Here is a 57486-nt window from a genome sequence, read left to right on the forward strand (position 1 = left end):
CAAGAAGTTTTCATCGTTTTGATTTCTAAAAGAAAGCTTATATCAAAACCCGTCAACCGAGTGTCGATCGGGCATCGTAGTTAGTTTCGACTTACAGTTTGTGAACGTTAGCCGCTTGTGGACCACGGTTGCCTTGAACGATTTCGAACTCAACCGATTGGCCTTCTTCCAAAGTTTTGAAGCCGTCGCCTTGGATTGCGGAGAAGTGTACGAATACGTCGTCGCCGCCTTCTACTTGAATGAAACCGTAGCCTTTTTCTGCGTTAAACCATTTTACTGTACCTTTCAATGAAAACAACCTCCTAGATGTATCGCCATCAAGGGCGAATGCTTAAATTATATCACCCTTATCAGGATAAATCAACAAGACCTAAATTATACACAGCCTTATTTTTGTATGCGCAGCAGCTCTTTGGAGCCGGGAATAAAAGGCAATTCTGAGAGCCCCAAAGACGCCTCGAATCCGGCCGTCCGCAGCTCTTCCAGAAGCCGGTCTAGCATCGGATACCGATCCCATTGCAGCGTAATGACGGGATATACCCGCACCTCTCCGCCTGTTCGGCATACCCTTAGCAGCTCACGCAGCGCGCGGGCGTGAAAGTCATAGTCGAATTGCTCATGGTACAGAAACAAAAAGTGGCTGCACAGCACAAGCCCGTACGACTCGTCCTCATAAGGAAGATGCGGCAGCTTGGCCGCCGTATACTTGGTTCCTTCGGAAGCGCGCGCATAATCGTCGGCGAACCGCTTCATGGACGCCTCCCGCATCGCACGATGCTGGTCCGGGGCGCCGTAAAACGTCCAATCAAAGCTCTCCCGCAGCTTGGTCAGCTTCCCGGTCGACACTTCGATTTCCGTCATCCCGTGGCGGTAAATTCCTTCTGCCGACAGCTCGTACATCGGATCGGCCGCTTGGGCCGCCAATCCACGGGCAGCGGCTTCCGCTACAAACGACGAAGCGCCTGCGGCCACGTCCAAAATCGGACCCGCCTCCAGCAGCTCCGGCTTCAGCCTAAACATGCGTTCGTACTCGGCAAACGACCGGCAGGTCATTGCCACTCCAATCTGCTCATACCCTCTGCTCATCTTTCTAAACTCTCCTCTGCTCATTGTACTGTATAGCTTGGCCCCCACCCGCCCTTCGGCCGATGCTGGAGCTTATTGGCATTTTATCACGGTCACTGGAGATTGACAATCGCAACATGGTTGCCAGCTTGGTTGAAGCCAAGATCAATTCATGCTAAGGTAAAGAGGTAGCGAGGGGTCTCTCACTCGCCGCAACCATTGGAATAGAAAGAGGTAACAGCCTTGAAAAATCAGGGGATTAAAAAACATACGATCTACAAAAAAGACAAATGGAACATGCTGACAGTCGAGGTCAATGGAAAGCAGTTGATTTTAAGAGAAATTTCCGACCAGTGGGGCGAAGATTGCCACACGTTTCTCAGCCGCCCGGAGATGATGCATTGGGTGAACGAACGCTTCTCGAAGGAACGATTCCAAGGCACCGACGAAGAGCTTGAAAATATTATGGAAGCTTTCCGTCAAGTTTAATACGAAAATGGACATAATTTTGCTTGACGCCCTGCTTGTCCATTCGTTATAATAAGGGCAATTACATAAGGATGTCCTCCAAAGGGGAGTAGCTGTCACAGTAAAGTCGTCAGTTCGGGTTCTGGGAAGAGCCCCGGCTTTATTGGCAACGAAACGTTGTTAGCAAGACCTTTGCCATTGAAGTAAAGGTCTTTTTGGTGGAAAAATGACCTGTACCGATATGGTAGAGGTCATTTTTGTGTAAAAAAACGAACACCAACAACAACGTAAAAAGGAGTGGTAGGACATGGAATGGTTGTCCGTAGAATTTCTTCTCGCCCTGATGAACATTGTCTTGATCGACCTCGTGCTTGCCGGGGACAATGCCATCGTCATCGCACTCGCAGCGCGTAATTTGCCGAAAGAACAGCAAAAAGGCGCAGTCCTCTGGGGAACGGTCGGTGCCGTTATCATTCGTGTCATCGCTACTCTCGCCGTCGTCTGGTTGCTGAAGCTGCCTGCCCTACTGCTCATCGGCGGGGTCGTGCTGATCTGGATCGCCTACAAGCTTCTAGTGGACAAGAAAGACCACGCGATTGAAGCGAAGCCGCAGCTCTGGCCTGCCATTCGTACGATTATGATCGCTGACGCGGCCATGGGCTTCGACAACGTCATGGCGGTCGCCGGCGCTTCTCACGGCAGCTTCCTTCTGGTCGTGCTCGGCCTCATTATCAGCGTACCGATTATGGTATGGGGCAGCACTATGTTTATCAAGCTGCTGGAAAAGTTTCCTTGGATCATCTACATCGGTTCCGGCGTACTCGCTTATACCGCGGGTTCGATGCTGACGGGAGACCCGCTTGTGAAGGAATGGTTTATCGCTAACCCGATCGTGAAATGGGGCTTGGTTGCCATCATCGTTCTGGGCGTCCTCCTGGCAGGCTACTGGAAGAAGATCTACGGCTCCTTGGTATCCATTAACGAGAGCGGCCACCTGACGATTCCGGCTGATCTGGAGCAAGGAGCGGACATCCAGCCGAACGATAGTTTCGAAGCGAAGCGCGATGAAAAAGGTCGCATGATTTTGGTGAAGTCGCGAGGCTGAGCGGGTTGTTCTTGAATGTTGAAATAAATTGCTCGCCAAGCGGTAGAGTAACTGCCTCCGGCCGCTGTTGACAACGGGTTAAGTGAATTAAATGTTATGGTAATAACCCGTAGTCAAAGGCGGCACGCAAGCTCTCCGGCAGTTACTCTACCTTCTGTATGCATTATTTCAAAAGAAAGTTCAAAAACAAAAATCAGCCTCGCGGCTTGTATGGTGGGGCAATGATGAAAAGCCGGCACATTCCACTAGTGCCGGCTTTGTTGCGTTAGGCTCAAATTTTCGTATGCGGAACGGGTGTTGCGGCGGTGCGGACATCGAGCAGCGCGGGCTTGCTGCCGGTTAGCGCCTGACGGAGAGATTGCTCGAATTCTGCGGCGCTCGACGCCCGATAACCGGAGCCGCCGCAGGCTTCGGCGATGGCCGCGAAATCGGGCGGCCGGAGGGCGCTGCCGATCAGGTTCATGCCGGCGACGTTCATCCGGTCCTGCTCCATCGCATAAGCGCCGTTGTTGAGGACGACCAGCACGATCGGCAACCGCAGCTCGGCAGCCGTCTGGAACTCCATCAGCGTCTGGACGACTCCCCCATCCCCTGCTACGGCGATCACTTGACGTTCGGGATAGCAGAGCTTGGCGGCTATTGCCGCCGGCAAAGCAAAGCCGAGCGTCCGCCACCGGCCGGAAATCAGAATATCCTGCCCCGCCTTGGCTTGAAAGATACGATTGAACCATAGCGTATGATCGCCGGTATCGACGGCAACGATCGCTTGATCCGATACGTGATCCGCAATCGTCTTCATGACACGCTGCGGCGATATCGGCGTGCCATCGGCCCGGGCCTCGGCTTCGATTTGCCGCTTCCAGCCCGTGCATACTTCGCGAACTCGGGTACGCCAAGCACCGCGGTCTTTGGCCGAGAGATGCTCGGCAGCGGCGAGTTTGGGTACAATCTGCCCGAGGTCGCCGACGACGCCCTTATGCAGCGGGTGACCGAGGCCGATCGCTTCCCGGTTCCAATCGACCTGAACGATCCGCGCCTGCGTCGGCACGTAATCATCCGGCCACCATGTCGCGCCGAGCATGACGATCAGATCGCTTTCGGCCAGCAGAATGCTGGACGCCTCGCTGCCAGCTTGACCGAGGCCCCCCGCATAGCATTCGTGGTCGTTCGGAAACAACGGCCGGGCGGGCAGCGTGGTGATGACGGCGGCAGACAGCTTCTCCGCGAGCCGAAGGACATCCTCCGCTGTCTGCTTCACGCCGCGGCCAATATACAGGACCGGCCGCTCGGCCGAAGCGAGCAAGGCTGCCAATTCCGCGATTTCGTTGTCGGGCGCGGCCAGCGGTTGATGCAGATGGGCGGAATACGGCTTTATCTCCCCTTTTACCTTCACCGAGTACAAGTCCTTCGGGATGGATAGATGGGTCACCTGCCCTTGGAGCAAACCGCGGACGAGCGCCTGCTCCATCAATTCGGGCAGCGCGTCCGCGTGCGTGACCAGCTCGGATTTCCCCGCAATGGCGGCATTAAGCTTTTGCTGATCTACATACTGCTTGGTCCGGGTGCCGATCTTCGCCGTTTCGACCTGTCCCGACAGCGCCAGGACCGGTGCCCGATCCATAGCGGCATCGGCCAGACCGTTCAACATATTCGTTACGCCCGGGCCGCTTGTTGCGAGGCATACTGCCGTCCTTCCCGTCAGCTTGGCTTCGGCGGAAGCCATCAGCGCGGCGGCGCTCTCATGCCGACAGGCCACGTACCGGATCGCGTTCTGTTTTCCGAGCTCATCCAATAAACTTAAATTAGCGTCGCCGATCACGCCGTAGATCCGCTCAACTTTCCAAGCCTTCAGCTGCTCCAGGACAAACTGCGAGACGAATAAGCCTGAAGTGGGCTGATTCTTGTCAGCAAGTACCGGTGGCGCGGCTGCATCCGCAATTGTGACGGGGCTCATGGAAATCACTCCTTTCGCTTTCCGGTATAGCGTTCCCTCTGGAGCGCTTCCCATTGCATTTTTTTCATGAGGAGTTAAAGGAAAACCGCCCGAATTGGCGAACATAGACAGTAAGAGGTGATAAGCTTTGAGCAATGGCGCATCGATATTGACGTTCATGATTATTTCGTTTTCGCTCGCGCTGATCTTAATCATGAAGAAAGATTCCCTTCCGGCGAACGTGAAACGGCCGCTGGCCATTTTGGCGCTGGTGATGGTATCGTTTTCGTTCGTGCTGATGATTTTTAGTTTTTTTTCCGGCGCGAAGTAAGCCAATAGACTTCTTTCCTTGAATTCCCTATACTTATATTTAACCCGCGCTCCGGCCATACTAACTAGAGCTTTCCAACGGACCCATAAACAGCTTGGAGCGTGAGCGGGTAATGCGATTGTTACCGTTGCTGCTGTCGGGCGCGCTGCTCTCCGGTGTTGTGATCGGATCGGCGGCGGCTGCGAATCAAGCGGCTAAACCATTTCATTTGACAAGGAGGGCTCCCATGAATCAAGTACCGAAGCGGAGCGACGTTCCTGCGGATCACCGTTGGAACCTGGAAGACCTTTTTCCGAACCAGCAAGCCTGGGACCAAGAGCATCAAGAAGTGAAAAACGCGCTGCAGGAAATCGGCCGTTTTCACGGCAAGCTGAACGACCCGGCGGCCATCAAGCAGTGCTTCGAGCTGGAGGATAAAATCTCCCTACATACCGAACGTCTGTATGTCTACGCCAACATGAAGCATCACGAGGACATGGCGGACCCTACATATCAGGCCTTATCCGATAAATCGAAAAGATTAAGCGTCGAAGCCGGTGAAGCGACCTCGTTCATTTCCCCGGAAATTTTGAGCTTGTCGGACGATCAACTGCAGAAGCTGGTGAACGATCCCCAGCTCGCCTTTTACAAAAGGACGCTCGAAGAGCTGATCCGCGAGAAGCAGCACGTACTCAGCAAAGCGGAGGAGGCGCTGCTGGCCCAAGTCGGCAACCTGTCGCAAGCGCCGAGCACGATTTACGGCATGATCAACAACGCGGATATCAAGTTCCCGAAGGTGAAAAACGAAAAAGGCGAAGAAGTCGAGCTCACGCACGGCCGCTACATCCAATTCCTTGAAAGCCGCAACCGCGACGTCCGCAAGCAAGCTTTCGAAGCGATGTATGCCACCTATGCCAAGCAAAAGAACACGATCGCCTCGACGCTTGCCGCCAATGTGACGAAAAATATTTTTTATTCCAAGATTCGCAAGTACCCTTCCACGCTGGAAATGTCGCTGTTCGGGGACAACATCAAGAAGGAAGTGTACACGAACCTGATCGACACGATTCACGAGTCGCTGCCGCTCATGCACCGCTACATGGAGCTGCGCCGCAAGCTGATGAAGGTCGATAAGCTGCATATGTACGACCTGTTCGCTCCGCTGGTCGAAGAATACGACCTGGAGATTAACTACGAGGAAGCGAAGAAAACGGTCAAGGAAAGCTTGAAGCCGCTCGGCGAGGAGTATTTGAAGACCCTGCAAGATGGCTTCGAAGGCGGCTGGATCGACATCTACGAGAATGAAGGCAAGCGCAACGGTGCCTACAGCTGGGGAGCATTCGGCACCCATCCGTACGTGCTTCTGAATCACAAGGACAACCTGAACAGCATGTTCACGCTGACGCATGAGATGGGCCACGCGCTCCACTCCTACTTGTCGGACGCGAATCAGCCTTACCGCTACGCGCAGTATACGATTTTCCTCGCGGAAGTCGCATCCACGCTGAACGAAGCGCTGCTGATGGATTACCTGCTGAAGAAGTCGACGGACAAGAAAGAAAAAATGTACCTGCTCACCTACTACATGGACCAGTTCCGGACGACGGTATTCCGGCAAACCATGTTCGCCGAGTTCGAGAAAATCATTCACGAAAAAGCGGAGCAGGGCGAAACGCTTACCCCGCAGCTGCTGAGCCAAATCTACTATGATCTGAACGTGCAGTATTACGGCAAGGATATGGCGGTAGATCAGGACATCGAGATGGAATGGGCGCGCATCCCTCATTTCTACAACAGCTTTTACGTGTACAAATACGCCACCGGCTTCTCGGCAGCCACCAGCTTCGCGAAGCAGATTTTGGACGAGGGCCAGCCAGCCGTCGACCGCTATCTCGGCTTCTTGAAAAGCGGGAGCAGCGACTACTCCATCAATATTTTGAGAAAGGCTGGCGTGGATATGTCGACGCCGGAACCGATCAAACAGGCGATGAGCGTATTCAAAGAGCTTCTGGAGCAAATGGAAGCGCTGGCGAAGTAAGCCGCCGACGCAGGCCGAGTCCGGTATTGCCCGGCTCGGCCTTTTTGCCCTTCATGCAGCAGTCAAAAGGAGACGATTTCGATGAGAGCCCAATGGATGTTGATTAGCACGTTGCTTTTTGCCCTTATTACCGCGGTATTCGCCGTTATTAATGTGGAGCCCGTCCGCGTCAATTTTTTGTTCACCCAGGCTGACATCCCGCTCATTCTGGTCATTCTGGGATCTACCCTGCTCGGCGGCTTGATCGCCTTCCTGATCGGCTTGTTCCGTCAGATCAAGCTGCAGCGTACGATCAAGCAGCTTGAGAAACGGCTGAACGAGGCGCCCTCCGAGCAAGCTCTTGCCGTTACCGAAGACGCGGACAGTCGGTCGTTCCTTGCAGCGGATACGGACTTGGAACATACGGAAGACGGAAAGAACTCAAACAAATAATAGATTAAGCCGATCGTTTTTTTGAAATAGTCAAGAAATAGTAAAATTTATACGAAATCTGCCATAACCTTTCCATCCTCATTGATCAAAAACTCCACTTTCATTAATATAGTAAGTGCGAGTTTATGGAACGATTTTCCTAGTTACTAGGACGTAATCCATGCAGGAAGGATGCCGGCAGCATGGTTGATCAATGGACGGGCGCAGAGCCAACACAATTATATTTCAGCGCGTTTAGGCAATCCGCGAACGGCATGGCTTTCTTCTCGGAAGAAGGCCTATTTCTTCGCGTCAATCCTGCATTCGGTAGGCAAATCGGCTATCCCGAAGAGGCGTTGAACGACATGCCTTGGGAACCTGTTGTTCATCCCGACGATCGAAAGCAGATTCATAGAATGTTAGAGGATGCGGCCAACGGGACGTTCGGATCTCATCCTTTCGAAGCAAGACTTATCCGCTGCGACGGCACGCTAGTTCCATGCTCCGTTACGGCGCCCGTCGTTCCCCGGCCAGAGAGATGGCCGGCTTCTCTTTTCGTCCAAATCTTGAAGAGCGATGGAGAGAGCCGATTTGCGGCGCCGGCGCCGGGGCGGGAAACGACACGTGAGACGGACGGAGCAGGCAGCGATTCCCTCTATCGGACTCTCGTAGAGCAAAGCACGGATGTTGTGTCGATGCATGATTTGTCCGGCCGTATTTTGTACATCTCCCCTTCCTGCCGAGTTCTGCTTGGGTACGAGCCGGAGGAATTGATCGGAACTATCGCCTATGATTTGTTTCATCCCGAGGATTTGACGAAAATCCCCGGAATTACGTCCCCTGTGGAGACGGCGCCGGAGCTCCCTTTGTTCTCGTACCGGATTCGCACGAAAAGCGGCAGCTACGTCTGGTTCGAAACAAGCGGACGGTTGATTGAGAATGAACGCAATCCGGAAAACGGACAAACGGTAATCAGCATCTCCCGGGACATCTCTTCACGCAAGCAAACGGAACAGCAGCTGATGAAAACCAATGAGCTGCTGCAAAAAATTTCTTCGATTGACGCGCTGACCGGGCTCGCCAACCGGCGGTTTTTTGATGAACGGTTTGCCAAGGAATGGCGGCATGCCATGCGCTTCACCACGCCGCTTTCCGTTATTCTGCTCGATATCGACTATTTCAAGCGGTATAACGACACCTACGGACATCAAGACGGCGATGCCTGTCTCCAATATGTAGCCGAAGCGATGCGACGCGCGGCCAAGCGCCCGGGCGACATGATTGCAAGATACGGCGGCGAGGAATTCGTGATCGTGCTGCCCGTTACGGACAGCCAAGGCGCGCTTTACGTGGCCGAGCGAATGCGCTCGGAGGTGGAAGGGCTGCGCATCCCTCATCGCGGCTCCGCCGTCTCTTCCTTTGTCACTGCGAGTCTGGGAGTTGCCACGATGATTCCCGTCCGCAACGTCTCGCCGCGGGAGCTGATTATCCGCGCGGACAAGGCGCTCTATCGGGCCAAGCAGGAAGGGCGGAATCAGGCTATAGCTTATTGCGACGAATAAATCGGCACACCGCTCTTTTTCTTTTTGGAAAAGAGCGGTTTTTGATGAAACAATTTCTTCGAGGGGCGCGTCAGTAGGGGTGAACAAGAAGATATTTCAATAAGGGTACAAAGAGGGTACGAAACATCAAAGGAGGAAAAGCAAGTGCAGAAAAGAACACTCTTTGCAGGCATGTTGGCATTAACGCTCCTTACTTCCGTCTCCCCGGCGCCGTTATCCGTAGCGGCGGACATGGGGCAGGCCATCGCACTGACGCTAAACGGACAGCCCGTGAGCTTGTCCGTGCAGCCCCGTTTGATCGGAAGCACGCTGATGGTACCGCTCCGCGAGCTGTCGGATGCGCTCGGTGTGAAGGTGCAGTGGGACGAAGCCGAACGCTCGGCCACGGCAACCAAAGCGGATCGCTCGATCAAGCTCCGGGTGGATAGCAAGGAAGCTTTCCGCGGAAGCGAAGCCGTCACGTTGGACGAAGCGCCTACGCTCGATAATGGGAATATTTTGGTACCGCTGCGCTTTTTCAGCGAGTCGTTCGATTTTAACGTTTATTGGGACGGTCCGAACAAGCGCGTAACGATTGCCGATGCGGACAAAAGCTTGCCGACCGTCGGTTCGCGGGAACGGATGGAAGCGCTGCTTAAGGAATCCGCCTCCGTTCACGGCAACGGACGTGGCATGGTCTTATTGGGCGATAATGCGGTCGCGGTCACCGAGAAATCATCCGCTGCCGCACCGCAAGCCGCAGGCAGTGCCGCCAAGCAGGCTTCCGATGCAGCGCCTCCCGTCTACTCCGGCACGAACGTGCAAGTGCAGGGTGTCGATGAAGCCGACGTCATCAAGACGGACGGCACTTACATCTATCAGGTCAATCGCGACCGTGTTCTCGTGACGAAAGCTTCTCCGGCCGAAAGCATGAGTGTCGTCAGCACGGTCTACTGGGCGGACCCGAATTTTTATCCGCAGGAGCTGTACGTCGATAACAACTATCTCGTCGTTGTCGGCAACACATCCTATCCGACGTACGAGAAGCCGGGACCGGTTCCTTATGACGCCAGCCCTGCGGCTTCCGTCGAGCCAAACATCGGAACGGCCAAAAAGATGGTCGTATGGCCGGGACGCCCGACCCGCTCGACCACGAAGACGATCGTCTACGAGCTTGGCGACCGGACCCAGCTGAAGCAAGTCCGTGAGGCCGAGCTGGAGGGGCATTACGTCTCTTCGCGCAAAATCGGCGACTCGCTGTACGTCGTAACGAACAAGTCGATGAATTATTTTTGGATCATGCGCCAAGAGGCGGATTCCGCCGCGAAACAAGCGAACGAATCGCTGCCGGCCTACCGGGATTCTGCTGCCGGAGACCAATTTATTACGATCGGCTACGAGGATATCCGCTACTTCCCGAAAGCCGTCGAGCCGAACTATTTGCTGATCGGCGGCCTCAAGCTCAGCAAGCCCGATCAAAAAATGCAGGTGACGAGCTATCTCGGCTCCGGTCAAAACGTCTACGCTTCTCCCGACAACCTGTATGTCACCGTGAGCGAGTACGAGCCGCCGAAAGAGAATGAGCAGACGGCGCAGGCGGACGGCAAAACCACCTTCATCCCCGCGCCGCTTAACATGACAAGCGCTATTTATAAATTCGGCATGGATAACGGAACGGTCCGGTATGTCGGACGCGGCAAGGTGCCGGGACATGCGCTGAACCAATTTTCGATGGATGAGCACAACGGCTATTTCCGCATCGCCACCACAAGCGGCGATATATGGCGGAACGATGAGAATACGTCGAAAAATAACGTGTATGTGCTGAACGAATCGTTAAACGTCGTCGGTAAGCTGGAAGGACTGGCCTCGGGCGAGCGCATCTATTCCGTACGCTATGCCGGAAACCGCGCCTATATGGTGACGTTCAAAAATACCGATCCGCTGTTCGTCTTGGATCTGAGCAACCCTCAAGCGCCGGCCATGCTCGGCAAGCTGAAAATTCCGGGCTACAGCGACTATCTGCATCCGTACGACGAGAACCATCTGATCGGCTTCGGTAAGGAAGCTGTGGAGGTGGCCAACAAGAAAGGCGACGGCTCGGACACGGTCGCTTTCTACCAAGGCATGAAGCTCGCCCTGTTCGATGTATCCGATGTGGCAAATCCGAAGGAGCTGTTCAAGGAAACGATCGGCGACCGGGGGACCGAATCGCCGCTGCTATACAATCATAAAGCGCTGCTGTTTTCCAAAGAGAAGCAGCTGCTGGCCTTCCCGGTCACGGTTGCGGAAGTGAAAGATAAGACCGGCGCCAACACGCAGGAAAACGCATCGAAATACGGGGATTTCACCTTCCAAGGCGCTTATGTTTACGGGCTGGATCTGCAAAAAGGCTTTCAGCTTCGCGGCAAGATTACGCACTTAACGGGAGACGATATGAACAAGGCGGGCCAGCACTGGTACGGCAGCGAACGCAATATCGAGCGCCTGCTGTATATCGGCGATACGCTGTATTCGTCCTCGCCCGATATGCTGAAAGCGAACAATTTGAATACGCTGCGCGAAGTCGGTTCACTGCAGCTTCCGGCTTGGAAGCCGCGCAATCCGTAACGGTTGGCTTTTTGTCCTCCATGGGGTACAATGTCCGAAGTGACATTTATCCGCTTGGAGGACTGCTTAAGCCATGGTAACTACCGTTATCGTCATCAGCATTATCGTCGCTTTGCTTATCTCGGGCATCACGATGTATGTAACGAAGCTTGCTTATTCCCGCAAGGAAGAGGATTGAACCGCTATTACAGTCACAGCGAGAGTAGGAGAGCTACGGCGCCGCCAAACGCCGAGCTTAAAGCGTTAACCGTGTCGTTGGTCATGAACGCCAGCCCCCGGATTCGAACCGCCGCTGCATCGCAGTGGCGGTTTTTTTCGATTTCTTTCCCGCAGACGCGGCAGCGGTACATGACCTGAACCACCGCCCCGAGCCACGAGTCGGCCAACGACCCAGCGAGGCCTCCAACCAGCCCAAGGATGCACAGGCCGATCGCCGACCGGACGGAGAAGGCCCACGCAGAGGCGTCCCCTGCCTGCTCCGGCTGCAGCGCCGCCAATGCCCAAGCGACGGCTCCGATAAACAAGCCGCCGGCCGCGGATGCGGCAAGTCCGAGCGGCGATACGCCGCCGGAAGTGCCGGGCGGCACCGGACGGCCGCTGACGATGGAGCGCGGAGCCGTCCGGCTGAGGCCGCCGATCTCCGTCGCCCACGTGTCCGCAGTCACCGTTGCCATCACGCCGATGAAAGCGGCCCACCAGGCCGGATGCGGCACGAATGCGGCTCCCAGACAAAGAGCGAGCCCCAGGCCGCCGTTGGCAAGCACCTGGCCGGCATCCCTCCGACCGGATTTGGCGTAGCCGCGCTCGGCTGCCGCCTTCTGCTTGCTCTTCCACTTCGACAGCAGCGAGGACGAGATAAAGAACGCAATCAGCGTCCCGAACCAAGCCAAGCTTCCTGCCGCATACATCAGCGTTCCAAGCAGGACCGCAGCGGCGAACCCCGATCCGGACAGCGAGCGTTTCCTGTACGCCGCTCCGGCAATCAGAACGCTTCCTGCCAATCCGATGATCCAATGCTGCAATTCATCCGAGCCCCCTTCCAATCCCTATGAATACAATCGTAAAAAGCCGGATGCGGCAGATCGATGTCCGATCCGGGACCCGCTACTTCCCGATCCTTGCCGTAAATGCGCCGAAAGCCTGCTCTCCCCAGAACAGTTCGAAGCGGTCTCCGTCATTCACCGCCCCAACGCCCGCAGGCGTGCCCGTGTAAATAATATCCCCTTCGCCCAAGCCGTAATGTGCGGCGATATAATCCACGATCACCTGTAGATCAAAAATCATGTCGTTCAGGTTCCCCCGCTGTACTTCCTGACCGTTCCGGTTCAAGGAATACTCCACTTGCTTGACTTGCCCGAAGCCAGGAAACGGACGAAACCCGGTCAGCGCGGCCGAGCCTTTAAACCCTTTAGCCGGAAGCCAGGGATGGCCTTTCTTTTTCAACGCGGATTGCACGTCCCGCAAAGTAAAATCGATGCCCAGCGCCAACTGGTCCACCAACTCGTCCACGGTGAACCCTTTCTTATACGCTTGTCCGATGCGGAGCACCAGTTCGGCTTCGTAATGCACCTCGCCCCGTCCGCCGGGCAGCTCGATTTCTCCGCCGTCAATCGCCGCCAGCGCATGGGTCGGCTTCGTAAAAATCATCGGCTCCTCCGGAATATCGTTGCCGAGCTCCGCCGCATGCAGTCCGTAATTACGTCCTACGCAATAAATGTTGCGAATCGATTCGTTCATCTTCGGATCGTTCCTTTTCCGTTAAAATTAAGACTCCGCCTTCATTATAAGCCTAGCTTGGGGGATTCTCAACGCTTGCGCATCGCAAAAACGCCCGCCTCCCCGACGACAACCGTCGAAAGCGAAGCGGACGTTGATTTGAACTATTGGTCAGCCGGACGTTTTCCGGTCTTCCTCCGTCTTGCGGGTTTCGCCGGAGGATTTTGAAGATTCGTTTGTTTTCTTGGAATCGGTCGATTTCTTCGGATCTTCGGCAGATTTCTTGGTGCTTTCCGACGTTTTTTTACCGCCCTCGGACGATTTGGCGTCGTCGGTCGTTTTCTTGCCCTCGGTATTCTTGCCGGTTCCCTGCGTCTTGCCCGATTCTCCTGTCTTTCCGGTCTGCGTTTTATCCGCATCCGTCTTCTTGCCCGTTTCCGTTGTCTTCCCGGACTCGGACTTCTTGCCCTGCTCGGCCTTCTTCGGATCGGCGGCTTTGCCCGAATCGGCAGGCTTTTTCGTCCCGTCCGCAGGCGGTTTGACGGCTGTTTTGGACGTTCCTTCGACGATGCCCGTCTCCTTCTTCACAGGCGGCTTCTCTTCTGACTCGGACGGAATCGTGCGGGTCTCCCCAAGCGTGATCCGCCCTTCCTTGTCGATCTGCGCATTGACGGACAAATTCGACAGCTTCTCGAGAAGCTTATCCCGGGCCTCGTCGACCATCGGGACCGGCTGGGCCCACTTGGTCAAGATCGGCACCATGCTCAAGTCGCAGCTTCGTTCCTTGGTGCAGGAGGCTTCCAAAATCATGCTTTCCCAAGTATTCGGATTATCATTGGTAGTAAATATAAAATTGCCCATACTGTAGGCGATCCATTTGCCCTTGTACTGCTCGAAGCCTTGAACGACATGCGGGTGGCTGGCGACGACAAGATCTGCGCCCTGATCGATATACTGCCTTGCCAGATCCGTCTGCGACTTGACCGGATACGCCTTCCGCTCTTCTCCCCAATGGGCGATGACGACAACCAGATCCGCCTCGGCTCTCGCCTTGCCGATGGCTTCAAACGCCAGCTTCGTGCTGTAGGTTTCCGCCATCCCCGGCTTCGATTTGCCGGCGTACCAGCTCGTATCGGGAATGACCCGGCTGAAGCCGAGGAAAGCGATTTTGATGCCTTTTTGCTCCATAATCACGTAGCTGTACGCTTCGTCCGAATTTCGGCCCGCGCCTACGTGCTTGATGTCCTGGGCATCCAAATAATCCAGCGTATCAAGCAGTCCTTCCACGCCATAGTCCATGCTATGGTTGTTGGCCAGATTGACCAGATCGAAGCCCGCGCGCTTCAATTCGGGCAGCGCCTGCGGCGACGACCGGTACACGTATTCTTTTTCCTGAGCATCGCCTCTTGTCGTGATCGGCGTTTCCAGATTCGCCACGGTAATATCCGCCTTCTCCAAGTACGGCTTGACATGTTTATACGGATAATCGTAGCCGTTCTTTTGGAGCAGGTCATCTACTTTGCTGCCGAACATGACATCGCCCACGAACGTGAGCTTGACTTTCGGGGACTGCTCCTGAGGCGCCGTTGCCGTACCGCTATCCGCTGCCGGCGGCTTCTCTGAAGTGACGCCCGGATTCGTCGTCGCAGGCGGCTTGGACATCGTTTCGATCTTCGGAGGCAATGCCAGCCCGCCCCCTTTGTCCCCTTCCTGCGGAGGGTCCAGCTTTTGAATCAAATATGCGAAGGCGCCAACCGTGATGAGGCTTAACAAGCCAATTTTTATCCAGAGCGTTCTATTCTGCTTCTGCTCCTTCTCCTGTTCATGCTTTTGCTTACGCGATTGCTCCGTATCAACCGGTTCCGTTTGAATCTTAACCTACCCCTATCCTATCCCGCTGCGAATCAGCGCATATGTTCTCTTTTCCCATTATAGCAAATCGTCCGTCTGTGGTCATGGGGCACAATTACCTAAAAAAACTGATTGCCAAGCCCCCCTTATTCTGGTAATATGGATTTTCTCTCGACTTTTTAGGCAACCCACCTCAATCCGCCTCATCCCTCGCCGAACCCGGCGAACCGGGCTTTGCTGCCGTTACCAGCCAAGCTCCAATCCAAGCTTACGGAGGTGTCTATGCTTTTCCCTGTCTTAATGAAGAAAGCGTTCGCACGCAATCTGCAGTACCGCTTGTCCCATGCGGTCAATACGGTCGCCAGCATCGTGTTCGGGCTGATCTACGTCTCGATCTGGCAGGGCATCGGACAGCAGGACGGCATGCACGGCTACAGCCTGCAAACGGTCATCCATTACGTCGCATTGAATCAAGCAACGCTGTGGGTCACGTTGTTCGTGACCAACGGGCTTGGGATCGAGCGCTCCGTACGTACCGGACAGATTGCAACCGACTTGATGCGTCCGGTTCACCTGTTTTACCAGTTGATGTGCCGCGAATGGGGACAAATCGGTTACCAATTGCTCTACAAAACGATCCCCATCTACCTGATTTACATATGGATGCTCTCGCTTCCGGTTCCGCACAGTATCGGCACCTGGCTTGCTTTCGCCACGGCGCTTGCGCTGGCCGCCTTTATGAACATTTGCGTGAATTACCTCATCGGCGTAACGGCCCTCTGGACTACCGAATCGAATTGGCTATTTTGGGTTCACAATTCCATCTCAAGCGTGCTTTCCGGCTTTCTCATTCCGATCGAATGGCTGCCGCAGTGGCTTCAGCGTATCGCTTACTTGACGCCTTATCCGTACATGCAGTACATTCCAAGCAAAATTTATTTAGGTCTCGCTTCCCCGTCCGAAATGTACGGCGGCCTTTTGTGGTGCGTTCTGTTCACTGCGCTTTGCCTTGCCGCAACCGCTGTAGTAAGGAATAAAGTGGAGGTGCAGGGCGGATGAGCACGGTGCGCATGTTTTTGCTGCTGGTCAAAGCAAGCGTCCGCAGCCGGATGCAGTACAAATTCAATTTCTGGCTATCCACCGTGCTCGCGGCTCTTGTCAGTGTGATGGACTTTTTGCTGCTTTCCGTGATTTTATGGAAATTCGACTCGATTCAAGGCTGGAGCTTGTACGAAATCGGCTATTTATACGCCACCATCCTGCTCTCCAAAGCGCTCTACCGCAGCTTCGCCAACGACGTGCATCATTTGGAAAAATATTTGGTCTCCGGCGATTTGGACCAGCTGCTTGTCCGGCCAATTCCCGTCTTGCTGGCGCTGATGTCGCAAAATTTCCGCCTGATGCTCGGCGAATGGGTGCAGGGCGGCATCATCCTGACACTCTGCTTAGGACAATTGATAAGCTCGGGACAGGTGACCGCAGCCGCCATTCCGCTCACCCTAGTCGTTCTAGTGACGGGCGCGGCGCTACTGTTCGCCATCGGACTCGGCACCGCAACGTTCGGCTTCTGGACGACGCGGGTCAGCGAACTGCAAAATTTGACCGAAGATGCCGCAAACAAAGCCGTGCAGTATCCGATGGAGCTGTATCCCGGATGGCTGCGGATCTTACTGCTTACCTTGATTCCCGTCGGGATGACAAACTACATGCCGGCGCTGTATATCGTGAAGGGCCAGTTCGGCTGGTGGCTGCTGCCAGCCGTCATGGCTTTTGCCATCGTCTTTCTGTGGCTCATGCTGCGGTTTTGGCGGTTCGGCCTGAGCCGCTACCAGAGCAGCGGAAGTTGATTTCGCTAAAGTTTCCATAACTTCCAGATCTGAAAGGAGCGAATGAACCGATGATTGAGGTTAAGCATTTACATAAAACCTTTCGCATTCCCGCCCCGCATTTAAGCCGGTGGGAACGAATCAAAGCGGCCGTGACCGGAGGCGGGGCGGAAAAAACGGCGGTCCGCGATATCAGCTTCACGGTCGGTCCGGGCGAGTTCGTCGGCTATATCGGTCCGAACGGCGCCGGAAAATCGACGACGATCAAAATGCTGACCGGCATTCTGCACCCGACCTCGGGTGAGGTGAGGATCGATGGCATGAGCCCGCACAAGGACCGCCGCCGGGTCGTTTCCCGGCTCGGTGTCGTCTTCGGCCAGCGCAGCCAGCTGTGGTGGGACTTGCCGGTGCGCGATTCGTTCGATATTTTATGCGCCATGTACCGCATCGACCGGCAGCGGCAGCAGCGGACGCTGGCGGAGCTGGACGGCCTGCTCGGCCTCGGCGAATTCGCCGATACGCCGGTCCGCAAGCTGTCGCTCGGCCAGCGGATGCGGGCCGACCTTGCCGCGGCACTGCTGCACGAGCCGGACATCCTGTTCCTCGACGAGCCGACCATCGGACTGGACGTCATCGCCAAGCGAAACATTCGCGGGCTGCTCTCCAAAGTAAACCGGGAGCTTGGCAAAACGGTGCTGCTGACGACTCACGATATGGACGACATCGAGCAGCTTTGCGACCGCGTCATGGTGATCAATCACGGGTCGCTGGCGTACGACGGAACGATCGGCGAGCTGCGGGAGCGTATCGGACTGCCGACGATTCTGCGCGTATCGTTTGAAGCCGCGGTTTCTCTGGACAATGCCACGGAGCCGGAGCTGGGCTTCACCGTCGCGGAAGCGAACGGCTGTGAGCTGACCGTCCATTTCAACCGGCAGGAACTGCCCGCCTTGGAGGTGCTACGCCGGCTGGAGCGATACGGAACGGCCCAGGACGTTCATATGGAGGAGCCGGATTTCGAAGAGATCATTCATAAGGTGTACTAAGACGCCGACAATGCTGCGAAAAATAAGAGCCTTCGGAGAATGCCGTTCTTCGAAGGTTCTTTGCATGTGCTATAATGGAAGAATCCGCCACTTGGCAGCAGAAACAGGAGGAACCTACACATCATGGACAACATTGCCGTCATTTCCGACATCCACGGCAACTTGCCTGCGCTGGAGGCGGTCGTTCAGGATATTCGCCGCCGCCACATCCGGCGTATCGTCTGCCTCGGCGATCTGGTCGGCAAAGGGCCGCAGCCGTGCGAAGCGGTGGACCGCATTCGCGAGCTGTGCGAAACGACGGTGCAGGGCAACTGGGATCACGGCATCAACAACCCGCAGGACAAGGAGACCGGCTTGTGGCAGCAGCGCCTGCTCGGGACCGAGCGGCTTCGCTACTTGCGCGAGCTGCCGTTTTCCGCAGAGCTGTGGCTAAGCGGACGCCGCGTCCGTCTTTTCCATGCTTCCGCGCAAAGCATTTATCATCGTGTGCTCCGCAAGGCTAATAAGAAGGAAAAGCTCGCCATGTTCGAGAATACCGATCAGACAGGCGGGTTTGCAGGCACGGAGCTGACGCCGGATGTCATCGGCTACGGAGACATCCATGTTCCTTACGTACAGACGCTGAAGTCGAAGGCGGGACAAGGTCTGCTGCTGTTCAACACCGGCAGCGTCGGCGCGCCTTACGACGGGCTCCCTTATGCGAGCTATGCCATTCTGGAAGGAGAGACGTCGCATCCGGCCTGTCTGGAGCCTGCTCCGTTCTCCGTACAGCTCGTCCGCGTGCCATATGACGTCGAGCAAGCCGTCGCCATCGCCGAACGCGTCGGCCTGCCCAATCTGGAGCGGTTCATCGGCGAAATTCGCAGCGGGATCGAGCGGAAATAACGGATCGGCCCCTGATTGCCGCATTTTTCGGCTTGCCCCGAACACGTTTGCATCGCAGAAATAATGAGAGTATACTCGAAACATGTCGAACGTTACATTACATAGACCAGCACACAGATGACGGCAAACGTGTTATTCGGTTTGCATGCGATGGTCAGCTTGAAAAGAGGCGAGCTCGCGTGGCGAAATGGCAGGTTAACTTAATGGTATTATGGGTGGGACAATTTTTGGTCATGGCCGGCATGACGATGATTGTTCCTTTTTTGCCTTTGTATTTGCAGGAGCTGGGCCTCCATGACCCTCATAGCGTCGCTACCTGGGCCGGGGTCATCTTTGCGGGGAATTTCGTCACCTCCTTCATATTTCAACCGATCTGGGGCGGACTCGCCGATCGGTACGGGCGCAAGGTGATGCTGCTGCGCTCCGGCTTCGGCATGGCGATCGTCATGACGCTGATGGGCTTCTCGACCAGCGCTTGGCATCTGCTGCTGCTTCGGCTCTTGAACGGTACGGTGTCCGGCTTCGTGCCCGCGGGAGTCGCGCTGATGTCGGCCACCACGCCGCGGGAGAAGATCGGCTTCGCGATGGGCACGCTGCAATCCGGTTCCGTCGCCGGGTCGATTCTCGGGCCGTTTCTCGGCGGGCTGCTGGCGGAATGGATCGGATTCCGCAACATTTTCTTCGTGACGGGCGCGACGCTCTTCGCCGCCTCGCTGCTTGCAGCGGTGCTGGTGAAGGAAACGTTCGACGCGAAAAAAGCGCTCCAGAAGCCGAAGCAGTCCATGGTGGCAGCGTTCAACGAGCTGCGCCGCATCTCGCAGCTTCCTTCGCTGTACTCCGTCACCTTCTTGATCCAGTTCTCGCTGCTGAGCGTCATGCCGCTTCTCCCGCTGTTCGTCCAGCAGCTTCACGGACAGGACGAGATGCTGGCGTTCTACGCCGGTCTGGTCGGATCGGTGACCGGATTCTCCAATATGATCGCTTCGCCGATATTCGGCAAATTGTCCGACCGGATCGGACCGGAGAAAATTCTCGTGATATGCCTGTTCGGCGCCGCCGTGGCTTCGGTTCCTCAAGCCTTCGTACACAACGTAGGGCAGCTCTGCGCGGCCCGGTTTTTCCTCGGCATTTTTCTCGGAGGATTGCTGCCTACGGTAAATGCGCTCATCCGGAAATATACGCCGAACGGGATGGAAAGCCGCTCCTACAGCTTCAATACGAGCGCGCTTGCGCTCGGGAACATGCTGGGTCCCGTCGTTGGCGGAGCGATCTCCGGCGTGATGACGATCCAGCAGCTTTTTCTCGTTTCGGCCGTCCTGCTCTTGATTAACGGCTTGTGGGCTCGAAAATCGATTCTGCTCCGACAAAAATCGACCCACTCCCCTTCATAACCTCACTTTGTCACAATCAGCCTGTAAGCCTTTGGTGCTTTGTCATCTTAGGCTTGCAGGATTTTTTTGCCAAAAACCTATGATTTTCTGCCCATTTTCTCCGAAAATTTGACAAATTAGTGAACTTTAATGAAAACTTAATAAATAAATTATGCCATTTTTCCTAACAAGAAGGAAAACTTACCCGATAATAAGAATGTAAGAAATAGTAAAGAAAATTAAATATTTTTTTCCTCCTGCTTACCTTATGGATGGTGTTTCCAAAGGAGGTGAACCAGAAGTCCACTTATGATCTGTCATCTGCCGTTCCACCGGGAAGTATCCAATTCAACAGAGAAAAGAGGAAGATCATTATGACGCAATCGCAAGTTGTTGAAACGATTTCGACGATCATCGCAGAAGAACTTGAGAAAGCAAAAAAGTCGAATCCTTTTTTCACCCGATTTCCCGAGAGCGCGCAACCAGAAAATTTCAAATGGTGCATGCACTTATACCACTTGTCCAAGCATTTCGGAGAGCTTCTTAAGCTGCGCTGGGAGCGGTTCCCGGATGTCGAGCACGATGTCTTCTCCACCCATTACAAGGAAGAGAAAGACCACGCCGAGATGCTCCGCCAATGGATGACGGATTTGGGGCTTGACGACCCCGAACAATCGTTTCCGAATTATGAGACCGAGGATTTCATTTCACTTCAATACCGCGCTGTCAGCTCCATGAGCGAAAACTTGTCGCTGCTTCTTGTGAACAGTACGGCGGAAGGCTACGCCCATGCCATGTACCTGCACGCCTACGCGATTTTGAAAAGAGCCGGATTTACGAATCTGGAGTACTGGGAAATTCACTGCGAGGCGGACGAGGAGCACAGCAACGTCTATCATCACATTCAAGATATGAACGATCAAGAACTAAAGGAGGCCGAGCATTTGGTTCGATATACGTGCCGTTCGCTCGATATCATGCTCGCGTCCTGGTTTAAATAGGAGGGAATATAATAGATATGGCATTCGAAGACGTTTTTAAGTATCACGTTGACCGCACGAACAATGTTTTGTCCTGGCAAGTACTCGATTCGTTGACGGTGGAGGACGCCACCGAAGCAAGCAAGCTGGTAAAAAGCAGCCTTGCTTCGATGAGCGGAGCCAAGCTCCTCGTCGATAACCGTTTCATGATCAAGAACGGCCGGCCGATCGTTTTCTCTCCCGAAGTGAACGCGATCTGGGAGCAGCTTCAAGGCGGCATTTTGCCTCAAGTATCCCAGTGTGCCGTGCTGTGCAGCGGAGCGATTATGAAAATGCAAATGGACCGCATCGCGCGGGCGTCCGGATTTATCAACGTGCTGCAGAGCTTCTGGAACGACGATCCGAGCGTCATGAAAAAGGAAGCCTACGTATTTCTGGGCATTTCGTCCAACGAGCTGATCGATAGGCCCATTAGCGTATAAATGCGGTATATATAGAAAAGGCCAGGAAACGCTTGATGCGCTTCCCGGCCTTCTTTTATTGCTTGCGCGAATGCGCGAAGCGAGCCTCTCTAGCACCGTGCAATCAGCTCCGCGAGAAGCGCCGTACGGAACGGAATTTCGTCTATCCGGACGTACTCGTCGGGCGAATGCGCGTAATCGCCCCGCGCCCCCAGTCCGTCCAGCGTCGGCGTTCCGACGGCGGCGGTAAAATTGCCGTCGCTGACGCCGCCCGTATGCGTCTCCTCCAGCTCGTCTCCGAATTCGGCGCAGGCAATCTGCCGGGCCAGCGCAAACAGCGCCGCCGTCCGTTCCGTCCGCTCCATGGGCGGACGCATCATCCGACCGGTCAACTGCAGCCGGGCTTGCGGCAGTACCGGAACGAGCCCGCCAAGCGCCGATTCGATTCTCCGGGCCTCCTCCGCCGTGGCGACGCGGATGTCGATTTCCCCTTCCGCGTGCTCCGCCACGACGTTGGAGCCAATGCCACCCTTGACGACGCCGACGTTCACCGTCGTCCCGACAGCGGGATCGGTCAAGGCATGCAGCCGCTGGATCTGGCAAGCGAGCTCCTGGATCGCCGAGACGCCCTTTTCCGGGTTCACGCCGGCATGCGCGGAAACGCCCTGCACCGCAAGCTTAAACCGGCCGCTTCCTTTGCGCGCCGTCTTGAGTGCGCCGCTCGGCTCCATCGGCGGCTCCAGCACGAAGGAGACGGCGGACTTCCTGGCCTGCTCTTCGATAAAGGCCCGGGACGTTGGACTGCCGAGCTCTTCGTCGCTATTGAGCAGGAGCACGATTTTTTTATCCGCCGGGAACCGTCCCGACTCCTGCAGAGCTTTGATCGCGAACATCGCCTGCATCAGCCCTGCCTTCATGTCGTAGACGCCCGGCCCGTAAGCACGTCCGTTCCCGATGTGAAACGGCCGGCGCGACGCTTCTCCTTGCGGCCAGACCGTGTCGAAGTGGCCGAGGAGCAAAATCTGCTTATCCCCTTGCCCTACCTCGCACAGTAGCCGGTCGCCGTACACTTCGTTCGGAACCCGGACGACCGTGCCTCCCGTAATTTCCTTGAATTGGCCCGTGTACCAGTCCGCCATCCGGTCGCTCAGCGCTTTGTCGGCGGACGGCGAATCCATATTGACGCTTGCTTCAAGCCGCGCCAGCATCTCGGGCAAATATTGTTCAATTCGATCTTTTATTGACTTCACAATGCAGCATCTCCGTTAATGGGAATGCGAATTCGATCCGAACAAACGATCCAATCCGTATCCCCTTTCCAATATAATGATGAACGCCAAGCTAAGTAAAATCACGACGGACGATACGGACGCGACGAGCGGGTCTAACGTTTCCTGCATATAGCTGAACAGCGTCATCGGAAGCGTCGTTGTCGTCGGGGAGACGAGAAACAACGACACCGTCACGTTATCGAACGAAGTCAAGAAAGCGAAAATCATGCCGGATATAATCGCCGGCTTCAGCAGCGGCATCGTGATGTCCCAGAAGACGTTCAACGGCTTGGCGCCCAAAATATAAGCCGCCCTCTCCAACGTATAGTCGAAGGAACTGAGCCCCGTCAGCACGAGCCGGACTACGTACGGAATCGAGATCAACGTGTGTGCGAGCAGCAGCCCGGTGAACGTGCCAGCCAGTCCGATCCGCGTGAAAAAGAGCAGCGCCGCAATCCCGATGATCAGCGCGGGAACGGTCAGCGGCGACAGCATCAGCCCGTTGATCAACCCTTTGCCGGGAAACTTGTACTTGTGCAGCGCCAGTCCCGCGATGGTGCCAAGCAGCGTGGAAATGACCGCAGTCAGCGCCGCCAGCTCCAGGCTGAACCAGAACGAATCGACGAATTCCGGGCGGTCGAAAATTTTGGCATACCATTGCAAGGAAAATCCGACCGGCGGAAACGACAAATATTTGGCCGATGTCAGCGAGGTCGGAATAATGACCAGCAGCGGTGAAACGACGAACAAGACGACGAAAAACGTAATGAGGCCGAGCGGCGAAAATCGTTTTGTCATGAGGAGAACACCTCTTTATAGCGCCGCGTTTCGATCAGCCGCGTGAATAGCGACACGAGCGCGATAGTCGAACCGAGCAGCAGGAACGAAAGCGCCGCTCCCAGCGGCCAGTTGAGCTGGGCCATAATTTTCTCGTAGGCGATGACCGGCAGCACCTTTACGGACGTGCCTCCCATCAACGCAGGCGTAACGAACGCGCTCATCGACAGGCTGAACACGAGCGTCGTTCCGGCGACGATGCCGGGCAGCGTCAGCGGGAGCGTCACCGTGAAGAACGTGCGCACCTTGCCCGCGCCGAGAATGCCGGCCGCTTTATAGAGCGAGCCGTCGATCTGGTACAGACTCGTCGCGATGGCGAGAATCATGTATACGATCAAGGAGTCGGTCAAGCCGATGATGACGCCGAGCTCGTTATAGAGCAGCTTGAGCGGCGTGTCAATAAGCCCGAGCTTCAGCAGCGTGCTGTTGATCCAGCCCTTCTCGCCCAGGATGACGACCCAGCCGAAGTTCCGGATGACCACGCTGATCAAGTGCGGAGAAATGATCAGAAACGTAATGATCCCGCGCAACTTGCCCGACGTCTGAGCCATGAACATCGCCACCGGATAGCCGAGCACCAGACAGGCCAGCACCGAGAGCAAGCCCAGTTTGACGGTTCGCCATAAAATTTGAAGATAGTAAGTATCTTTAAAAAAGATCGTATAGTTCTCTAGCGTGAACTGCCCCTGCTTCCCCTCCAGACTGAGCAGAAAAATATAAAGCATCGGCAGCAAAAACACACCGGCGACGACGGCCAGACTTGGAAGCAGCAGCAAGGCGGCAGTCCGGACGGCGGATGACTTGCCTTTACCCATGGGTCTCATGCCCCTTCCTTGGGAAAACGAACACGTCCTCCGGCTTCCATTCCAGCCATACCGAATCGCCGACCGACCATTCGCGGTCCTGACGGTCGGAAGGAATGCGCACATTTAGCGTATACCGGCCGACCTGGACTTCGCATTCGGCGTAAGCTCCGAGGAACGAGATCAATTGGACGACGCCTTGCACACGATTGACGCTGCCGGAGGCATTCTCGCCGCCCTCAGCCACAAAACCGATCCGTTCGGGACGGACATAGACGGAGACGGCGTCTCCCGATTGAAGCGCAATGCCTTTGAACGCAGCCTGAAGCGGATGCCCATCCTCCGTCACGAGCGACAGCGTCTGGCTTCCCATCGCCTCCACTCTGCCGGTCATCCGGTTCGATTTGCCAATGAACGTATGTACGAACTCGGATGCCGGGCGGTTATAAATTTCCCACGGAGTGCCGATCTGTTCCACCTTGCCGTGATCCAGCACCACAATCCGGTTGGACAGGTAAAGCGCTTCTTCCTGATCGTGCGTCACGAAAATGGTGGTCAGACCAATCTCCTGCTGCAACCGCTTTAACTCGTCGCGAAGCTCTTCGCGCAGCTTGGCGTCTAGGTTGCTTAGCGGCTCGTCCAACAGCAGCAGCGACGGCTCGGTCACGAGCGCGCGGGCGATGGCGATGCGCTGCCGTTGGCCTCCTGAAAGCTGCTTCGGATATCGGTCGGCCACGTGAGGCAGCTTGACCAGCTCCAGCACCTTCCTCACCCGCTCCTGCATTTCCGCCTTCGGCGTCTTGCGCAGCTTCAGCCCGTACGCCACATTTTCAAAGATCGTCATATGCGGAAACAACGAATACGTCTGAAACACCATGCCGAGATCCCGTTTGTTGGACGGCACGCCGTTCATCTTCTTGCCCTTAATGATTAGCTCCCCCTGATCCGGCTCAAGAAAGCCCGCGATCATATTGAGCGTTGTCGTTTTGCCGCAGCCGGAAGGACCGAGGAACGAAACGCATTCCCCCTGCTCCACCTGCAGATTGAACTGCTCCACGACCACGTTGGACCCGAACTTCTTCTGGATGCCTTTAAGCTCCACATCGATCGTTTTTATCATATTGTTCACCTATTTTCCGACTTTCGGTGCAATTTCTTTGTTGAAGCGGTCGAGCCACTCCGACGTTTTGCTGCTGATAACCTCGTAATCGAATTTGACGGCTTTCTTCATATCAAAACTCAGCTTCTTGGAAATATCCATCGGCAGATTTACCTTGGTTGCCGGATTGTAGTACAGCTTGGTTGCGTACATCGCCTGTACTTCGTCGGACAGCAGGAACTCGATGAACAGCTTGGAGGCGTTCGGGTTTTTCGCGCCTTTGACCATCGACGCTACGGTAGGTACCAGGTTTGCGCCTTCCTTCGGAATGACGAATTCGAGATCAAGACCGGCATCCTTCTGCACCAAACTGCGCGCCATCGTCCAAGCCGTATACGCGGCCGTCTTGTTTTGCAGGTTTTGCTGCAGCTGCGCCGCGCTCTTGGCGAAGGTCGGCATATAGCCCGCAACCGTTTCCAACTTTTTAAAACCGGGCTCCATATTTTTCTCCGAGCCGCCGTTTGCATAAGCGAGTATGATCAGCGCGGAACGGCCGAAGTTGCTGGAAATTTCGCTGAGCGTCAAATTCCCCTTCATCTCCGGACGGGCCAGATCGTTCCACGACTCCGGCACCGGGAGACCCTTGGACTTCACCATTTCCGCGTTGTAAGAAATGCCCATCGGAGTAAAGTTGACCGCTACGCCGCTGTTATCCTTCACTTTCAGCTCGGGAGAAACCTTGCTCATGGACGGAATGTCCTTATCGTTCAACGGCTCCCACAGCCCTTCCGCACGGCCGGCTTCCTGCTCGCCTGCTTCGATCACGGTCACGTCGATTTGCGGAGCGCCCTTTTGCGCTTTCACTTTGGCCACGATTTCGGTGGCGACGCCGGATACATAAGTGAGCTTCACATCGGGATATTTTTCATTGAATTTTTTGAATACGTCGTCTTTCATCATTTGTTCTACCGTCGCTCCGTTACCGGAGATCACAAGCTGCTTCTCCGGCTTCGTGCCGCCGGCTTGGTCTTGCCCTGCTTCACCCGATGCCGCCGGCTTCCCTGATCCGCATGCTGCGAGCAGCGAGCCGCAAAGCGTCAATACCGCTAAAACCCCCATTTTTTTGTTCATTGTAATTCCTCCTCGGATGTGGTATCGTTCACTATACGTGAACATCGTTTACTATACGAGAAACACAAGGAGATTTTAGCACGTAACTTGGATAAAGCGCAATAGTTTATTTTTTTTAAAACGTTTTCAATGTCATGTTTTCTTACATGCGAAAGCGGATTCTGGGAAATTTGCCCGGTTTATGTTACACTTACTCTACATTTCAAACCGTCCCTGAACTTTACGACGGCAAGGAGCACAAAGGCTATGGACAACCATTTATCCTCTGTCAAAAACGGCTGCAAGCTGCTGAAACTATTTCTCGATTCTCCGAAAGAGCTCGGCGTGAGCGATTTGAGCCGCAAGCTGGAGCTTTCCAAGGGCGCGGTGCACAAGCTGCTCATGACGCTCGAAAGCGAAGGCTTCATCAAGCAAAATCCCGCCACCAAGCAGTACTCGCTCGGCTATACGCTGCTGGAGCTCGGCAACAAGGTGCTGAAAAATCACAATCTCGTCGATTTCGCCAGACCGTTTCTTACCCAGCTTTCGGATAAAACGAAGGAACTCGTCACGCTGTGCGTCATTGACGGTCAGGATGCCATTTATGTTGATAAAATCGACTCGCAGTATCCGATCCGCTTCAACGCGGAGGAGCACCGGCGGTTTCCGATGTACGCCACCTCGGCTGCGCGCGCCATTTTGGCTTATCGAGACGACACTTTTATCGACGAAGTGCTGGGGGATCAATTGAAAACGTATACCGCGTATACGATTACCGACGTGGATACGATGAAACGCAGGCTGAAGGACATCCGGACGAACGGATACGAGCTGAGCTCGAACCTGCGCAATGTCGGCGCGACCGGGATCGCAGCGCCGATCTTCGATGCCGACGGGAAAGCGATCGCGTCCGTCAGCGTGATCGGTCCGACCGATCGTATGCTGCCCTTCCATGAGCGGTGGATTCAAGAGGTGGTGGAGATTACTCGCGCCATATCGCACGAGCTCGGCTATCGAGGCACCGGAATTGCGGAGGCTTAGAACGGAACGGGGCTCCTAGGAGATTTTCCGCAAAAAGAGACGGTTTCTCTTCGTCGTACCGACCAAGGGAAAACCGTCTCTTCGCCATACTATTAACTATTGACCTGCCTGCCTCTATCCCCGCACTCTCGCAATGGCGAGGCCGTCATACGCCGGCAGAAGCACGCCTTCCAGACGCGGGTCGCGCGCTATGCTTTCGTTAAATTGACGCATCTTCGTCACGGCATTACCGTTCTGCTCCGGATCGGTCGTCTTGCCGCGCATCAGCAGGTTATCCCCGAGAATCAGCGCGCCCGGCCGGGCCAATTTAATCGCCCATTCCAAATAATTCGGATAATTGCCCTTATCCGCATCGATAAAGAACAGGTCGAACCGCCGGCCTTCCGCCGACAGCGCCTCCAGACTATCCAGCGCCTCGCCGATCCGGTATTCAACCTTGTCGCCGAGTCCCGCTTCGCGCAAATGCTTGTGCGCCAAGTCCGCATACTCCTGCTTGAGCTCCAGCGATACCAGCTTGCCGCCGGCGGACAGACCGCGTGCCAGACAAATGCCGCTGTAGCCGCCCAGCGCCCCGATCTCCAGCACCTGCTCCGCGCGAACGAGACGCGTGAGCATCGTCAACAGCCGGCCGTACCCCGGCGCGATCGAAATTTCCGGCATCCCGTTCTCCCGGATGCCCTCCTGCACCCGCTCAAGCTCCGCATCGGGCTCGAACAACCCTTCCAAATACGCTTCCGCCGATAATGGCATCTCCGTCATCTCCGTTCTTCCTCCTCCGTTTGGTCCTCGTAGGGCGTACGGCTTTACCGTTCGTTACCTTCGTTCCCGCCGCCGTTGTATAATCGGGGCCAATCGCCTATACTAGTTTATTGTATGGCTTTTCCAAGGAGTGAGCAAGCGTTGACATTGAACACCATTGAATTGATTGCTACCGCCCCCATGGGCCTGGAAGCTGTTGTCGCCCGCGAAGTCCGCGACCTCGGATACGATCAGGTGACGGTCGAGAACGGCCGCGTCACGTTTGTCGGCGACGCGCTGGCGATCGCCCGGGCGAACCTGTGGCTGCGGACCGCCGACCGCGTGCTGGTCAAAATGGGACAATTCCCGGCAAGCACCTTCGACGAGCTGTTCGAAGGCGTCAAGGCGCTGCCTTGGCCGGAATGGATTCCCGAGGACGGCGAGTTTCCGGTCGAAGGACGCTCGCATAAATCGCAGCTGTCCAGCGTTCCCGCCTGTCAGGGCATCGTGAAGAAAGCCGTCGTCGAAAGCATGAAGCTGCGCTATGGGACCGAATGGTTCCGCGAGACGGGCGGCCGCTTCGTTATCGAGGTCGCGCTGCTGAACGATATCGCGACGATTACGCTGGACACGACGGGCCCCGGGCTGCATAAGCGCGGCTACCGCAAGCTGGTTACCGAAGCGCCGCTGAAGGAAACGATGGCGGCCGCCATGATTCTGCTCAGCCGCTGGCAGCCGGAGCGTCCGCTGTACGATCCGTTCTGCGGCTCCGGGACGATCCCGGTCGAAGCGGCCATGATCGGCTGGAATCTGGCACCGGGCCTCAGACGCAGCTTCAATGCGGAGGCATGGCCGCTCGTCCCCGGCTCTCTGTGGCAGGAAGCGCGCGAAGAAGCGTACGATCTCGTGCGCGACGATGTGCCGCTGCAGATCGCCGGCTCGGACATCGACCGCAGCGCGATCGAGGTTGCCCAAGCGTCGGCCAAAGCGGCCGGACTGGGCAAGGAGCTCAGTCTGCAGACGCTGCCGGTGGCCAAAGCGCGGCCGTTAGGAGATTACGGCTGCATCATTACGAACCCGCCTTACGGCGAGCGGCTGGGTGACCGGAGTGAAGCGGAACGTGCCGTCCGCGATTTCGGACACTTGTATTCGCAGCTCCCTACCTGGTCCGCTTTTGTCCTGACCCCGGCCAAGCAGTTCGAGCACTACGTGAACCGACCGGCAGACAAGAAGCGGAAGCTGTTTAACGGACGGATCGAATGCCAATTGTACCAGTACTTCGCACCGGGCGGCTTATACGCGTGGCGCAAGGACCGGGAAGCGAACCCAAGCCCTGAGCAATAAGCTCAGGGCTTGTTTTTATCCATCCGCACCGGCTTAAAATACCATACGTAGAACAACCGGGACAGCGCGAACGTAAGAAACAAGCTGATCCAGCTCCAATACCAGGTCCAGTGCAAGTAATCGATCAGCTTCGTATAGCGCTGGATGATATATTCCGGTATCATGATTCCGGACGTGAACGCCGCATAATACGCCAGCTTCGTCCACCCGCTCCGGCGCTCGGGATAATGCAGCATAAAGAAAACGCAAATGACCGGATAAACGAAATATTCGAATGTGAAGCTGGTAGCATTCACCTTCCAGAATAATCGGACCGGGTAGGAAATCCACCCCCACTCGACTACAAGAAGTCCGAGGAGCCAGGTGATGCACTGCTTAAACAAAAAAACCGTAAGCGCGTTGCGGTACTTGTCCCTCGGAATGAACAAAAGAGAAGCCAGTGTCATCCCCCAGACAAAGACAAGAATCCACTGTTCGATGAATCTGCTCATAACCGTTTCTCCGATAAGCCTGTGACAGACTTTCCCGGTTCCTCCCGAACGAACCATAAGAATACCTGCCGGTTTATATAAAGATTAGCCGGAAGTGTAAGATACAGCCAAAACGGCGAACCATGAAATTTCACAAGCGAAGTAAAATGGGCCATCAAGTTGTAAAAGACGACGAAAATCGTGGCGTACAGCGCATAATGTCCGAGTTGACGCGCCTTGCTTTTCCGTACCGGATACGTATATTGAAACCAGACGGCAAAGGTCGGGAACAAAATAAACTCAAACGTGAAATTAATTGCCGTCGCCTTCGGCAATTCCCGCACCGGAAATTCGAACAAAGACAAGTTTGTTAGTACTAAACTCAATAACCAGGTCATCGTTTGAAATAGAAGTACTAGAAGTACGGTGGCTCTCACGCGTCGGCGCCCGGTCATACAGAGCAGCAGCACGCTCGCAATCCACATCAAAAGCAGCACGGATTGTTCCTTGGCCATAGGGATATCAGTCCTCCGTTGCAACTTCGTCGAGGTCGCCGATCAATGTTGTCAACAATGTCTTGAACGATACCATCCAATATGTCCATTTGCCTGCCGCTTTAACCTTCCTGTCGCCTTTTTGGCAAAAAGCAAAAAATCCTTACGAGACCGAGCGGTGATTCAGCTTGGACCTTGTAAGGATTTATTCGATTCTTATGTTCTACGCCTCGACGCGAGGACGGGCCGGGTCACAGGCGGGAGCTTTATGCTCCGATACTTGCGAAAGCTTCGTAAGGTAGTAGCACTCCTCGCGCGACATATGATCGGCCATTAAAGGCGACAAGATACCGAGCGCCTGCTTGCTAAGCCGAAGCTCCTCCAGCTCCCGCAGAAACTGCATGAACAGCGCCATCTCAAGCTCCACTTCTTTGCCGAAACGTGCCAAAGCCGGAAACTTCTTCACGTTCGCGCGCAAATAGCCGGCCAGTTCGACCGCTTTTAAATAAAACTCGCGAAAATGCTGATCGAACGTCCGGGCCATCTCAGTCAAACGCGCTTCTGCCATATCGAGACTGCCTGCGATCGAGCTTGCATGCCCATAGGCGTCCTGCAGCCAGACCAGATGATGATGCAGTTCGTGGAACACGGGAGCCGGTTGACCGGAAAGCAGGCTTCCCAACACCCGCAAATATTCCTCCGCCTCGTTCACCATATGACTTAGAAACGAAGGCGACAATCTAATCGCGAGCTTCCCGATCAGATGCCTTTGCAGCAGATGCAGCTTGAAGCTGCGCAATTGCTGCGTCATGCTGTAAGCCTTCCGGGTAATTTCGATTAGCCGTTCGCGATTTTCCGTCCTGCGGGCATGCTGAAGCAGCCCGTCGAAGGCTGCGATCATCGCCCGGGCCCGCGCCACTTCTTCAGTTTCGTCCGCAGACAGCGAATCCTTAATAAACCGGGCGTGATCGCCCATCACCTGCAGCCAGAACCGGTGTTCGAACGCCGCCGATGCTTCGAAATCCGTTGCCATCCCTGTCTCTGCCTCCCCCTCGGCCGGTAAGCCGTAATGTGCTACAAGCATCGTATGCACAACGACCGGGGCAAGTGCCTATTCGAAATGAGAAAACCGGGATCGGCAAAGAGCCGTCAGGCGTGGCGCAAGTCCTGCGCCCGGCAGCTCCAATAATCAAAGAGCGACATGAAGACCTCATTGTCCGCTTCGCACCGCACGGAAAGCTTTACTTCGCCGCGCCAATAAAACGTAATGACCTGCCGGCTGCGTCCTTTGACCATTTCCACGTCCCAGCAAGAGGAAGCGAGCTCGTACACCTCGCGATTAATGAACATTTTCGGGCCTTCGCTCGACAAAAAGACGCCGACGAAATCGTTGCCCACTTTTGTATAGAAGCCTTGCTTCGTCATGATGCTCCGTCCCTGAACCTGATCTGCCATCCGTTCCCGCTCCTTTATATGAAAACAAAAAGACTCTCCGTTGACGGTACGGGAGTCCGCATCTATCATCGCGCGTCTCCGTGCCTTCGGTAAACTGGCTGGCATCACGCAACCTCGGCGCATTATCCCTATCGCTTTGCGCCTGCGAGCTTTCGCCCGGTTTGCCTTTATCGAGCACGCTCGAAAATTGTCTTTTTGTGTATGATTGAATCTCATCTCTTAGGATAAAAGATCAACCTTGCAGAATACATAGTTCTTATGAACTATTTTCATAGATTTTCATGTGAATTATGAAACATTTTATAGACTTGCTGGCCTTTCCAATAAAAATAAATTCCCGCCACCGTTACAACTGCCATCACGGAGAACAGCGGACCGCCTCCCCATTCCGACAAAAGCACGCCGCCCGCCAAAGGACCGAGAAAATGCCCGAGATTCGTAAACGACTGTGCGCCGAAATACGTGCCCCGCATTCCGTCCGGCGCCAACCGGTCGATCAGCATGTTCGTTGCCGGAAAATTCAGCACTTCTCCGACGGTGAATAAAACCATGGAGACCATAAAGCCAATCCAGCCGACAGATACCGCATAGCCGATATCCCCGAGCGCAAACATGAGACCGCCTACCGCTATCGCAGCCATCGGACCGCGGCTTTCGAACATTTTCGACAGCGGCACCTGCAGCAGAACGACCGTTACCGCATTGATCGTCATCAGCAGCGCGAACAGCGTCGCCCCGTCGGCTACGCTTTGCTGTACGTATTGCGATAAAGTGGCCATCATCTGCGAATAGCCGATCGCGCCGATAATCCCACCTGCAATGTAATAACGAAACACACGGTCACTCGCAATGACCCGCCAAGCCGAACGGACCGTTACCCCGCTGCGGTGCTCCCCTTCGATCTGACGAATGCCGAACGCCTGCAGCAGCGCATAGAGCAAAGCCGCATAGGCCAAATAGATGAAAGCCGTAACCAAAAACGGCAGCCAAGCTTCGAACATGCCGAAGTAAGCACCGAGCAGCGGTCCGACGGCTACGCCGACATTGATCGCCAGATACCGCATCGAGAAGACGTTAAGCCGCTTTTCCTTCACCGTCACGTCGGCCATCAGCGCTTGCGATACCGGTTCGTAGAGCGAACGGCAGAGCCCGTTCAGCATATTGAACAGCATGAAAAGCAGCGGCGCTTTGGCAAGCGCAAAGCCGGTGAAAACGATCACCCAGCCGATCAAGGCAATCATCATGATGAACTTGCGTCCCAGTCGGTCCGACAAAGCTCCGCCGACGAAGCCGCCCGCCATGCCGGCAAGCGAGCCGACGCCGATGATCGCGCCGATCATGATCGGGTGCAGCCCCGATTCCCGGGACAAATAAATCGCCAGAAACGGCATGCTCATGGACGAAGCGATCCGCGCCAGAGCGGTTCCCACAAGCAGCACATGCACGATCGGATGATACTCGCGTAAGAAATGAAGCAATCGAGACTTTACAGCTGCGAACATCGTACCGACCTTCTCTCCGTATATAACCCTTGGTATTTCTAACCCTCGGTAGATTAACCCATGGAATGAAACCGGATTTCATTATACAGCAATTGGCCGAGCCTGCCCATACATTCGGCAAAAAATTATGGCGTGACGGGAAAAAGCCCGTCCGCCTGGGACGAGCTTTTTCTTCACTGACGATTTTATTTTAATTCTTCGCCGACTTGGATGAGATACATTTGCGTCGGGTTGCCGTTCACCTTCAGCTGGCCTTGGTCGTCGTAGCCGTCCACACCGAAATCGTTGTCGTTCACAACGGCGATCGTATGCTTGTCCACCACCGCAAGCCCTTCCAGCTTCTCATGCGGGTAACCCAGCTTCGCCACGTCTACGATCAGCTCCTTGCCGACCGGCACGATCCCTTTTTCCTTGATTTGCGCCAGCGTCAGCTTCTCCAGATTGTCGCTTTGCTCCGTTCCGAGCAGATTGGTCGCCGCTGAGAAATCCGCCCGGTAAATGCGTTTGATTTGCGCTTCTTTGCCGCTGTTCTTATCGCGCTCGTCCACCAGCAGCACATCGGCGCTCAAGGCGGACAAGTCGCTGATGACGACGTCCTTCTGCTTCACATTTGTGAACGAATCGGCGTTCTCCGCGATGTACAAATATTCGCCGACGACTTTTTTGGCAGCCAGATCCATCTTCAAGATGCGCAGATTGCGGGACGCTTCGCCCGTCTTTTTGTCCGGAACCGCCATCGGGCTTTGGATCGAAGCGTACAAATATTTGCCGTCCGGCGAGATCGCGACGCCCTCGAAGCCGCGGTTCGGAATCCGCTTCGCGTACACCGCCGGCAAAATGTCGTAAATCTCGGTTTGTGCGCCCGCCGCAACCAGTTGCTCCTTCGCTCCCTGCGGCACGTACCGTCCGACAACCGTACCATCGCGTTTCACCTGCAGCACGGAAGGACGGTACTCGTCCGACAGCCAGAACGTGTCATCCGCCGGGTTATAGGCGATGCCTTCGAGGTCCAGCCCGTCCGGGTCGTAAGCCAGCTTCTTCGTGCCGCTGCCGTCGTACGGAACTTCGTCGCCGGCCTCCAAGTTCGGCAGACCGGTAAGCTCCGCCGTCTTGCTGAACTTGTCTGTTTTCCCGGCCGGCAAATGCAGCTTGATCGTTTCGAGCACTTCGATCGTTCCGCCGGCCGCTTTAATTTTGTAGATGCGCGGCACATACGCCTCATTCGGGAACGTGCGCAGCTTGTCCTTGCCGAACTCGCCGTTCGGCCCGCGGTCAGCCAGCGTATAGAACACGTCCGCCGGGTCGCCCGGCAGATGGACCAGCCCCGAGAGTCCCCCCTCTTTCAGGCTGCCGACCAGCGTCCCCGGATTTTTCCACTCGTGTACGGCTGTGACCTTCGGCATCTCCTTCAGCCGGATCGACTGCGTCCATTCGTTCCACTCCACCTGCTTGCCCAGCGCTTCTCCGAGCGCGCGCAGCGGGACATAGGTGCTGCCGTCGATCAGGACGGGAGCCTTGTCCGTCTTCACTTCTTTACCGCCCGACCAGATGCCGAACTTCGTGCCGACCACTTCCATGCCGCCTTCCGCAGCTGCTGCGGTTTGCGCTCCCACGAGCGTCATTGCGGCAAGCGACAAGACCAGCCATTTTCTCTTTTTCAACCAACGTTTCATCATGACGATCCCCCTGGCGAATTAAACTAGGTTTTTGAACTCACTTTTCCTAGCATAGTTGCCAATTGTTTCGACGATGTAAAGGGCATATGAAGATTTTGTAAAGCCTTGCATCCATAAAAAAACCTCCCGGCCGCAAGCTGCGCCAGGAGGTTGGTCCGTCATTTCTTCTTAATATACTTGCTCGCTTTCTCAATCGCTTCGTCTTCCGTTGCGGCGGTCACATACCGCCCGTTAATATAAATGAAGGCAAACCGCGAGCACGGGCCGCAATAAGACTTGCAGCCGACCTTGATGTCGGCGTCGGGCGCCAGCTTTTGCAGCTTCGGCAGCGCGGTTTTCATTCTCATATGCTTGCATTTGTCGCAGACGCGAATATCGTTGGCCATGCGGAGTTATCCTTTCTGAGGCATCCGGGCGCCGATTAATGGTCGCCGTGGTTGCCTTTGCTCGGATTGGTGACCGCAAAGCCTTCCTCCGGCAAATAAAAGTAATCGACACGTACGCCGTCCAGCAGCGGCTCGTCCTTCTGCAAAATAACGTCGATTCCACTGTCGGTAGTTACGACCACGTCATTTTCCGTAGGCGTGTCCATTCCAAGTCCGTAGTGCGCATGATCGCCGTGCTTGTGCGTTACATATACGCGAAGCTTCAATTCTTTGTTTTCCTCTTGTTCCATCTCAGCCAAAAGCACTTTGGCGGCATTGCGCGAAATTTTGCATTTCATGTCCAGACACATCTCCCACTAATAAGCATTTTCACCTTATTGTATATAAACCCGGGAACGAAAGCAACCTTCCGCTGCCGGTTCACAAATGCTGGTAAGAAGCCGCCCATTTCTGATATGATTACAGGTATATGAACTTACGCACGAATGGTTCGGGGCCGCTGACGCCCAAAGGCAAGGATTTGCACCGAATGCTAAATGAAATGAAGCTGTGGGCGGCCGAATGGCGCTGACCCGCTAAATTCCGAGGTGACCTATGATTTCTTTTTACCGCAAATATTACAAAACGATTTTCGACATCGCTTTGCTTGTGATTACCGTGTACCTGTTCATGCTCGTCTTCAGTTACCTGTACCGCATTGCGACCCCGATCTTCCTGGCTTTTATCGTTTACATGATCATTGAGCCGTTCGCGCGCTTCCTGCACCGCAGGGGCATCAAGAAGGTCATTGCGACCACGGTTTCGACCATCATTTTCGTGCTCGTCATCCTGGGGGTGATCACCGGCGCCGGAGTCATCTTCACGAGCCAGATCGTTAGCCTGAAGGATAAGCTGCCCGAATACGCCGCGGTGCTGACGCAGGAAATCGCCAAGCAGACGGACAATCTGCAAGACCGCTTCGGCACGCTTCCGACGGAAGAAATCGTGAAAAAAGCAAAGGAATACTCGGCGGAAATCGCGAAAAAAACGACCGAAATCGTCCGCTCGTTCCTGACCAGCACGTTTACCGTTCTCACGTCCTTTTCGACTTTTGTGGTGAACTTCGTCATTGCGATCATTTTGGCGTATTTTCTAAGCATCGAAATCGAATCCTGGAAGCGGATCGCGGAGGACAAAACACCCAACACGTTCAAGAAAGCGTTCCACTTCCTCCGCGAAAACGTGCTGCTCGGTATCGTCAGCTATATCAAGGCGCAGGCCAAGCTGATCAGCGTGACGTTTGCCGTCATCTTCGTCGCGCTGCTCGTCATGAATATCAAAAATGCGTTTTCCATCGCGCTCTTGTCGGCCATCTTCGACGTGCTACCGCTGCTCGGCGTCTCGACGCTGTTCATTCCATGGATTATTTACCTGTTCGTGGTCGGCCAAACGACGCTGGCCATCTGGCTTTCCGTCCTGCTCGCGGTCGTCATCTCCGCCAGGCAAATTCTGGAGCCGAAAATTACGGGCGACTCGCTCGGGGTTTCCGCTTTTACGATGCTTTCCTTCATGATCGTGTCGCTGTCTTTGTTCGGCGTGGCCGGACTGATTTTGTCGCCGATCCTCATCATCCTGATCAAAGCGCTGTACGAGCAAGGCTATTTGAAAAAATGGATTCGCATGCCGGCGGAGGAGTACGAGCCGGAGCTTCCGAAGAGCAACTAGCGTCCTCTATCCTCTATAAGCGAAGAAAAGAGCTGCCCGCGGGCAGCTCTTTGTCGTATATATCAGGTGGCGCCGTATTTACGCTCCGCCCGGTCGGTGAACCAGGTCATGAGCAGCATCGTCACAGCGATATCGTCCAGCGGAATGAACGGCAGCGCATCGGGCATAACCCAATACACAAGCGCAGGGACGAAGAACAGCAGCTTTTCCCCTATCGGCACTTTGGACGAGCGCAGCAGAGGGATAATTCGGCGGAATACATGACCCCAATGCCGCAACGACCATAATCGCTTCCACATGATGATCGTCCCCTTTCCTTGTACGAATTGTACGAATGGCCTCTCTTTACAGTATACACCATCTTTCGGCAATCCCGAAATGATTCGACAAATTCCGACAATTTCACCCCGTTTACAGCCATTCTCTCATCCAGCATAATGATAGAGTGACATTCCAACCTTTACCAAGGAGTGATACCATGTCCAAAAAAGTACTTGTGCTGGCAGGAGACGCGGTTGAAGTACTGGAGGTGTATTACCCGTACTACCGGCTGTTGGAGGAGGGGTACGAAGCAATCATCGCCTCGCCGACGAAAAAGACGCTTCACACCGTCGTGCACGATTTCGTCGAAGGTTGGGAGACCTATACGGAAAAGCTCGGTCATCGGCTTCCCTCCCATATTGCCTTTGCGGATGTGGACCCGTCCGAATACGACGGGCTGATTATACCGGGCGGCCGGGCGCCGGAATACATTCGTTCCGATGCCAATGTTCCCCGCATCATCGCTCATTTTCTGGAAGCAGACAAGCCGGTCGGAGCGATATGCCATGCGGCTCAAGTGTTCGCCTCGCTTCCGGACTACGGCTATTTCAAGGGACGCACCATGACCGCGTATACGGCTTGCCGCCCCGATATTGAGCGCCTCGGCGCCACCTATGGACCGGAGACGCTTCATGTGGACGGCAAGCTCGTCACCGGGCATGCTTGGCCCGATCTGCCGGGATTCATGCGCGAATTTTTGAAGCTTTTGAAGTAAAGTGAAAAGAAGTGCTTCCGCCACGGGTCGCTGGACCTTCGCGGAAGCACTTCTTTTTTGACGGTGCCGGAGCAGCCTCTACAGCTTCAACCCTTCCAGCATGATGCCGATCGCCTCGTCGTACATCTGCGGGAACTGTTCGATCGGAAGAGGGTTGATGCCGATTCCCGCCTCGATGGTGAACCCCAGGCGGCCGAACTCCTGAATAAACCAATCCTTATAGCCGGCATCGCTGCCGGTCAGCTTGACGGCCCGATAGCCGCTCACCTTCGCCAGCCGGCGTGCTGCTTCCTCGGCCTCCGGCGGCTCCAGCCCCCGGTAGTTCCAATAAATTTCCCTGCCTTGCGTATGAAACGCCATCACCAAGTGAAACGAATGCCCGCGGGTGAACGCCTCCATCGCTTGCGCTTCCGGCTCGGACAGAGGCGCGGGCCCCGCGTAGTCTCGCGGACCCGGGCCGGGCGTTTCCCGCCTATCGCGCTCCGCCTCCCAATGGGCCGGAAACTGGTCGTTCAGATCGACGCCGCGGATATTCGCTTTCCAGCGGGAAAACTGCTGCGAATCGAAATTCCACCGGAGCAGCCCCTCGTAATACGGATGCCCCGACGTAAGCCCTTGCTGCACAAGCTCCACGCCGTCCGGGTTGACCATGGGCACGACCCACAGCGAGGTTTGCTCGTACAGTGCGGATATATCCCGGTTGCGCAGCGGCTTCCTTCCGGCATAGGCCGCCGCATAATCCTCGATGAATTTCATCAGCAGCAGCGACGTAATCCATTCGTTCGCGTGAAACGCCCCGTTATAATGCACTTCCCGTGGGCCGGTGCCGATGCGTACCGCCGGAATATCTTTTCCGAGCACGGATTGACCGATGATGATCATTTCTAGAAAAGGATACGTGTCCAGCAGCCGGTCCAAATCGTCCATCAGCTCCGCATAATCGTACTCCGCATCCGTTTCGACAATCGTCAAGCCTTTGCTTACCGGAAGCACGATGGATTGTCCGATCCGCAGACGGCGCGGATCCGCATCGGGGTTGGCCGCCTGGAGTTCCGCCAGCGAAATATTGAACCGCAGAGCCAGATCACACAGCGTGTCCCCCGCTTGAATGACATAGCGGCTCGTCGTTCTTACGGGGATGTGGACGACTTGGCCGGGATACAAATAGCTGCGCTCCTTTAAATGCGGGTTCGCCCCATAAAGCGCCGTCACGTTCATACCGTATCGCCGCGCGACCCGATGGATCGTATCTCCGCGTCTGACGACGTAAGGAAATGTCATCCGACAGCCCTCCTCAGCTCACTGCCCGGACGCAGAGGCCCGGGGGTTCGCTAATGCATATGCCGGAGAGCTATATAATATTCGGAACCTGCCAGACGACAGGCGTCACCTTGATTTGCTCGTTCAGCCATCCTTGTGCAATCATCTTGAACATCCAAGGATCTCCGCTGCAGAAAAATTGATGAACCGGCAGCTTATTGGAGGTCGCCAGCATTCCCTTGTGATACAGGATTGTGCTGATTTCCCTCGCGGTCTCCTCCGCCGAGTTAATCAAAGTAACTTGCGGTCCCATGACCGAAGCAATTGTATCCGTAAGGAACGGGTAATGCGTACAGCCGAGAATCAGGCAATCCATCGGGGTTTCCTTCAGCTCGCTAAGTGATTCCTCGACGACCTGCCGGGTTTGTTCGCCATGGAATACGCCCTTCTCGACCAAAGGCACAAACAAAGGGCAGGCCCGGCTCACGACTTCAATGTGAGGTGAAATTTGACGCAGCGCCGTTTCGTAAGCGTTGCTTTGGATCGTTCCAATCGTTCCGATAACGCCGATCTTCTGGGTGCGGGTCATTTTAATCGCTGCCCGGGCTCCGGGATGAATGACGCCGACCACGGGAACGGGCAATCTGGCGCGAATCTCCTCCAAAGCGATAGCCGTTGCCGTATTGCAGGCGATGACCACCATTTTGGGATGAAACTGAAGCAAATAATCGACGATCTGATGCGTAAAGCGAGTAACCTCCTCGGCCGGCCTCGGTCCGTAAGGCGTCCGGGCGGTGTCTCCGAAATAAACGATTTTCTCCTGCGGCAGTTGGCGCATGACCTCTTTGACGACCGTCAATCCGCCGACTCCTGAATCCAATATGGCTATCGCTTGTTGCACGGTTATTCGCTTCCTTTATGTTGGTCTGTTCACTTCTAGGTTTATGGTATGTAGAGCAAAAAGGAAAGGTGTCCGATTCGGCTTATTCCGCCGTGCGGATCATTTTATCTTAACAGACCCCGGTCAAAAATAAAACCCGCCCTGAGGCGGGTCACGGCTCAAAATGGAGCGTGCCGGACGAATACTACTTCGGAGGCTCGATATCGCTTAACAGCGCGAACTCGTAGCCCGCTTTTTTAACGGCTTTGATGATTTTATCCAGCGCCTGGATGTTTTCCGGCGAACCTTGATGCATCAAAATAATGTTGCCGTCATGCAAGTTGTTCATGATATCGTTGTAGGGGTCCTCCGCACCGTTCTTGCGGGGCTCCCAGTCGCGCATGGCCGTGGACCAGAAGACGGACGTGTACCCCATATCGGATACCATTTTCAATAAGTGCGTATTATAGCGGCCGTACGGAAAACGGAAATACGGCTGAATGTCCTTGCCCGTCACATCTTTGTAAAGCTTCGCGTAATCTTCGATTTCTTTGCGCACCTGCTCGTCGGTTTGCGTATTCATATCCGTATGCGTCATCGTATGGTTGGCGATCAGATGCCCATCGGCCACGAGCGTCCGAATGAAATCGGGATTTTTCTTAACGTTATAGCCCGCGATAAAAAAATTCGCCTTCACCTTGTTGTCCTTCAGCGACTTGACCAGCGTATCGATATCTCCGAGCGGGCCGCCGGTATCGATGGTCAAATATACTTTTTTCCCGGTGCCGACCCAGAGCGCCTTCATGTCTTTCGTGAAGCTTTTCGTCTCCGCTGGGAAATTCGGGACCTGGCCCTTGGGCTTCTTCATGTAATACCACGAAAGCGCCTTGCGGTCCCCGGTTCCCGTCGCCGGCGGTTCCTTCGTTTTGCCGTCTGTAACGGCTGCGGCCGGATTTTTCGGTCCGGATACGCCCGCTTTGCCGTTATCGGAGACAGCCCCTGTTGCGCCCGACGGCTGGCTTTGCTTGTCCGCAGGCTCGGACATGTTCGGTTTGTCCTTCGTCGTTTTCGTTTCTTTCGTCTCTTTCGTTTCTTTTGTCTCTTTTGCTTTTGCTTCTTTCTCTTTCTCCGTTTTCGCGTCCTTGGCTGACTCCGAATTGGCGGAAGTCACCGGCGGTGCCGGGACTACCGAAGAATCGCCCGACGATTCGGTCGGCTTCTTGGTTTCAACCGGCTTCTTGGAATCGGTCGGCTTCGGCGACTCGGTTGGCGCGGGCGGCTCGGCGGCGCGCTCATTGCCGCAAGCTGCAAGCATGAGGGACAATGCCGCAGCGAGCATCCAAGTCGCCTTTGTCTTGTTGTTCATCGCTGTTCCCCATTTCGTTGGTCGTGGAGTCGTTTGGTGCGGTCGACAATCATTTGATCGAACACGAATAGTTGTTCGTATATATTTTACCAAACCACGTAACATGTGGCAAACCGACGTAAAATCTCGCCGGTCCTTTCACGCAAAAAAAGCGATGATTTTTCTAATTCGAATACCGGGCATGGCATGGAAAAAAAGACCCCTGCGGCGGAACCGCAGAGGTCTTTCGGTCATGCAATAGGCGCTCTTCGTCTAAGGCCAAAATAAAGCAGCCTTCGCTTACTTGATCGTAATTTTGTGCACCGCCGTATTTTGCGCCCCTTTATCGTCGGTGACGGTCAATTGCACCGTATAAGTGCCAGCGGTGGTAAAACGGTGCTTCGCTTTGACGCCTGTGGCCGTTCCGCCGTCGCCGAACTTCCATTCGTATCGGACGATTTTTCCGTCCTGATCGCGGGAAGCAGAGCCGTTAAACGTAACCTGCTGCTTCTTCTTCGCCGTATCCGGTGCAGAAATGGCCGCGACCGGCGGCACATTGGCCGGAGGCTGGGTGCCGGTTACGTACACTTTGCCGGGGGCTTCGAATTCCGCTTGGTTGCCCGCCCGATCCCAGACGCGGACAACGACGATTCCGCCGTTAAGCACTAAGGACGACGGGGTCTGATAAGCTCCCTCGTAGTGTCCCGGTCTCGTTTCCGTCAACGGAATCTCGTTTCGCGCCTTGCTGCTCAGCAGAAGCGGCACTTCGACGCGGAAAGAGGCATTCAGGCCGGGCGCGCTGTCAAAGGATACATGAAGCGGCTCTCCTGCCTTAAGACGAACATCGGCCGCAGGCGAGAGATTATTGATTTTCGGCAGGGACAGATCGACGTACACGGCACGGGTAACCGTCGTTTCATTGTCGGCAAGGTCTTTTGCCGTTACCGTGACAAGGTTCTGGCCTGGATTGATCAAAATACGGTGAGCAAAGGCGCCGTCGTTCCCAATCTCGGCCCGTTGCCCATTCACCGTCAGCGTGCTGAAGAACTGGTCGGTTGCCGTCCCCGTAACGTGAAGTACCTCTCTATTGGTTCTTGCTCCTTCTACCGGAGAGAGAACGACCAATTCCGGCGGCGTCTGGTCCAGCGTCACGGTGACGGGCTCCGAACGGTCCGTCGCCTTGCCGCCTACGACCGCTTCGGCGCTCAGCAGGTTTGCCCCGGGCTTAAGCTGCACGGTCAAGCTGAACTGTCCGTTCTGCACGGTGGCAGTTCCGGCCACTTCCGTTCCGTTATACAACTGGATGGTCGCTCCGTTCGCCGGAGAAGTTCCCGTGACGGCAACGGTCGGCTGCTTCGTGTAGAAGTCATCGGCAGGCGCCGTAATAACGGGAGCGTTCACCGGATAGCGGACGACCGCACGGATCATGTAGTTGCCCTCTTCTTTGGGAGAAGCGCTCCACGCGCCGCCGACGCGCTGCCAGCTGCGCAATGCATTTTTCCCGTTCTCGTCGGTTGCAAGTCCGGGCGCATTCGGATTGGCGGCTGTCTGGATATAGACGACATAGAAGTCGCCTTGTACGGTCACAGGCTCGGCCAATTCCAGCACCGTCCATTGATTGTTGCGAAGCGCGGTGCCGTCGAACGGACCGGCCAGCTGACGTCCTGGAGCCCCACCGGCGCCGGAAGCGTCATAAATGGCGTATTTGAACGCCGTCCCGCCCGGCTGCGGCCATTCCGTGTTCCAGAAGCGGAGCGATACGCCCGTCACTTGCGCGGAACCGGACTCCGGCGTCATCCGGACAGCCCAAGCATTGTCGGCTGCGTTGAAAGCTCTGGCATTCTCCGGCGTGCCATCGTCGTAAGCAATTTCACCGGGGAAGCCGATGAACGGTTTCAGAGTGACCGGAAGCTCCACGGTGCCATTCGGAGTAACGGTTACTTTGGCCGTTTTGCCATAGTAATCTTTTGCCGAAACGGAAAGCGTATAGCTGCCTTCCATCACATCCAGATTAAACCCGCCATAGACGTTCGTCGTCACAGGGGCGACTCGGGGGTCTTCCTGAAGAACCACGACCGCGCCCGCAATCGGCTGTCCGGTACGTTCATCCTTCACAGTGCCGTTAATTAGGCCGTGAGGAATGGCTTCCAGATTAAAGTTGGCTTTGACGTCAGTCCCGTCGGTAATCGTGACAGACTGGGTCCGCGGATAGTACCCGTAAGCTTCCGCCTTTAGCGTGAACTTGCCGGCCACATGAGTCAAGCTGTACCGTCCGGTAGAGGCATCCGTTTTGACGGAACGGCCGGTCTCAAGCACGGTGACGGTTGCGCTCGCAGGCAAGCTTTCCGTTCCGATGCTGCCGTTGTTCACGACAGGCTTGAACTCGCTCTTCTCGGTTCTTGAGATCTTGTACAGCGGATTGTCATAAACCGGCTTGGGCTTTTGCACATTCATCTCGGGAACCGAATTCTGCGTCTGCACGGTAGTCGTCACATTCAGTACTTGGAAGTTATCAATGTACCATCCGGCTTTCGATACGGTGCCGTCGCTTTTCAGTCTGAAGCGGATTTGGACCTCTTTCCCGGTGTATTTATCCAGATTGTAGTAAACCGGGCTCCACTGCTTTCCGTTCGTGCTGTGCGAGAATTTGCCCAGCTCGGACCAGGTGTCTCCCCCGTTTGTGGATATTTCCACATAGCCGTAGTCGTAGCCGCTTTCGATTTCATACCAGTGCTGGAACGCCAGCGTCGCATTCGTCACATTCGTCAGATTGATGCTCGGAGAAACCAGCGAAGCATCTGCGTTGTTCTCGTAGGTTCCATCCAGATCGGTCCCCCATACATTAGGCTTGGATACGGCTTCGGCCGGTCCGGGGGCAGAAGGTACTCCCCGTTCCCATTCGTCCTTGGCTCCGCTATGAGTCCAGCCGTTATCCGTATTCGAATCGAAAGAATCGCTGAACAAGATAGCGGGACGACGAACGGTCAGCGAGGCTTCGTTCGACTTGACGCTTTCGTTGCCGCTGTAATCTATAGCGGTCACGGCATAATAGTAGGTGGTATTTTCCACCGTATTCGTATCGGTATACGTTGCCGACGTCACCGTGCCGATCGCTTCATAGCCTGTGCCGGAACGCGTGGAACGGTACACCTTATACTCCTTCAGATCTTCATCGGCGGGCGGTGTCCAAGTCAGCGTGACATTGCCGACAGGGTCCGCCGAAGCGCTCAAACTGCCAGGGGCTGCCGGGGCGGTACGATCCGGCGGCTGGATGGAAAGATCGTCGATGTACCATCCCGCCTTCTGCATCGAGGCATCGCTGGTCAGATTGAACATCAGGGAAATCTCTTGGCCCGCATACGGCTTCAAATCCACATACTGCGTTTTCCAGCCCCCGCTGCTTCCCGTGAAGGTCAACAGCGGCACGAAGGCATCGTCGCTGCCCTTGGAGGCGATGTACACTTTACCGAAGTCGATATTATTTTCCAAATCGTACCAATTCTTAAAGGAAAGCACGGCTCCTTCCGGACTTGTCGTAAGATCGATCGGCGGAGCAAGCAAATAAGAGTTGGCGTTGGCCGGATAAGTGCCTGTCAGATTGGTGGCGACCACCTTTTGCCCGGAATAGGCGCGTCCCGGACCGCTGCTCGGAACTCCCCAAGCCCAAGCGCCCCCTTCGCCTCCGGTGGTAAAGCCCATATTATCTTTCTCGAAATCCTGGAAATAGCCGGGCTTAACGCCGCTGGATACCGGGATTTTGTACACATTGCTGTTAAAACCGTTGTTGCCGTAATCGTTCACGCGGATATAATATTCCAGCCCTTTCGTATCGAGCAGGAACGCGGGGATCGTCGCTTCATAGATCCCGTCCTTGCTGTCGCCCGACTTGCGCTCCATCGGAATGTACGTGTAATGATCCGTGCCTGCCACTTTGGCGAACAATTCGACGGCGTTCACGGCTACATTATCTTTCACGCGGGCGGACACCCGGGCATCCAGCCCCTTGAAAACGAGAGTTAACGGCGTATGCTCCAATACGGGAGCTTCGTCATCGTCTCCGGCGGTTACGACCTTACCGGATACCGTACCGACTCCCTCCAGGACGGACCCGACTGCATCAAGCGCGTTGACGATGCCGTGACCGTATCCGTTATTCGGAGTGGCAGGATATTGGCTGTCCGTTCGCTTGGTCGCCGTATCCATAAGGATTTGCTCGAGCTGATCCACCGTCAGGGAATGATTGGCTTGCAGCAAAAGCCCGGCGATCGCCGTGGTATGCGGACCGGCCATGGAAGTACCGTTCCAGCCGCCCTCATATTTTCCGCCCGGAACGGAAGAACGGATGTTGACCCCGGGAGCCGAAACCTCCGGTTTAATCTCTCCGTAAGGAGAAGGACCGAGGAGTGAGAAATCGGCCAAGTTTTTGTTGATGTCGGTCGCTCCAGTGGCGAACGCTTCCGGATAGTTGGCCGGATTGGCTACGGAGCCAGGCCCGCCGGGATTCGTCGCTTTCTTGTTCCCTGCTGAAAATTCAGGGAAAATTTGCGCGTCCCGCCAAGCTCGAACCATAGGCCGGAACCATTCGTCGAGTCCCGCGCCGCCGCTCCAAGAGTTGTTCACGACATCCGGCGCCAGTTCGGGATGAAGGTTGCCCTGCGCATCTTTGGGAGCCAACAGCCATTGGGCCCCGTCAAGAATAATGGCGTCGGTCGTGCTCGGATTGAAAATCCGTACCGCGATCCATTTGGCCCCGGGGGCGACGCCGATTTGGTTCGAACCGTTCGCCTCCGAACCGACCATCGTGCCCATCGTATGGGTGCCGTGGCCGTCTCCGTCAGCGGGCAGCGGCGATCTGCTGTGGGGGTCGTACCAGCTGAGCTCCGGATTCACGACATTCCCGGAAGCGTCCAGTCCCCGCCACTTGCGCTGCAGCGCAGGATGTGTGTAATCAACGCCCGAATCCAGATTGGCCACAACGATGCCGGTGCCGTCGATGCCCTTGGCCCAAACTTCGGGAGCATTGACCTGTGAGATATTCCACTCCACGTTGTCTGGCTTGATCGCATCCGTTTTCACACGATCCTGTTTGACTGCATCCGTTTTGGCCTCGGCCTCTTTGTCGATTTCCACTTTATCCAGAAACCGCTCTTCATTCGGCAAAATTTTGTCGACTTCCGGGAGCTGGGCAATATTCTCCATGACGGATTTACTGCTCGTTACCGCCATGGCGTTGACAATATAAAAGCTCTTATAGTCTTTAACTCCCCCCTGTTCAAGTTCTTTCTTCAAATAGTGTTCCAGGGATTGCTGCGTGCGAGAAGCCGTTTCGCGTAGCGAGCTGACAACGGAGCTCCGTCTGGCGAGCTTGATTGCGGCCGGCGTGGCCTTTTCGAGAGTCAATTTTTGCAGGGCATTCTTGGAAGCGGCTGTCGTATCCGCCTGCTCTTTCATTTTAACGAGGTAAGTGACGTATTCGTCATCGCTAAACTGCTTGCTGAGCTTGGAAGAAACTTTATCGGTGGCAATGCGGGGAGAGCTGGATTTGAGATCGGTCTTTTGAGAGACGCTTGTGTTGTCGGCACTGGCCGGATAACTGAAGGTGAGAGAAAGAAGAATGGCCATCCCCAGGGAAAGATGCTTGCTTAACTTTTTGTGCTTCAACAATATTCATCCGCTCCTTTGACTTGGTTTCAGCAAATTTGTGGCATCCTCCAGAGAGAACATCTGCGGATCTGGTTGCTTTCAAGTCATGCCTTACCGGAATGAGGGTTTGTGAACAATCACCTCCAAGCAGGGACGGAGCAAGGGAATTCGATTGTCGAAGCCTATCCCTATGAGTTTTTAATAGAGTAGTTGATAATGATGATAGTATAATATTGTAAAATCAGATGCACAAGAACAATTATGTAATTTTATACAATAAAATAAGAAAATGGTATGCAAGCCCTACAAAAAAGCGCTCCAAGAGATCGATAATCCGGTCTCTTCGAGCGCCTGCGAATTTTCAATATATCTTATTTACCATACTTTCGACAGCTTATTTACCGGTACTTCGGCAGCCAATCGCCATGAGCCTCGATCAAATCGTCGCACAGCGCCACGATGTCGTCGATTGACAGCTCTGCCGACGTATGCGGGTCCAGCAGCGCGGCATGGTAAATGTGCTCTTTTTTGCCGGTGACGGCCGCTTCCAGCGTCAGCAGTTGGGTGTTGATGTTCGTGCGGTTGAGCGCGGCAAGCTGCGGCGGCAAATCCCCGACATACGTCGGCGTCACGCCGCTCGCATCGACAAGGCACGGCACCTCGACGCACGCTTCCTTCGGCAAATTCGTGATAAGTCCGGTATTCATTACGTTGCCGCCGATCTTGAACGGCTTATCCGTCTCCATCGCTTCGAGCATATACGATGCGTACTCGTTCGAACGGCTGTGTGTCAGGCTCTTGTCGTTGACGAGTTCCTCGCGCATCATCTTCCAATTCTCGATCTGGTGGATGCAGCGGCGCGGGTATTCGTCCAGCGGAATGTTGAACTGCTCGATCAGCTCGGGATACTTCTTCTTGATAAAGTAAGGGTGATATTCGGCGTTATGCTCCGAGGATTCCGTCACATAATAGCCGAACCGGAACATCAGCTCGTAGCGCACCATATCCCCATGCTTCTCCTTCTGCTTCTCCGAAGCGCGGCGCTTGATCTCGGGATACAGGTCTACGCCGTCCTTCGTCACCTCCAGCAGCCAGGCCATATGGTTGATGCCTGCGATCTTCGCCTGCACCCCATCACTGTCCAGCCCCAAGCAGCGGAACAGATGCGGCACGCAGGCCTGTACACTGTGGCACAGTCCTACCGTCTTGACACCGCCGTATGTAATCATCGCATTGGTCAAGACCGCCATCGGGTTCGTGTAATTGAAGAACCAGGCGTCCGGGCAAACCTCTTGGATGTCTTTGGCAAAATCCAGCATGACCGGAATGGTGCGGAGGTTCCGAAAAATGCCTCCGATCCCTATCGTATCGGCAATCGTTTGACGAAGGCCGTACTTCTTAGGAATTTCAAAATCCGTAATCGTGCAAGGATCGTACCCACCGACCTGGATGGCGTTCACGACATATTTCGCGCCGCGCAGCGCTTCCTTCCGATTCGTATACGCTTTCACCGTGCAGCCGCTGCCGAGCGAGCTTTTCAGATTGTTCAACATGTTCTCGGAATCCTTCAGCCGCTCCAAATCGATGTCGAACAATGCCAGCTCAAACTCCTGCAGCGCCGGCGTGAGCATAACGTCGCCGAGCACGTTTTTGGCGAATACGGTACTGCCTGCTCCAAGAAAAGTAATCTTTGCCATCTTCTTTTGCCTCCCCGCTTGTGGAAACGTCATTGTCTTGCCTGCTTTGACTATACTCCGCTTCGCCGGGAATGCATATGGACACAAACCATTTTCGTATGGAGAAATGTAGTGCGTCTTATTTTTTTTCAGCCACCCACATCAAAATTTGCAGAACCGTAATCAGTGCGAATGCGACCAGCGCCAGGAACGGAATCGTGACGAACCCGAACCAATCGATATAGTCCAAGTCGCATGGAACCGGGCCGCACGCCGCTGCTCCGGTTTTGAACCAGTCGGTCTTCTGCATGAGGTAATGGTATAGCGAAATGCCTCCGCCCCAAATGGACATCGGCAGAACATACAGGTACATATGTCGTTCCTTGCGCACGGCTGCGATGCCCAGTATAATCACGAGTGGATACATCAGGATGCGCTGGTACCAGCACAGCTTGCATGGGGTAAACATCATAATCTCCGAAAAGTACAGGCTCCCCAGCGTCGCCGTGAGCGCCACAACCCATGACAGATGGTGCCCGTTCTCCCGGATGGTTTGCTTCCAATTCATTCGTCAATCTCTCCCTTCTTTCTTGTCTACATCATATCAAAAGTGACGGAGGTGTACCATCATAGCTCACGTCTTTCACGAGGCGGCGTTCAATCCTCACCCCGGCAAAGGCGAGCTGGCCGTGCTGTTCGCAGGCCACGCCCAGACCGCACCGCAGCACAAGGTCGGGCCGCAGGTGCTGGACTATCATTTGGTGCATACGGTCGTTTCGGGCCGGGGCAATTTTCGCTGCGTGCATCGGGATTACCGTCTGGAGCGAGGGAACAGCTTCTTTATTTTTCCCGGCGAGCTGGTCACCTACGTTTCGGATGCTTTGGAGCCGTGGGCGTACCGCTGGGTCGGCTTCAAGGGCGAACGGGCGGACGAGTTTTTGAGCAAGGCCGGCATCTCCCCGGATAAACCGGTGATTTCCTCCGAACGGCTGCGCCGATTGACAGCGCTTTATTATCAATTGGAAAAGACGCTGCAGCTTGCCAAACCAGGCTGTGATATGCAAGCAGGCGGCTACTTGCGCCTCTTGTTCGGCGAATACACACAGGACCGGATGCGCGAGGAGGTGCCGAAAGAAGAAGGCTCCGTCATTCAGCAGCAGGTGGAACAGGCGATCCGGTGGTTGACGCTCCAGTATTACCAGCCGATCTCCATCGAGCAAATGGCCCGGACGCTCGGGTACCACCGGACGCACCTGTCCAAAATGTTCAAGCAGCACACCGGCCTGTCTCCCATGCAGTTTTTGCTGAAAATCCGCATGGAACGCGCGAAGCTGCTGCTTCAGGGGCCGTTGACGATCGAGCAGGTCGCCTCCTCCGTCGGCTTCGGCGATGCGCTGTACTTTTCCAAGCAGTTCAAAAAATATTGCGGGCACTCGCCCTCCGAATACCGTCACAACCGGCAGGTCTATCCGTACGACTGCGAAGGCTAGCAACCTTTGAGCGGACCGGCACGTCTTAGAGGGAAGAAGATTCCAACATCCGAGCGGAAAAGGAGAACTATGTTTCCGATGAGACGTTATTTCCCGGCAGTCTTGCTTCTGATCTGGGTCCTTGGACTGATATGGCCCGCGGGAGAGGCAAACGCGCTATCCTGTGCCAGACAACCGTCCGTCAATGAGGAGTTCGCCCGCAGCACGGTCGTATTTCATGGCAAAGCCGTTGGCGAGCGAAAAAACGGAGCAACCACGTTCGAGGTGACAGAAGCCTGGAAGGGCGTCGCTTCCGGCAAAATCGACGTGCAGGTAAGCACCATGTGGATGCCGGTGCAGCAAGGCGAGGCGTATCTCGTCTACGCCGCCCAGCAAAACGGAGTGCTGACCGCACACCTCTGCGGCCGAACTGCGCTGTGGGAGCAGGGGCGCGCGGATACAGCGTCTTTTCCCCCGACATCGGTTACGTTAAAAAACACTCCGGCAGCACCTTGGAGCTTGACGGTTGCAGGAACGGTCGTGGCACTCGTATTTGCGGTTTTGATGACGAGCCTTATGATTGCTCGCCGTGATCCCTAACGAAAATAAGCGGACAGCCGCTTTCACCGTCGAAAGCGCTGCCCGCTTATTTTCTACGCATCTTTTAAAAAACGCTGCCTTACACCGAGAAGCTGTACGCCACTTCGTCCGCCTCGTGCCGGACCAGTCCGGTCCATTGCTCCCGTGGCACAAGATCAACCACGGCTTTGACGGCGATCCGGCCGAAATCCAGCTGCGGCACCTGCTGCAGCGTCAGCCGGTCGGTCATCAGCCTGCCCAGCAGGCCGGGAAAACGGGCTTCCATCTGCTTCAACCGGTACAGCCCGGTTTCAAAGTCCTTGCGCGACGCGTTCACCGAGCCCAGCACGCATTTGTTCTCCAGCACCAGCTCCTGGTTAATCCGGTCGGAGGAAATCCGGATGCTCCGGTTGCCCGGAGTTACCCCGAGAAGCGCCAGCACGCCGTTCGGCCCCATGGCAGCCATCGCGTCAAAGGCGAGCGGGCTGTAGCCCGTGCATTCGAAGATGAGGTCCGCGCGCCGGCCGTTTCGCTGCAGGAACGCACCCAGCGCGGATACGGCGGGAGCGCCCCCGGAGCCCGCCGGGGCGGCTGCCTCATCTTCCGCCCGCGCGTACATCGCTCCGCAGGCCCGCACCAGCTCGGCCCCGATCGAATCGTCCGGCGACTTGGACCATACCACGGTATCCAGCCCCAAACACCGGCACGTTAATGCAGCAAGCAGCCCAAGCGGCCCCGAGCCGAGCACCACCGCCGTCCTTGGCTGCCAGACGAGCCGCTGCTGAATGCGCTGCACCTCGTTCCACACCTTCTCGACAATGCTCTGCGGCTCGGCCAAAATCCCGTAGGCGAGACTTCCCGCGGGCACCTTGACCAAATATCTCGCATCCTCGACATAATAATCCGACAAATACCCGTGCGCGCCCCGGATGCCGCGTTCCGTATACTGCCCCGTTTCGCAGAAGTCCTGCTGCCCGTTACGGCAGTTGACGCATCCCGGCTCCGCGCACGGCCTGCGCACCAAGGCGCAGACCGCGTCTCCCGGCGCGAACCCCGTGGCCGGGTCGGCCTCTTCCACGACGCCGAGCGATTCGTGCCCGATCGTAAGCGCCGTTTCGCCCGTCGGCGGCACGCCATACTTTTCGTTCATGATCTCGCGGTCCGTCCCGTCAAGCCCGATGCAGAGCACGCGGACGAGCACGTCCGTCTTCGTCTGCCGCGCGGGACGCTCGATCTCGACCAGCTCCAGCTTCGGCGACGCCGCCCCGGTCACCGCTCCGCCCGCGGGTGCAAGGCCGGTTACGCGCACCGCCTTCATCGCTTCTCTCCCGCCGCATGAAGCAGCTTCGCGTCGCTTTGATCCTCCTGGCCGCGTTCCCGGTGCCGGAACAGCTTCAGCTTCGCCAAATATTCCTGCACCACCTTGACGAACGTCGCATGGGACCAGGTCAGCGGCGAAACCGACATCGGCTCGCCGCTGAACGGATGCACCTGTTCGGCCAAAATCCCCGAAGGCAGCGCATGGTTCATCGTCCATCGCAGAAGATCCGCCGCCTCCTTCAGCTCCGCTTCGCTCTTCGCCGCGGCAATCACGTATTCCGCGTACCAGAGCGTGCAAATAAACCACGGGTTGCCCGGCACCTTGGCGACATCCTTCGTCACCTGATGATAATAATCGTTGGAATACCGGGCAAGCCCTCCCACTTCCGTCTGCACCCAGAGCTGCTCACGAATCGCTTTCATAGTAGAAACGACCCGCGGATCGTCCGGCTCAAACATCCCGAAGTCGAACATCGCGTACATGCTCGCATCCAGCGTCAAATCCGGCTCGTACGCCTGCTTCTCATCATTCCAGTAGAGCGAACGGATAAACCGCTGCTCCTGCTCGGAATAAAGCGAGTGCTCGACCGCCTGCTTCACGCTGGCCGCCTTATCCCGGTAGTGCATCGCTCTCAGCTTGTCCCCGAAATGCTCGGCGAAGTCCGCGGCGGCAAGCAGCCCCGCATAGACGCTCGCGACCGTGAACAAATGCACGCCATAGCGTTCCTCCCACAGGTCGTGCGAAGGCAGCGGCAATCCCGAAGCATCCGTATAACGCGCCATAAAATCGGCCGCAGGCAGGACGAGGTTATCGTAGTCGTCGCGCGCTTCGTCCAGCGTCCGGGCCTGCCGGTGATGATGCCACAACGCGAACAGCACAAGCGCCGTCTCATCCTCCTGGATGGCAAGCTGCTTCTCGCCTCGGGCATTGACCCACGGGTGCCAGCTCGAACCGACGGAGCCATCCGGGTTGTACTTGTGGAGCAAATAGCCGTCCTCCGACAATCCCCGCTTGCAAAACTGGAAAAATCGTTTCGTCAGCGCATGATAGCCGCTTCGGTCAAGCGCATGCGCAATCAGGGCGCCGTCCCGCGGCCACATATACGAGTATGTGTCGCGCGCAAACTTCAAAATGTCCGAATCGTTGGCGGCCAGAATCGCCCCACGGTTGTCCGTATTCGTGCGAACCACGAGCAGGCTGCGTTTATAAAAGGAAGCCATGTCCGGCTCAAGCAGCTTCAAATCATGCCGGTCATGTCCGAGCCACTGCCCCCAGTAGTTGTACGTGCGCTGCAGCAGCGCTTGCGGCGTAGCCGAACGGACCGTGCGCTCCAGCTTGCGGAGTTCCCGATCTTCCCGAGCGAAGCAAATCCAGAACCAGGCTTCCTTCGCTCCCTTGGCCGGGACCCGCAAGACCAACTCGACCGTTCCGTCAACCGACCCTTGCGCAATCGGATTGCCGCCGAGCCGCCCGTCTTCCGCATCCCGCCATGTCCCTTCGAGCCGGTTCATTTCCTTTTGCCCGGTCGCATACGTAGTAATTCCCACTTCCTTCTGATCCTGCCCCCGGCCCGACAACGACATATACCGGTGCCCCTTGTAAAATACAAGCGATTTTAATTCCGGGTCGTAGTAGACCGTATCGCCCATGCCGTTGCCGTACAAATGCAGGTCCAGATGGAAATACAGCTTCACCTCGCGTTCCCGGTCCCAATCGTTTTCGACGACCACCTTGCGCATGAAGACATTCTCCTGTACGTCCACGCCGTCGCGGAGCTGCAGCTTGAGGCCGAGCCGTTCGTGCGTGCAGGCGACGTTCGTAATCAGGGTATCGTTCAAATAACCGGACTGCTTCTTCAGCTCCGGGTGATCGATCCAGAAAAAATCTTCCGCCGTCCACACGCCAAAATGCGATAAATGATCCAGCGCTTGATTTTCCTGACCCACATAAGGGAAATAAATATCCCGAACATTGTAATGGACGTCAAAATTCATAAGCACATTGCCGTTGCCTATAGGCAAATCACGGGCCATAACGCTTCATCCCCTTCCTGCTCACCCTAATTTTCCCCATGAGTGGAAGGAATTTATGCATTCGACATAAAAACCCGTCGCATCCTTTGGTATATTATGGTATACTAAAAGTAAATGCAAGAAAAGGCCGACCTGTAGAGGCCAGCCTTCGTATGAATATGGTTATGGGCAAGTGCCGCTTATTTGCGTTTTCTTCCGTGTTTCACTAAGGTCATGCGACGGGTGTGGCGCAGCCAGGAATAGTAGGCTTTCAAATCACGAAGTTGAATATCCTGAGACACGCGGCCCAAGAACGTAACGACAATCATTTTATGCAGAGGATTGCCTGCGATATCAATTTCATCCTTCAATTCAACAAACTCGGCGACCATCACAAGGTCATCGTCAATCAGGTAAACGTCTTTTTCATTTGCATAATAAGGTTGGACTTTACAGTTCTTCAGTCTTTCCCACAAAAAGGAGCAAATATGCTCAATTCCGCCCTGCTCGTTCTCCACACGCTCCGACCATCGGCTGAGTGCATGGCTGGTAATGACGATATCTGCTACTTTATAACCATTAAATTCAATATAGTAGGGTTCGTAGGTGCTCCAACGATTCATAACTTTGTCTCTCATTACAATCCCACCCCCTTTGTAAAGCTAAAAAAGTGTGCTACTTCTAATGTAGTATTCGTATTACATAGAGTCAAGAGGCAGACCACCAGATAAACGCTTTTTTAGAAATTGCTATTTCTTTTCATACGTTTGTCCATTACAATAGTTTCAGAGAGGAGTGACCAGGTTTGGGACAACCAATTCCCGATTTCGGAAAATTTCTTGAGGGTCTTCGAGGTTCGATGTCTTTGCGAGAAGCGGCTCGCAAAAGCGGTCTTTCCCATGCCTACATTCGGGATCTTGAGCTTGAGCGAAACCGTTCGACCAATGACAAAATAACCCCGTCGCCGGACACGCTTCAGAAGCTGTCGGCTGCATACGGCTACCCCTATACTGACTTGATGATTAAGGCAGGGCATCTGATGAGCAGTCATGTTGCATCGTCGTTCGCCCCCAAGCCAAACGAGGATATGGACCTGTCGAACGTTTACTTCATCGAGATCGGTATGAAAGAAATTACGTATTACCAGAAAGGAGCGACAATTACGAGGAGCATTGAGTCGCTGCTTGATTTCAGCAGCTTTTTGGACCGGTTGGAAGAGAACGATTTCAAGAAGATGGACACCGATCTTTACGTCAATTTCAATCACATCCGCAAATATGACGAACGGCGCGGCCGGCTTTATTTTCACGAAGACGGCGAGGGACCGCACGTCACCATCTCAGCAATCCGCCAACGGAAATACCACGAACACCTTCTGCGCAAAGTGGCGATCAACACCAAAAAAAGCTTGGAATTTTCCTTCAGTAAAAGCGGCAAATCGGCAACTTTCTCTACAGCGGAGAAAAACGTCTAGTTTCGTCCTGCACTATTGTACCTATCACCGCCCGCGAGCGCGAACGACTGCCGCGGGCTATTTTTGTATCGGATTCTGTCAGTAGGAGTGGAGTGAATACCTGTTAGTATTATTCTATGCTTCCGGCTCCTGTTTAGAATGCATTCGCTGAGAGTGTTCATAGTTTTTTAGCCGCTCGCCCTAAAGCTTGTCCTCCTTTAGTGCTACCATACTCCAAATTAATCCACGTTACGGAATTTGTCACCCCCTCAAAAGTGTAACCTCCCTTAATAAATTCGCACCTGGGTACGAAACAGCTTCTCCGTATCCTCAGGCGCCATGTTGACTTTGGCCAGCAGCTTATACGCTTCCTTCAAGTATTCAATGGAATCCGTTCCCGGCTGTTCTTGAAAAAACCGAACGACCTCCAGCAGCATTCCGGTACTGCTCTCGTCCCCCAGAGCGAAGCGTGTTTCGGATAAAATCAGCTTGGCCATATGGATGTTGCGGTCATTCCAGCTATGCTCGATAATCTGGCGGCAGATCGTCTCCGCTTCCTCGTATTCTCTGCATCGGTTATGCAGCTTCGCCAGTCGCAGCCGCGCGATCTCGACAAAATAAGGCTGCTTGGTCGCCTCTCCGATTTCCAAAGAACGGCGCTGATGCTCGAAGGCCAGCTTGTACTCTCCCATATCGGCATACAAATCCCCGATATTATTGTTAAAGATCAGCTCAAACGAAGGATGGTACGCAAAATAAGCGGCAGTCTGCTTGTATTCTTCCTCCGCATCCGCATACTTCCCAACGGCTTGGTAGCTTTTACCTAGCAAATTATGCGAGCGGAACCGGGAAATCGGGGAAAGCCTCTTTCTGCTTTTGACAGCCTGAAGGAGTGAAATGGCGGTATGGTATTCTCCGATTCCGTAGCGATAGGCGGACATCGTAAGCTGAACGGAAATCGCGAGCTCCTGCGGGACGCTGTGCCGCTGCACGAGGGCGTACGCTTCTTCAATCCATTCGGAGGCATGGCCCGGATCGATGTTGACATACATGAACGAAAGCCGGTTTAAGCCGGCGGCGAGCATGGGAATGTCCTGCAGCTCTCGGGCCAGATCAATCCATTGCTTGTATTCGCTCTCGGCTTCCTTGAAATTTTGCCGAACGTCTTCGACAAATGCTCGAAGCGCATGCAAGTCGGCCCGGTACACCGGTTTTACCTCGAACCTTATCCCCTTCAGCTGTTCCGTCCACTTCCGGATCGTCTCG

The 57486-nt window shown here is 55.2% G+C and carries 52 protein-coding genes and 1 riboswitch (1 of these 53 cut by a window edge); of the genes, 21 read left to right on the forward strand and 31 right to left on the reverse strand.

Going from position 1 to position 57486, the window contains the following annotated elements:
* Positions 1-91: 91 nt before the first annotated feature.
* Both PEL01S_RS00285 and PEL01S_RS00290 read right to left on the reverse strand, forming a co-directional pair.
* A complete protein-coding gene (locus PEL01S_RS00285) occupies positions 92-289 on the reverse strand; it encodes a cold-shock protein (RefSeq protein ID WP_036680064.1) in 198 nt (65 codons plus the stop codon).
* Positions 290-387: 98 nt separating this feature from the next.
* The gene (locus tag PEL01S_RS00290) at positions 388-1086 is read right to left on the reverse strand and encodes a class I SAM-dependent methyltransferase (protein WP_127458839.1); all 699 of its coding nucleotides are present in this window, start codon (positions 1084-1086) and stop codon (positions 388-390) included.
* Between the two features lie 276 nt (positions 1087-1362).
* Here PEL01S_RS00290 and PEL01S_RS00295 point away from each other — a divergent pair, with 276 nt between their 5' ends.
* Entirely contained in the window at positions 1363-1554 is a 192-nt protein-coding gene (locus PEL01S_RS00295) for a hypothetical protein (RefSeq protein ID WP_063179919.1), read from the forward strand.
* A 286-nt stretch (positions 1555-1840) separates the two neighbouring features.
* Complete coding sequence (locus PEL01S_RS00300) at positions 1841-2638, forward strand: TerC family protein (protein WP_063179719.1); 798 nt, start codon at positions 1841-1843, stop codon at positions 2636-2638.
* 271 nt (positions 2639-2909) lie between these two features.
* Here PEL01S_RS00300 and PEL01S_RS00305 read toward each other — a convergent pair whose 3' ends face one another.
* Positions 2910-4592: a thiamine pyrophosphate-binding protein gene (locus PEL01S_RS00305; protein WP_127458840.1), complete on the reverse strand. Its 1683-nt coding sequence runs from the start codon at positions 4590-4592 to the stop codon at positions 2910-2912.
* Between the two features lie 127 nt (positions 4593-4719).
* On the opposite strand from PEL01S_RS00305, the gene PEL01S_RS00310 reads away from it, so the two are divergent.
* The 5 genes from PEL01S_RS00310 (at position 4720) to PEL01S_RS00330 (ending at position 11481) form a co-directional block, all read left to right on the forward strand.
* Positions 4720-4902 carry a hypothetical protein gene (locus tag PEL01S_RS00310; protein WP_010491482.1) on the forward strand — a complete coding sequence of 61 codons (183 nt, stop codon included), beginning with the start codon at positions 4720-4722 and terminating at the stop codon, positions 4900-4902.
* A 226-nt stretch (positions 4903-5128) separates the two neighbouring features.
* The gene (pepF, locus tag PEL01S_RS00315) at positions 5129-6919 is read left to right on the forward strand and encodes an oligoendopeptidase F (protein ID WP_108530003.1); all 1791 of its coding nucleotides are present in this window, start codon (positions 5129-5131) and stop codon (positions 6917-6919) included.
* An 81-nt stretch (positions 6920-7000) separates the two neighbouring features.
* Positions 7001-7351 (forward strand): LapA family protein, encoded by a 351-nt coding sequence (locus PEL01S_RS00320; protein ID WP_108530002.1) that lies wholly within the window; start codon positions 7001-7003, stop codon positions 7349-7351.
* Between the two features lie 182 nt (positions 7352-7533).
* The gene (locus PEL01S_RS00325) at positions 7534-8892 is read left to right on the forward strand and encodes a GGDEF domain-containing protein (RefSeq protein WP_127458841.1); all 1359 of its coding nucleotides are present in this window, start codon (positions 7534-7536) and stop codon (positions 8890-8892) included.
* A gap of 144 nt (positions 8893-9036) precedes the next feature.
* Entirely contained in the window at positions 9037-11481 is a 2445-nt protein-coding gene (locus PEL01S_RS00330) for a beta-propeller domain-containing protein (protein ID WP_063179727.1), read from the forward strand.
* A gap of 191 nt (positions 11482-11672) precedes the next feature.
* Here PEL01S_RS00330 and PEL01S_RS00335 read toward each other — a convergent pair whose 3' ends face one another.
* The 3 genes from PEL01S_RS00335 to PEL01S_RS00345 form a co-directional block, all read right to left on the reverse strand.
* On the reverse strand, positions 11673-12503 hold the full coding sequence (locus tag PEL01S_RS00335) for a DUF92 domain-containing protein (protein ID WP_127458842.1): 831 nt from the start codon (positions 12501-12503) through the stop codon (positions 11673-11675).
* A gap of 82 nt (positions 12504-12585) precedes the next feature.
* Entirely contained in the window at positions 12586-13218 is a 633-nt protein-coding gene (locus tag PEL01S_RS00340) for a fumarylacetoacetate hydrolase family protein (protein ID WP_127458843.1), read from the reverse strand.
* A 150-nt stretch (positions 13219-13368) separates the two neighbouring features.
* A complete protein-coding gene (locus tag PEL01S_RS00345) occupies positions 13369-14970 on the reverse strand; it encodes a CapA family protein (protein WP_239551292.1) in 1602 nt (533 codons plus the stop codon).
* A gap of 360 nt (positions 14971-15330) precedes the next feature.
* On the opposite strand from PEL01S_RS00345, the gene PEL01S_RS00350 reads away from it, so the two are divergent.
* From PEL01S_RS00350 to PEL01S_RS00380, 7 genes are all read left to right on the forward strand, one after another.
* Positions 15331-16107 carry an ABC transporter permease gene (locus PEL01S_RS00350; RefSeq protein WP_063179733.1) on the forward strand — a complete coding sequence of 259 codons (777 nt, stop codon included), beginning with the start codon at positions 15331-15333 and terminating at the stop codon, positions 16105-16107.
* Positions 16104-16895, forward strand: a complete 792-nt coding sequence (locus PEL01S_RS00355) for an ABC transporter permease (RefSeq protein ID WP_127458844.1) — start codon at positions 16104-16106, stop codon at positions 16893-16895. Before PEL01S_RS00350 ends, PEL01S_RS00355 begins: the two co-directional genes overlap by 4 nt.
* Before the next feature lie 50 nt (positions 16896-16945).
* Positions 16946-17920, forward strand: coding sequence for an ABC transporter ATP-binding protein (locus tag PEL01S_RS00360; protein WP_127458845.1), 975 nt, complete (start codon positions 16946-16948; stop codon positions 17918-17920).
* A gap of 123 nt (positions 17921-18043) precedes the next feature.
* On the forward strand, positions 18044-18805 hold the full coding sequence (locus tag PEL01S_RS00365; protein WP_127458846.1) for a metallophosphoesterase family protein: 762 nt from the start codon (positions 18044-18046) through the stop codon (positions 18803-18805).
* Positions 18806-18984: 179 nt separating this feature from the next.
* Positions 18985-20196: an MFS transporter gene (locus PEL01S_RS00370; RefSeq protein WP_127458847.1), complete on the forward strand. Its 1212-nt coding sequence runs from the start codon at positions 18985-18987 to the stop codon at positions 20194-20196.
* A 353-nt stretch (positions 20197-20549) separates the two neighbouring features.
* Positions 20550-21176, forward strand: coding sequence for an iron-containing redox enzyme family protein (locus PEL01S_RS00375; RefSeq protein WP_127458848.1), 627 nt, complete (start codon positions 20550-20552; stop codon positions 21174-21176).
* Positions 21177-21193: 17 nt separating this feature from the next.
* Positions 21194-21637, forward strand: a complete 444-nt coding sequence (locus tag PEL01S_RS00380) for a hypothetical protein (protein ID WP_081890269.1) — start codon at positions 21194-21196, stop codon at positions 21635-21637.
* 89 nt (positions 21638-21726) lie between these two features.
* Here the strand turns inward: PEL01S_RS00380 and PEL01S_RS00385 are convergent, their stop codons facing one another.
* Genes PEL01S_RS00385 through PEL01S_RS00405 form a run of 5 tightly spaced genes read right to left on the reverse strand, consistent with a single transcriptional unit; the run spans position 21727 to position 26757 of the window.
* Positions 21727-22824 carry a M20 family metallopeptidase gene (locus PEL01S_RS00385; protein ID WP_127458999.1) on the reverse strand — a complete coding sequence of 366 codons (1098 nt, stop codon included), beginning with the start codon at positions 22822-22824 and terminating at the stop codon, positions 21727-21729.
* A 57-nt stretch (positions 22825-22881) separates the two neighbouring features.
* A complete protein-coding gene (locus PEL01S_RS00390; protein ID WP_127458849.1) occupies positions 22882-23685 on the reverse strand; it encodes an ABC transporter permease in 804 nt (267 codons plus the stop codon).
* Positions 23682-24539, reverse strand: a complete 858-nt coding sequence (locus tag PEL01S_RS00395; protein ID WP_127458850.1) for an ABC transporter permease — start codon at positions 24537-24539, stop codon at positions 23682-23684. The genes PEL01S_RS00390 and PEL01S_RS00395 overlap by 4 nt, the downstream gene beginning before the upstream one ends.
* Entirely contained in the window at positions 24532-25647 is a 1116-nt protein-coding gene (locus tag PEL01S_RS00400) for an ABC transporter ATP-binding protein (protein WP_127458851.1), read from the reverse strand. Before PEL01S_RS00400 ends, PEL01S_RS00395 begins: the two co-directional genes overlap by 8 nt.
* Positions 25648-25656: 9 nt before the next feature.
* Positions 25657-26757, reverse strand: coding sequence for an ABC transporter substrate-binding protein (locus PEL01S_RS00405; protein WP_127458852.1), 1101 nt, complete (start codon positions 26755-26757; stop codon positions 25657-25659).
* A gap of 246 nt (positions 26758-27003) precedes the next feature.
* Here PEL01S_RS00405 and PEL01S_RS00410 point away from each other — a divergent pair, with 246 nt between their 5' ends.
* Complete coding sequence (locus tag PEL01S_RS00410; RefSeq protein WP_127458853.1) at positions 27004-27777, forward strand: IclR family transcriptional regulator; 774 nt, start codon at positions 27004-27006, stop codon at positions 27775-27777.
* A gap of 114 nt (positions 27778-27891) precedes the next feature.
* Here the strand turns inward: PEL01S_RS00410 and PEL01S_RS00415 are convergent, their stop codons facing one another.
* Positions 27892-28536 (reverse strand): O-methyltransferase, encoded by a 645-nt coding sequence (locus PEL01S_RS00415; protein WP_127458854.1) that lies wholly within the window; start codon positions 28534-28536, stop codon positions 27892-27894.
* A gap of 141 nt (positions 28537-28677) precedes the next feature.
* Here PEL01S_RS00415 and PEL01S_RS00420 point away from each other — a divergent pair, with 141 nt between their 5' ends.
* On the forward strand, positions 28678-29859 hold the full coding sequence (locus PEL01S_RS00420) for a THUMP domain-containing class I SAM-dependent RNA methyltransferase (RefSeq protein WP_127458855.1): 1182 nt from the start codon (positions 28678-28680) through the stop codon (positions 29857-29859).
* 2 nt (positions 29860-29861) lie between these two features.
* Here PEL01S_RS00420 and PEL01S_RS00425 read toward each other — a convergent pair whose 3' ends face one another.
* From PEL01S_RS00425 to PEL01S_RS00460, 8 genes are all read right to left on the reverse strand, one after another.
* Positions 29862-30350 (reverse strand): CBO0543 family protein, encoded by a 489-nt coding sequence (locus PEL01S_RS00425; RefSeq protein ID WP_127458856.1) that lies wholly within the window; start codon positions 30348-30350, stop codon positions 29862-29864.
* Complete coding sequence (locus PEL01S_RS00430; RefSeq protein WP_127458857.1) at positions 30347-30844, reverse strand: CBO0543 family protein; 498 nt, start codon at positions 30842-30844, stop codon at positions 30347-30349. The genes PEL01S_RS00425 and PEL01S_RS00430 overlap by 4 nt, the downstream gene beginning before the upstream one ends.
* A 202-nt stretch (positions 30845-31046) precedes the next feature.
* Positions 31047-31856, reverse strand: coding sequence for a DUF2935 domain-containing protein (locus PEL01S_RS00435; protein WP_127458858.1), 810 nt, complete (start codon positions 31854-31856; stop codon positions 31047-31049).
* A gap of 116 nt (positions 31857-31972) precedes the next feature.
* Positions 31973-32278, reverse strand: coding sequence for a hypothetical protein (locus PEL01S_RS00440; protein ID WP_036679994.1), 306 nt, complete (start codon positions 32276-32278; stop codon positions 31973-31975).
* A gap of 85 nt (positions 32279-32363) precedes the next feature.
* Positions 32364-32454: riboswitch (cyclic di-GMP riboswitch) on the reverse strand.
* Between the two features lie 93 nt (positions 32455-32547).
* A complete protein-coding gene (locus PEL01S_RS00445; RefSeq protein WP_127458859.1) occupies positions 32548-33780 on the reverse strand; it encodes an MDR family MFS transporter in 1233 nt (410 codons plus the stop codon).
* A 185-nt stretch (positions 33781-33965) separates the two neighbouring features.
* The gene (locus PEL01S_RS00450; RefSeq protein WP_239551294.1) at positions 33966-35456 is read right to left on the reverse strand and encodes an esterase-like activity of phytase family protein; all 1491 of its coding nucleotides are present in this window, start codon (positions 35454-35456) and stop codon (positions 33966-33968) included.
* Between the two features lie 158 nt (positions 35457-35614).
* Positions 35615-35842, reverse strand: a complete 228-nt coding sequence (locus PEL01S_RS00455; RefSeq protein ID WP_010491537.1) for a YuzB family protein — start codon at positions 35840-35842, stop codon at positions 35615-35617.
* 35 nt (positions 35843-35877) lie between these two features.
* Positions 35878-36180 carry a heme biosynthesis protein HemY gene (locus PEL01S_RS00460; RefSeq protein ID WP_010491539.1) on the reverse strand — a complete coding sequence of 101 codons (303 nt, stop codon included), beginning with the start codon at positions 36178-36180 and terminating at the stop codon, positions 35878-35880.
* 256 nt (positions 36181-36436) lie between these two features.
* On the opposite strand from PEL01S_RS00460, the gene ytvI reads away from it, so the two are divergent.
* A complete protein-coding gene (gene ytvI, locus PEL01S_RS00465; RefSeq protein WP_010491541.1) occupies positions 36437-37546 on the forward strand; it encodes a sporulation integral membrane protein YtvI in 1110 nt (369 codons plus the stop codon).
* Positions 37547-37608: 62 nt separating this feature from the next.
* Here ytvI and PEL01S_RS00470 read toward each other — a convergent pair whose 3' ends face one another.
* Positions 37609-37845 carry a hypothetical protein gene (locus PEL01S_RS00470; protein ID WP_063179767.1) on the reverse strand — a complete coding sequence of 79 codons (237 nt, stop codon included), beginning with the start codon at positions 37843-37845 and terminating at the stop codon, positions 37609-37611.
* Between the two features lie 179 nt (positions 37846-38024).
* On the opposite strand from PEL01S_RS00470, the gene PEL01S_RS00475 reads away from it, so the two are divergent.
* A complete protein-coding gene (locus tag PEL01S_RS00475; RefSeq protein ID WP_063179769.1) occupies positions 38025-38582 on the forward strand; it encodes a DJ-1/PfpI family protein in 558 nt (185 codons plus the stop codon).
* A gap of 78 nt (positions 38583-38660) precedes the next feature.
* Here the strand turns inward: PEL01S_RS00475 and PEL01S_RS00480 are convergent, their stop codons facing one another.
* The 6 genes from PEL01S_RS00480 to PEL01S_RS00505 form a co-directional block, all read right to left on the reverse strand.
* Positions 38661-39863, reverse strand: a complete 1203-nt coding sequence (locus PEL01S_RS00480) for a M14 family metallopeptidase (protein WP_127458860.1) — start codon at positions 39861-39863, stop codon at positions 38661-38663.
* A 70-nt stretch (positions 39864-39933) separates the two neighbouring features.
* Positions 39934-40743, reverse strand: a complete 810-nt coding sequence (racE, locus tag PEL01S_RS00485) for a glutamate racemase (RefSeq protein ID WP_127458861.1) — start codon at positions 40741-40743, stop codon at positions 39934-39936.
* Positions 40744-40927: 184 nt separating this feature from the next.
* Positions 40928-42088: a polysaccharide deacetylase family protein gene (locus PEL01S_RS00490; RefSeq protein WP_127458862.1), complete on the reverse strand. Its 1161-nt coding sequence runs from the start codon at positions 42086-42088 to the stop codon at positions 40928-40930.
* 279 nt (positions 42089-42367) lie between these two features.
* Positions 42368-47731: a S8 family serine peptidase gene (locus PEL01S_RS00495; RefSeq protein ID WP_127458863.1), complete on the reverse strand. Its 5364-nt coding sequence runs from the start codon at positions 47729-47731 to the stop codon at positions 42368-42370.
* A gap of 377 nt (positions 47732-48108) precedes the next feature.
* Entirely contained in the window at positions 48109-49407 is a 1299-nt protein-coding gene (locus tag PEL01S_RS00500; RefSeq protein WP_127458864.1) for an alpha-glucosidase/alpha-galactosidase, read from the reverse strand.
* A 118-nt stretch (positions 49408-49525) separates the two neighbouring features.
* The gene (locus PEL01S_RS00505; protein WP_108529974.1) at positions 49526-49954 is read right to left on the reverse strand and encodes a disulfide oxidoreductase; all 429 of its coding nucleotides are present in this window, start codon (positions 49952-49954) and stop codon (positions 49526-49528) included.
* 121 nt (positions 49955-50075) lie between these two features.
* Between PEL01S_RS00505 and PEL01S_RS00510 the strand changes: the two genes are divergently transcribed.
* Both PEL01S_RS00510 and PEL01S_RS00515 read left to right on the forward strand, forming a co-directional pair.
* Positions 50076-50876 carry an AraC family transcriptional regulator gene (locus PEL01S_RS00510; protein ID WP_174806880.1) on the forward strand — a complete coding sequence of 267 codons (801 nt, stop codon included), beginning with the start codon at positions 50076-50078 and terminating at the stop codon, positions 50874-50876.
* A 78-nt stretch (positions 50877-50954) separates the two neighbouring features.
* Entirely contained in the window at positions 50955-51455 is a 501-nt protein-coding gene (locus PEL01S_RS00515; protein WP_127458866.1) for a hypothetical protein, read from the forward strand.
* A 79-nt stretch (positions 51456-51534) separates the two neighbouring features.
* On the opposite strand, the gene PEL01S_RS00520 is transcribed toward PEL01S_RS00515, so the two are convergent.
* From PEL01S_RS00520 to PEL01S_RS00530, 3 genes are all read right to left on the reverse strand, one after another.
* Positions 51535-52752 carry a glucose 1-dehydrogenase gene (locus tag PEL01S_RS00520; protein WP_127458867.1) on the reverse strand — a complete coding sequence of 406 codons (1218 nt, stop codon included), beginning with the start codon at positions 52750-52752 and terminating at the stop codon, positions 51535-51537.
* Positions 52749-54788: a glycoside hydrolase family 15 protein gene (locus PEL01S_RS00525; protein WP_127458868.1), complete on the reverse strand. Its 2040-nt coding sequence runs from the start codon at positions 54786-54788 to the stop codon at positions 52749-52751. Before PEL01S_RS00525 ends, PEL01S_RS00520 begins: the two co-directional genes overlap by 4 nt.
* 179 nt (positions 54789-54967) lie before the next feature.
* A complete protein-coding gene (locus PEL01S_RS00530; RefSeq protein ID WP_010491579.1) occupies positions 54968-55405 on the reverse strand; it encodes a hypothetical protein in 438 nt (145 codons plus the stop codon).
* Positions 55406-55626: 221 nt separating this feature from the next.
* Here PEL01S_RS00530 and PEL01S_RS00535 point away from each other — a divergent pair, with 221 nt between their 5' ends.
* The gene (locus tag PEL01S_RS00535) at positions 55627-56241 is read left to right on the forward strand and encodes a helix-turn-helix domain-containing protein (protein WP_231884613.1); all 615 of its coding nucleotides are present in this window, start codon (positions 55627-55629) and stop codon (positions 56239-56241) included.
* A 266-nt stretch (positions 56242-56507) separates the two neighbouring features.
* Here PEL01S_RS00535 and PEL01S_RS00540 read toward each other — a convergent pair whose 3' ends face one another.
* Positions 56508-57486 carry the 3' portion of a helix-turn-helix transcriptional regulator gene (locus tag PEL01S_RS00540; protein WP_127458869.1) on the reverse strand. Its footprint extends 281 nt past the window's final position, so the window shows 979 of its 1260 coding nt (coding positions 282-1260); its start codon lies beyond the right edge, outside the window — the gene reads right to left on this strand; its stop codon occupies positions 56508-56510.

Source organism: Paenibacillus elgii NBRC 100335 (assembly GCF_004000865.1).
GTDB classification, from domain to species: domain Bacteria; phylum Bacillota; class Bacilli; order Paenibacillales; family NBRC-103111; genus Paenibacillus_G; species Paenibacillus_G elgii.

Excerpts from the sequence above, each read along its gene's own strand:
- PEL01S_RS00290 (WP_127458839.1), bottom strand. The coding sequence starts at position 1,086 with ATGAGCAGAGGGTATGAGCAGATTGGAGTGGCAATGACCTGCCGGTCG.
- PEL01S_RS00295 (WP_063179919.1), top strand. The coding sequence starts at position 1,363 with ATGCTGACAGTCGAGGTCAATGGAAAGCAGTTGATTTTAAGAGAAATT.
- PEL01S_RS00300 (WP_063179719.1), top strand. The coding sequence starts at position 1,841 with ATGGAATGGTTGTCCGTAGAATTTCTTCTCGCCCTGATGAACATTGTC.
- PEL01S_RS00305 (WP_127458840.1), bottom strand. The coding sequence starts at position 4,592 with ATGAGCCCCGTCACAATTGCGGATGCAGCCGCGCCACCGGTACTTGCT.
- pepF (WP_108530003.1), top strand. The coding sequence starts at position 5,129 with ATGAATCAAGTACCGAAGCGGAGCGACGTTCCTGCGGATCACCGTTGG.
- PEL01S_RS00320 (WP_108530002.1), top strand. The coding sequence starts at position 7,001 with ATGAGAGCCCAATGGATGTTGATTAGCACGTTGCTTTTTGCCCTTATT.
- PEL01S_RS00325 (WP_127458841.1), top strand. The coding sequence starts at position 7,534 with ATGGTTGATCAATGGACGGGCGCAGAGCCAACACAATTATATTTCAGC.
- PEL01S_RS00340 (WP_127458843.1), bottom strand. The coding sequence starts at position 13,218 with ATGAACGAATCGATTCGCAACATTTATTGCGTAGGACGTAATTACGGA.
- PEL01S_RS00350 (WP_063179733.1), top strand. The coding sequence starts at position 15,331 with ATGCTTTTCCCTGTCTTAATGAAGAAAGCGTTCGCACGCAATCTGCAG.
- PEL01S_RS00355 (WP_127458844.1), top strand. The coding sequence starts at position 16,104 with ATGAGCACGGTGCGCATGTTTTTGCTGCTGGTCAAAGCAAGCGTCCGC.
- PEL01S_RS00360 (WP_127458845.1), top strand. The coding sequence starts at position 16,946 with ATGATTGAGGTTAAGCATTTACATAAAACCTTTCGCATTCCCGCCCCG.
- PEL01S_RS00365 (WP_127458846.1), top strand. The coding sequence starts at position 18,044 with ATGGACAACATTGCCGTCATTTCCGACATCCACGGCAACTTGCCTGCG.
- PEL01S_RS00375 (WP_127458848.1), top strand. The coding sequence starts at position 20,550 with ATGACGCAATCGCAAGTTGTTGAAACGATTTCGACGATCATCGCAGAA.
- PEL01S_RS00380 (WP_081890269.1), top strand. The coding sequence starts at position 21,194 with ATGGCATTCGAAGACGTTTTTAAGTATCACGTTGACCGCACGAACAAT.
- PEL01S_RS00385 (WP_127458999.1), bottom strand. The coding sequence starts at position 22,824 with ATGCTGGCGCGGCTTGAAGCAAGCGTCAATATGGATTCGCCGTCCGCC.
- PEL01S_RS00390 (WP_127458849.1), bottom strand. The coding sequence starts at position 23,685 with ATGACAAAACGATTTTCGCCGCTCGGCCTCATTACGTTTTTCGTCGTC.
- PEL01S_RS00395 (WP_127458850.1), bottom strand. The coding sequence starts at position 24,539 with ATGGGTAAAGGCAAGTCATCCGCCGTCCGGACTGCCGCCTTGCTGCTG.
- PEL01S_RS00400 (WP_127458851.1), bottom strand. The coding sequence starts at position 25,647 with ATGATAAAAACGATCGATGTGGAGCTTAAAGGCATCCAGAAGAAGTTC.
- PEL01S_RS00405 (WP_127458852.1), bottom strand. The coding sequence starts at position 26,757 with ATGAACAAAAAAATGGGGGTTTTAGCGGTATTGACGCTTTGCGGCTCG.
- PEL01S_RS00410 (WP_127458853.1), top strand. The coding sequence starts at position 27,004 with ATGGACAACCATTTATCCTCTGTCAAAAACGGCTGCAAGCTGCTGAAA.
- PEL01S_RS00415 (WP_127458854.1), bottom strand. The coding sequence starts at position 28,536 with ATGACGGAGATGCCATTATCGGCGGAAGCGTATTTGGAAGGGTTGTTC.
- PEL01S_RS00425 (WP_127458856.1), bottom strand. The coding sequence starts at position 30,350 with ATGAGCAGATTCATCGAACAGTGGATTCTTGTCTTTGTCTGGGGGATG.
- PEL01S_RS00430 (WP_127458857.1), bottom strand. The coding sequence starts at position 30,844 with ATGGCCAAGGAACAATCCGTGCTGCTTTTGATGTGGATTGCGAGCGTG.
- PEL01S_RS00435 (WP_127458858.1), bottom strand. The coding sequence starts at position 31,856 with ATGGCAACGGATTTCGAAGCATCGGCGGCGTTCGAACACCGGTTCTGG.
- PEL01S_RS00440 (WP_036679994.1), bottom strand. The coding sequence starts at position 32,278 with ATGGCAGATCAGGTTCAGGGACGGAGCATCATGACGAAGCAAGGCTTC.
- PEL01S_RS00445 (WP_127458859.1), bottom strand. The coding sequence starts at position 33,780 with ATGTTCGCAGCTGTAAAGTCTCGATTGCTTCATTTCTTACGCGAGTAT.
- PEL01S_RS00450 (WP_239551294.1), bottom strand. The coding sequence starts at position 35,456 with ATGATGAAACGTTGGTTGAAAAAGAGAAAATGGCTGGTCTTGTCGCTT.
- PEL01S_RS00455 (WP_010491537.1), bottom strand. The coding sequence starts at position 35,842 with ATGGCCAACGATATTCGCGTCTGCGACAAATGCAAGCATATGAGAATG.
- PEL01S_RS00460 (WP_010491539.1), bottom strand. The coding sequence starts at position 36,180 with ATGAAATGCAAAATTTCGCGCAATGCCGCCAAAGTGCTTTTGGCTGAG.
- ytvI (WP_010491541.1), top strand. The coding sequence starts at position 36,437 with ATGATTTCTTTTTACCGCAAATATTACAAAACGATTTTCGACATCGCT.
- PEL01S_RS00470 (WP_063179767.1), bottom strand. The coding sequence starts at position 37,845 with ATGTGGAAGCGATTATGGTCGTTGCGGCATTGGGGTCATGTATTCCGC.
- PEL01S_RS00475 (WP_063179769.1), top strand. The coding sequence starts at position 38,025 with ATGTCCAAAAAAGTACTTGTGCTGGCAGGAGACGCGGTTGAAGTACTG.
- PEL01S_RS00480 (WP_127458860.1), bottom strand. The coding sequence starts at position 39,863 with ATGACATTTCCTTACGTCGTCAGACGCGGAGATACGATCCATCGGGTC.
- PEL01S_RS00490 (WP_127458862.1), bottom strand. The coding sequence starts at position 42,088 with ATGAACAACAAGACAAAGGCGACTTGGATGCTCGCTGCGGCATTGTCC.
- PEL01S_RS00500 (WP_127458864.1), bottom strand. The coding sequence starts at position 49,407 with ATGGCAAAGATTACTTTTCTTGGAGCAGGCAGTACCGTATTCGCCAAA.
- PEL01S_RS00505 (WP_108529974.1), bottom strand. The coding sequence starts at position 49,954 with ATGAATTGGAAGCAAACCATCCGGGAGAACGGGCACCATCTGTCATGG.
- PEL01S_RS00515 (WP_127458866.1), top strand. The coding sequence starts at position 50,955 with ATGAGACGTTATTTCCCGGCAGTCTTGCTTCTGATCTGGGTCCTTGGA.
- PEL01S_RS00520 (WP_127458867.1), bottom strand. The coding sequence starts at position 52,752 with ATGAAGGCGGTGCGCGTAACCGGCCTTGCACCCGCGGGCGGAGCGGTG.
- PEL01S_RS00525 (WP_127458868.1), bottom strand. The coding sequence starts at position 54,788 with ATGGCCCGTGATTTGCCTATAGGCAACGGCAATGTGCTTATGAATTTT.
- PEL01S_RS00530 (WP_010491579.1), bottom strand. The coding sequence starts at position 55,405 with ATGAGAGACAAAGTTATGAATCGTTGGAGCACCTACGAACCCTACTAT.
- PEL01S_RS00535 (WP_231884613.1), top strand. The coding sequence starts at position 55,627 with ATGTCTTTGCGAGAAGCGGCTCGCAAAAGCGGTCTTTCCCATGCCTAC.